Origin of the sequence: Pararhizobium antarcticum (assembly GCF_001885585.1) — a bacterium.
In the GTDB taxonomy this organism is placed as follows: Bacteria; Pseudomonadota; Alphaproteobacteria; order Rhizobiales; family Rhizobiaceae; genus Pararhizobium; species Pararhizobium antarcticum.
On sequence record NZ_LSRP01000002.1, the window covers coordinates 1 to 57671 of the forward strand.

50 protein-coding genes, 1 tRNA gene and 1 riboswitch (1 of these 52 running past the window's edge) are annotated in these 57671 nt (G+C 62.2%); of the genes, 27 read left to right on the plus strand and 24 right to left on the minus strand.

Annotation, left to right across the window (positions count from 1 at the left end):
- Positions 1 to 179, minus strand: a 179-nt coding sequence (locus AX760_RS01310; RefSeq protein WP_280950746.1) for a GcrA family cell cycle regulator, incomplete at its 3' end; no start/stop codon positions are given.
- A gap of 432 nt (positions 180 to 611) precedes the next feature.
- Between AX760_RS01310 and AX760_RS01315 the strand changes: the two genes are divergently transcribed.
- Together AX760_RS01315 and argF are read left to right on the plus strand one after the other, a co-directional pair.
- Entirely contained in the window at positions 612 to 1811 is a 1200-nt protein-coding gene (locus AX760_RS01315; protein ID WP_071831044.1) for an aspartate aminotransferase family protein, read from the plus strand.
- 36 nt (positions 1812 to 1847) lie between these two features.
- The gene (argF, locus tag AX760_RS01320; protein ID WP_071831045.1) at positions 1848 to 2765 is read left to right on the plus strand and encodes an ornithine carbamoyltransferase; all 918 of its coding nucleotides are present in this window, start codon (positions 1848 to 1850) and stop codon (positions 2763 to 2765) included.
- Between the two features lie 45 nt (positions 2766 to 2810).
- Here the strand turns inward: argF and AX760_RS26975 are convergent, their stop codons facing one another.
- On the minus strand, positions 2811 to 2969 hold the full coding sequence (locus tag AX760_RS26975) for a hypothetical protein (protein WP_175551989.1): 159 nt from the start codon (positions 2967 to 2969) through the stop codon (positions 2811 to 2813).
- Positions 2970 to 3039: 70 nt separating this feature from the next.
- Here AX760_RS26975 and AX760_RS01325 point away from each other — a divergent pair, with 70 nt between their 5' ends.
- Positions 3040 to 4026 (plus strand): Hsp33 family molecular chaperone, encoded by a 987-nt coding sequence (locus tag AX760_RS01325; RefSeq protein ID WP_071831046.1) that lies wholly within the window; start codon positions 3040 to 3042, stop codon positions 4024 to 4026.
- 16 nt (positions 4027 to 4042) lie between these two features.
- Here AX760_RS01325 and apaG read toward each other — a convergent pair whose 3' ends face one another.
- Together apaG and AX760_RS01335 are read right to left on the minus strand one after the other, a co-directional pair.
- The gene (gene apaG, locus AX760_RS01330) at positions 4043 to 4435 is read right to left on the minus strand and encodes a Co2+/Mg2+ efflux protein ApaG (RefSeq protein ID WP_083531025.1); all 393 of its coding nucleotides are present in this window, start codon (positions 4433 to 4435) and stop codon (positions 4043 to 4045) included.
- 200 nt (positions 4436 to 4635) lie between these two features.
- The gene (locus tag AX760_RS01335) at positions 4636 to 5820 is read right to left on the minus strand and encodes an O-succinylhomoserine sulfhydrylase (RefSeq protein ID WP_071831137.1); all 1185 of its coding nucleotides are present in this window, start codon (positions 5818 to 5820) and stop codon (positions 4636 to 4638) included.
- A gap of 43 nt (positions 5821 to 5863) precedes the next feature.
- Positions 5864 to 5942, minus strand: a riboswitch (SAM riboswitch).
- A 108-nt stretch (positions 5943 to 6050) separates the two neighbouring features.
- Here AX760_RS01335 and AX760_RS01340 point away from each other — a divergent pair.
- Both AX760_RS01340 and AX760_RS01345 read left to right on the plus strand, forming a co-directional pair.
- Positions 6051 to 7148: a 2'-deoxycytidine 5'-triphosphate deaminase gene (locus AX760_RS01340; RefSeq protein ID WP_071831048.1), complete on the plus strand. Its 1098-nt coding sequence runs from the start codon at positions 6051 to 6053 to the stop codon at positions 7146 to 7148.
- An 85-nt stretch (positions 7149 to 7233) separates the two neighbouring features.
- Positions 7234 to 7307, plus strand: a tRNA-Gly gene (locus AX760_RS01345).
- Between the two features lie 10 nt (positions 7308 to 7317).
- Here AX760_RS01345 and AX760_RS01350 read toward each other — a convergent pair.
- Positions 7318 to 9231, minus strand: a complete 1914-nt coding sequence (locus tag AX760_RS01350; protein WP_245294906.1) for a glycosyltransferase family 2 protein — start codon at positions 9229 to 9231, stop codon at positions 7318 to 7320.
- Positions 9232 to 9320: 89 nt separating this feature from the next.
- Here AX760_RS01350 and AX760_RS01355 point away from each other — a divergent pair, with 89 nt between their 5' ends.
- Positions 9321 to 10196, plus strand: a complete 876-nt coding sequence (locus AX760_RS01355; protein ID WP_071831138.1) for a transporter substrate-binding domain-containing protein — start codon at positions 9321 to 9323, stop codon at positions 10194 to 10196.
- A 38-nt stretch (positions 10197 to 10234) separates the two neighbouring features.
- On the opposite strand, the gene AX760_RS01360 is transcribed toward AX760_RS01355, so the two are convergent.
- The 5 genes from AX760_RS01360 to AX760_RS01380 form a co-directional block, all read right to left on the minus strand.
- Positions 10235 to 10645 (minus strand): tellurite resistance TerB family protein, encoded by a 411-nt coding sequence (locus tag AX760_RS01360; RefSeq protein ID WP_071831050.1) that lies wholly within the window; start codon positions 10643 to 10645, stop codon positions 10235 to 10237.
- Positions 10646 to 10825: 180 nt separating this feature from the next.
- Positions 10826 to 11872, minus strand: a complete 1047-nt coding sequence (locus tag AX760_RS01365) for a Tim44 domain-containing protein (RefSeq protein WP_071831051.1) — start codon at positions 11870 to 11872, stop codon at positions 10826 to 10828.
- A 158-nt stretch (positions 11873 to 12030) separates the two neighbouring features.
- On the minus strand, positions 12031 to 13053 hold the full coding sequence (locus AX760_RS01370) for a glycerophosphodiester phosphodiesterase family protein (protein ID WP_071831052.1): 1023 nt from the start codon (positions 13051 to 13053) through the stop codon (positions 12031 to 12033).
- Between the two features lie 132 nt (positions 13054 to 13185).
- On the minus strand, positions 13186 to 14064 hold the full coding sequence (locus AX760_RS01375; protein ID WP_087149134.1) for a DMT family transporter: 879 nt from the start codon (positions 14062 to 14064) through the stop codon (positions 13186 to 13188).
- Between the two features lie 148 nt (positions 14065 to 14212).
- A complete protein-coding gene (locus tag AX760_RS01380; protein ID WP_071831054.1) occupies positions 14213 to 15322 on the minus strand; it encodes a calcium:cation antiporter in 1110 nt (369 codons plus the stop codon).
- 202 nt (positions 15323 to 15524) lie between these two features.
- Between AX760_RS01380 and AX760_RS01385 the strand changes: the two genes are divergently transcribed.
- The 3 genes from AX760_RS01385 (at position 15525) to AX760_RS01395 (ending at position 18108) form a co-directional block, all read left to right on the plus strand.
- Entirely contained in the window at positions 15525 to 16190 is a 666-nt protein-coding gene (locus AX760_RS01385; protein WP_071831139.1) for a S24 family peptidase, read from the plus strand.
- A 69-nt stretch (positions 16191 to 16259) separates the two neighbouring features.
- Positions 16260 to 17045, plus strand: a complete 786-nt coding sequence (locus AX760_RS01390; RefSeq protein ID WP_071831055.1) for a hypothetical protein — start codon at positions 16260 to 16262, stop codon at positions 17043 to 17045.
- Between the two features lie 124 nt (positions 17046 to 17169).
- Positions 17170 to 18108, plus strand: a complete 939-nt coding sequence (locus AX760_RS01395; RefSeq protein ID WP_071831056.1) for a DMT family transporter — start codon at positions 17170 to 17172, stop codon at positions 18106 to 18108.
- Positions 18109 to 18435: 327 nt separating this feature from the next.
- Here AX760_RS01395 and AX760_RS01400 read toward each other — a convergent pair whose 3' ends face one another.
- From AX760_RS01400 to AX760_RS01415, 4 genes are all read right to left on the minus strand, one after another.
- Positions 18436 to 18726 carry a GIY-YIG nuclease family protein gene (locus AX760_RS01400; protein ID WP_071831057.1) on the minus strand — a complete coding sequence of 97 codons (291 nt, stop codon included), beginning with the start codon at positions 18724 to 18726 and terminating at the stop codon, positions 18436 to 18438.
- A 361-nt stretch (positions 18727 to 19087) separates the two neighbouring features.
- Positions 19088 to 21298, minus strand: a complete 2211-nt coding sequence (locus tag AX760_RS01405) for an FAD-dependent oxidoreductase (RefSeq protein ID WP_071831058.1) — start codon at positions 21296 to 21298, stop codon at positions 19088 to 19090.
- 137 nt (positions 21299 to 21435) lie between these two features.
- Positions 21436 to 22644, minus strand: coding sequence for an acetyl-CoA C-acetyltransferase (locus AX760_RS01410; RefSeq protein ID WP_071831140.1), 1209 nt, complete (start codon positions 22642 to 22644; stop codon positions 21436 to 21438).
- A 203-nt stretch (positions 22645 to 22847) separates the two neighbouring features.
- A complete protein-coding gene (locus AX760_RS01415) occupies positions 22848 to 24644 on the minus strand; it encodes an acyl-CoA dehydrogenase C-terminal domain-containing protein (RefSeq protein ID WP_071831059.1) in 1797 nt (598 codons plus the stop codon).
- Between the two features lie 389 nt (positions 24645 to 25033).
- On the opposite strand from AX760_RS01415, the gene AX760_RS01420 reads away from it, so the two are divergent.
- From AX760_RS01420 to AX760_RS01435, 4 genes are all read left to right on the plus strand, one after another.
- Entirely contained in the window at positions 25034 to 28987 is a 3954-nt protein-coding gene (locus AX760_RS01420) for a peptidoglycan-binding protein (RefSeq protein WP_071831060.1), read from the plus strand.
- Positions 28988 to 29225: 238 nt separating this feature from the next.
- On the plus strand, positions 29226 to 30152 hold the full coding sequence (locus AX760_RS01425; protein WP_071831061.1) for a sulfite exporter TauE/SafE family protein: 927 nt from the start codon (positions 29226 to 29228) through the stop codon (positions 30150 to 30152).
- Positions 30152 to 30946: a TIGR02186 family protein gene (locus AX760_RS01430; protein WP_071831062.1), complete on the plus strand. Its 795-nt coding sequence runs from the start codon at positions 30152 to 30154 to the stop codon at positions 30944 to 30946. Before AX760_RS01425 ends, AX760_RS01430 begins: the two co-directional genes overlap by 1 nt.
- 61 nt (positions 30947 to 31007) lie before the next feature.
- A complete protein-coding gene (locus tag AX760_RS01435; protein WP_071831063.1) occupies positions 31008 to 31244 on the plus strand; it encodes an Lrp/AsnC ligand binding domain-containing protein in 237 nt (78 codons plus the stop codon).
- Between the two features lie 110 nt (positions 31245 to 31354).
- Here AX760_RS01435 and pdeM read toward each other — a convergent pair whose 3' ends face one another.
- The 4 genes from pdeM to AX760_RS01455 form a co-directional block, all read right to left on the minus strand.
- The gene (gene pdeM / locus AX760_RS01440; RefSeq protein WP_425348803.1) at positions 31355 to 32059 is read right to left on the minus strand and encodes a ligase-associated DNA damage response endonuclease PdeM; all 705 of its coding nucleotides are present in this window, start codon (positions 32057 to 32059) and stop codon (positions 31355 to 31357) included.
- An 86-nt stretch (positions 32060 to 32145) separates the two neighbouring features.
- Positions 32146 to 34698: a ligase-associated DNA damage response DEXH box helicase gene (locus tag AX760_RS01445; protein WP_071831141.1), complete on the minus strand. Its 2553-nt coding sequence runs from the start codon at positions 34696 to 34698 to the stop codon at positions 32146 to 32148.
- A gap of 185 nt (positions 34699 to 34883) precedes the next feature.
- Positions 34884 to 35519, minus strand: a complete 636-nt coding sequence (locus AX760_RS01450; protein ID WP_071831065.1) for a YitT family protein — start codon at positions 35517 to 35519, stop codon at positions 34884 to 34886.
- A 212-nt stretch (positions 35520 to 35731) separates the two neighbouring features.
- Entirely contained in the window at positions 35732 to 36676 is a 945-nt protein-coding gene (locus tag AX760_RS01455; RefSeq protein WP_071831066.1) for a class I SAM-dependent DNA methyltransferase, read from the minus strand.
- Between the two features lie 153 nt (positions 36677 to 36829).
- Between AX760_RS01455 and AX760_RS01460 the strand changes: the two genes are divergently transcribed.
- The 3 genes from AX760_RS01460 to AX760_RS01470 are packed head-to-tail and all read left to right on the plus strand — an operon-like array spanning position 36830 to position 39008.
- A complete protein-coding gene (locus AX760_RS01460; RefSeq protein WP_071831142.1) occupies positions 36830 to 37096 on the plus strand; it encodes a DUF6460 domain-containing protein in 267 nt (88 codons plus the stop codon).
- A gap of 1 nt (position 37097) precedes the next feature.
- On the plus strand, positions 37098 to 37607 hold the full coding sequence (locus AX760_RS01465) for a CAP domain-containing protein (protein ID WP_071831067.1): 510 nt from the start codon (positions 37098 to 37100) through the stop codon (positions 37605 to 37607).
- A 33-nt stretch (positions 37608 to 37640) separates the two neighbouring features.
- On the plus strand, positions 37641 to 39008 hold the full coding sequence (locus tag AX760_RS01470) for an MATE family efflux transporter (RefSeq protein WP_071831068.1): 1368 nt from the start codon (positions 37641 to 37643) through the stop codon (positions 39006 to 39008).
- Here AX760_RS01470 and AX760_RS01475 read toward each other — a convergent pair.
- Entirely contained in the window at positions 38984 to 40072 is a 1089-nt protein-coding gene (locus AX760_RS01475; protein WP_071831069.1) for a quinone-dependent dihydroorotate dehydrogenase, read from the minus strand. The two genes, AX760_RS01470 and AX760_RS01475, sit on opposite strands and share 25 nt — an antisense overlap.
- Positions 40069 to 40416 (minus strand): DUF952 domain-containing protein, encoded by a 348-nt coding sequence (locus AX760_RS01480; RefSeq protein WP_071831070.1) that lies wholly within the window; start codon positions 40414 to 40416, stop codon positions 40069 to 40071. Before AX760_RS01480 ends, AX760_RS01475 begins: the two co-directional genes overlap by 4 nt.
- A gap of 112 nt (positions 40417 to 40528) precedes the next feature.
- Between AX760_RS01480 and AX760_RS01485 the strand changes: the two genes are divergently transcribed.
- Positions 40529 to 40963 (plus strand): hypothetical protein, encoded by a 435-nt coding sequence (locus tag AX760_RS01485; protein ID WP_071831071.1) that lies wholly within the window; start codon positions 40529 to 40531, stop codon positions 40961 to 40963.
- 82 nt (positions 40964 to 41045) lie between these two features.
- On the plus strand, positions 41046 to 41693 hold the full coding sequence (locus tag AX760_RS01490) for a response regulator transcription factor (protein ID WP_071831072.1): 648 nt from the start codon (positions 41046 to 41048) through the stop codon (positions 41691 to 41693).
- Between the two features lie 158 nt (positions 41694 to 41851).
- Here AX760_RS01490 and AX760_RS01495 read toward each other — a convergent pair whose 3' ends face one another.
- Positions 41852 to 45355, minus strand: a complete 3504-nt coding sequence (locus AX760_RS01495) for a PAS domain-containing hybrid sensor histidine kinase/response regulator (RefSeq protein WP_071831073.1) — start codon at positions 45353 to 45355, stop codon at positions 41852 to 41854.
- Positions 45356 to 45602: 247 nt separating this feature from the next.
- On the opposite strand from AX760_RS01495, the gene mscL reads away from it, so the two are divergent.
- The 7 genes from mscL (at position 45603) to AX760_RS01530 (ending at position 52504) form a co-directional block, all read left to right on the plus strand.
- Positions 45603 to 46025, plus strand: coding sequence for a large conductance mechanosensitive channel protein MscL (mscL, locus tag AX760_RS01500; RefSeq protein WP_071831074.1), 423 nt, complete (start codon positions 45603 to 45605; stop codon positions 46023 to 46025).
- 122 nt (positions 46026 to 46147) lie between these two features.
- The gene (locus tag AX760_RS01505; protein ID WP_071831075.1) at positions 46148 to 47314 is read left to right on the plus strand and encodes a pyridoxal phosphate-dependent aminotransferase; all 1167 of its coding nucleotides are present in this window, start codon (positions 46148 to 46150) and stop codon (positions 47312 to 47314) included.
- Positions 47315 to 47536: 222 nt separating this feature from the next.
- The gene (gene galE, locus AX760_RS01510; RefSeq protein WP_071831143.1) at positions 47537 to 48571 is read left to right on the plus strand and encodes a UDP-glucose 4-epimerase GalE; all 1035 of its coding nucleotides are present in this window, start codon (positions 47537 to 47539) and stop codon (positions 48569 to 48571) included.
- Between the two features lie 291 nt (positions 48572 to 48862).
- Positions 48863 to 49633 (plus strand): glucose-1-phosphate cytidylyltransferase, encoded by a 771-nt coding sequence (rfbF, locus tag AX760_RS01515; protein WP_071831076.1) that lies wholly within the window; start codon positions 48863 to 48865, stop codon positions 49631 to 49633.
- On the plus strand, positions 49633 to 50715 hold the full coding sequence (gene rfbG, locus AX760_RS01520; protein WP_071831077.1) for a CDP-glucose 4,6-dehydratase: 1083 nt from the start codon (positions 49633 to 49635) through the stop codon (positions 50713 to 50715). Before rfbF ends, rfbG begins: the two co-directional genes overlap by 1 nt.
- Positions 50715 to 51278 carry a dTDP-4-dehydrorhamnose 3,5-epimerase family protein gene (locus AX760_RS01525; protein ID WP_071831078.1) on the plus strand — a complete coding sequence of 188 codons (564 nt, stop codon included), beginning with the start codon at positions 50715 to 50717 and terminating at the stop codon, positions 51276 to 51278. The genes rfbG and AX760_RS01525 overlap by 1 nt, the downstream gene beginning before the upstream one ends.
- Positions 51275 to 52504, plus strand: a complete 1230-nt coding sequence (locus tag AX760_RS01530) for a class I SAM-dependent methyltransferase (protein WP_071831079.1) — start codon at positions 51275 to 51277, stop codon at positions 52502 to 52504. Before AX760_RS01525 ends, AX760_RS01530 begins: the two co-directional genes overlap by 4 nt.
- 145 nt (positions 52505 to 52649) lie before the next feature.
- Here the strand turns inward: AX760_RS01530 and AX760_RS01535 are convergent, their stop codons facing one another.
- On the minus strand, positions 52650 to 52955 hold the full coding sequence (locus AX760_RS01535) for a chorismate mutase family protein (protein WP_071831080.1): 306 nt from the start codon (positions 52953 to 52955) through the stop codon (positions 52650 to 52652).
- 164 nt (positions 52956 to 53119) lie between these two features.
- Here AX760_RS01535 and AX760_RS01540 point away from each other — a divergent pair, with 164 nt between their 5' ends.
- Both AX760_RS01540 and AX760_RS01545 read left to right on the plus strand, forming a co-directional pair.
- Positions 53120 to 54334 (plus strand): glycosyltransferase family 2 protein, encoded by a 1215-nt coding sequence (locus AX760_RS01540; RefSeq protein WP_071831081.1) that lies wholly within the window; start codon positions 53120 to 53122, stop codon positions 54332 to 54334.
- A gap of 42 nt (positions 54335 to 54376) precedes the next feature.
- Entirely contained in the window at positions 54377 to 56053 is a 1677-nt protein-coding gene (locus tag AX760_RS01545) for a B12-binding domain-containing radical SAM protein (RefSeq protein WP_071831082.1), read from the plus strand.
- Positions 56054 to 56187: 134 nt separating this feature from the next.
- Here the strand turns inward: AX760_RS01545 and AX760_RS01550 are convergent, their stop codons facing one another.
- Positions 56188 to 57000 carry a cephalosporin hydroxylase family protein gene (locus AX760_RS01550; RefSeq protein WP_071831083.1) on the minus strand — a complete coding sequence of 271 codons (813 nt, stop codon included), beginning with the start codon at positions 56998 to 57000 and terminating at the stop codon, positions 56188 to 56190.
- Positions 56993 to 57671, minus strand: the 3' portion of a protein-coding gene (locus tag AX760_RS01555; RefSeq protein WP_071831084.1) for an FkbM family methyltransferase. 92 nt of this gene lie beyond the right edge of the window; only the last 679 of its 771 coding nucleotides appear in the window; its start codon lies off the right edge, out of view — the gene reads right to left on this strand; its stop codon occupies positions 56993 to 56995. The genes AX760_RS01550 and AX760_RS01555 overlap by 8 nt, the downstream gene beginning before the upstream one ends.

The following is a 57671-nucleotide window of genomic DNA, read 5'->3' on the forward strand; positions in this document are numbered from 1 at the left end:
GGGCGCGACGCCGCTGCCGTGCCGCCGGCCTTGGCGCGACCGGGCAGGCTCAGCCTGTGAACCTTGCCGATGACGGCGTTGCGGCTGACGCCGCCGAGCTGTGCGGCGATCTGGCTCGCGCTCAACCCCTCGGACCACAGCTTCTTGAGTTTTTCGACCCGCTCGTCAGTCCAGTTCATGATTTTGTCTCCGTTCCCGGCGTTGATGATGAACGAATCCTCCACCGTGCTCCGGAGCAATCCGGAACTGCAACGCGATAACACTTTTGGTGACTAGGTCCGCCGCATGCGTCTAGTAATTGAATATTAACCTAGTGAACGGGTGACTCCGTGACAAGAGTCCGGCGAATCACGCCGAATCGATTTATGGGTTTTCCCCAACTTGCTGCCGTGGCGTTGTATTTTTGCAAGCCCGATCGGGAAAAAAATCATCAGGGCCGTGTATGTCGAGAATTGCCCGAAACTCCGGGCTTTTGTTGACATTGCGGTGCGGAATGAAGATAGTGCGCAGGCCGCCGCAAGGCGGCATTTTTGATTGTCAGAGCCGGATGCCGGCACCAGGAAGAGTGTCGTCGAGGTTGGATTTCTCGATGATTGCAAGGAGATGTCGCCATGGCCGAAGTCACGCCGCTGTTTGAGACCTATGCGCGTGCACCGCTTCGCTTCGAGCGCGGCGAAGGCGTCTGGCTGATCGCGGAGGATGGCACCCGCTATCTGGATTTCGCAGCCGGCGTTGCCGTCAACTCGCTCGGCCATGCCCATCCGCATCTGGTCTCCGCCTTGAAGGAACAGGCCGAAAAAGTCTGGCACCTGTCCAATCTCTACGAGGTTCCCGGGCAGGAAAAGCTTGCGGCCCGCATGACGGCAGCGACCTTTGCCGACAAGGTGTTCTTCACCAACTCCGGTGCCGAGGCTCTGGAATGCGCGATCAAGACCGCGCGTCGCTATCATTTCGCCAAGGGCCAGCCGGAAAAATTCCACATCATCACCTTCGAAGGCGCCTTCCATGGCCGCACGCTGGCCACCATCGCCGCCGGCGGCCAGGCAAAGTATCTCGAGGGCTTCGGCCCCAAGGCGCCGGGCTTTGACCAGGTGCCGTTCGAGGATCTCGCGGCCCTGAAGGCGGCAATCAACGAGGACACCGCAGCCATCCTGATCGAGCCGATCCAGGGTGAAGGCGGCATTCGGGTGGCATCGAAGGAATTCCTGCAGGCGCTGCGCGCGCTTTGCGACGAGCACGGCCTGATGTTGATCTTCGACGAAGTCCAGACCGGCATCGGTCGGACGGGCAAGCTCTTTGCCTATGAGGCAACGGGCATCGCGCCGGATATCATGGCGGTCGCAAAGGGCATAGGCGGCGGCTTTCCGCTCGGCGCTTGCCTCGCGACGCAGGAGGCTGCCGTCGGCATGGTCGCCGGCACACATGGTTCGACCTATGGCGGCAATCCGCTGGCCATGGCGGTCGGCAATGCGGTGCTCGACGTGGTGCTCGAGGATGGTTTCCTGGAGCATGTGCGCGATGTCGCGCTTGTCTTCCGCCAAGGGATAGCATCCTTGCAGGATCGCTTCCCTGATGTGATCGAGGAGGTGCGCGGCGAGGGCCTGATGCTCGGCATCAAGGCGAAGGTACCGTCGGCGGATCTCCTGAAGGCCATTCGTGCGCAAAAGCTTCTGGCGGTTCCCGCCGGAGAAAACGTCATCCGCCTGCTGCCGCCGCTGACCACCACGGCTGCGGAAGCGCGCGAGGGGCTTGCCCGCATCGAGCGCGCGGCCGAACAGTTGACGAGCGTGAAACACAAGGCGTCGGCCTGAGCGTTTCGCGTCAAGCAGGCATAACAGGATTTGGACATGGCTGGTACAAGACACTTTCTCGATCTCTCCGCGATGACGTCGGGGGACCTGCGCGTCATCATGGACGACGCCAAGTCGCGCAAGACGGCGACCAAGGCGGGCACGGCGGAAAAGCCACTGGCGGGCAAGATGCTGGCCATGATCTTCGAGAAGCCCTCGACCCGCACCCGGGTCTCCTTTGACGTCGGCATGCGCCAGCTCGGCGGCGAGACGCTCTTCCTGTCGGGTACCGAGATGCAGCTCGGCCGCGCCGAGACCATCGGCGATACCGCCAAGGTGCTGTCGCGTTATGTCGATGCCATCATGATCCGCACCACAGACCATACGCGCCTGCTCGAGCTTGCCGAACATGCGACGGTTCCCGTCATCAACGGCCTGACCGATACCACGCATCCCTGCCAGATCATGGCCGATATCATGACCTTCGAGGAACACAGCGGCCCGGTGAAGGACAAGACTATCGCCTGGACCGGCGACGGCAACAATGTGCTGCATTCCTTCATCGAAGGCTCGGCCCGCTTCGGCTACCGGATGAACATGGCCGTTCCGCTCGGCTCCGAGCCGGATGACAAGATCCTCAACTGGGCCCGCAACAATGGCGGCGAGATCAAGCTCTATCATGATGCCGAACAGGCGGTCGCCGGCGCGCATTGTGTCGTGACCGACACCTGGATCTCCATGAACCAGGAGCATCGCGCCCGCGGTCACAATGTCTTCCAGCCCTATCAGGTCAATGCGGCGCTGATGCAGAAGGCAGCAAAAGACGCGCTGTTCATGCACTGCCTGCCGGCGCATCGCGGCGAGGAGGTCACCGACGAGGTGATCGACGGCCCGCAGTCCGTCGTGTTCGACGAGGCCGAAAACCGTCTTCATGCCCAGAAATCGGTTCTCGCCTGGTGTCTCGGGGCGCTTTGAGCGCATCGAGCATGTGCCATTGAAATCACCGGTCTGACGCACGATCTAAGCGATTGCGGCGATCGGCGCCGGAGCAAAGGCCTTGGTGCCGGCGACCGGCGATTTCAATCCTGCCCCCGACGCCGTGCCGCAACCGTCGGCGATCGGGCCGTTTTTCAGTCTGGTCTGGACAAAACGGGCAGACGCAGGGATCAATATGGACATCGGGGTTCGCCCGTCGGGCGCCTTTGAGGCGCTCGCCGCACCGGGCGTGCCGATGTTAAGGAGCAGAGTGATGGTGGAAGCAGTACAGGGCCTTGGCCAGTTCGATTATGCCGGCGATGATCATGTCGTGCCTTTCCAGGTGGAAGGCCTCGACGTGCGCGGTCGTGCCGTGCAACTCGGTCCGATGCTGGACGCCATTCTCGAGCGCCACAACTATCCGCTACCCGTTGCAAGGCTCGTTGCCGAAACCGTCGTTTTGACGGTGCTTCTCGGCACCTCGCTGAAATTCGAAGGCAAGCTCATCGTTCAGACGCAGAGCAATGGCCCGGTCGATCTCGTCGTTGCCGATTTTTCGACGCCCGACAGGGTGCGCGCCTATGCCCGCTTCAATGAGGAAGCGCTGGCGATCGCCGAAGAGCAGGGCCTAACCGAGCCGCAGCAGCTGCTCGGCGAGGGCATCCTTGCCTTTACCATCGACCAGGGTGCCGACATGCAGCGCTACCAGGGGATCGTGCCGCTCGACGGCGCGACGCTGGAAGAGATCGCCGGTGTCTATTTCCGCCAGTCGGAACAGATCCCGACCAAGGTGCGCCTGAGCGTCGCCGAGCTTCTCGACCGCGACGCGGACGGCAAGCCGCGCCATCGCTGGCGGGCTGGCGGCGTCGTTGCCCAGTTTCTGCCGGAAACGCTGGAGCGCATGCGCCAGCCGGACCTGCATGGGGGCGACGGCGACGACCGGGATCTCGTCGAGGTCGACGACCTCTGGGGCGAAGCAAAGGTGATGGTCGAGACGATTGCAGCCGATGAGCTGACCGACCCGATGGTCGGGCCGGAACGGTTGCTCTACAGGCTGTTTCATGAGCGGGGCGTTCGGGTCTATCCGCCGCAGGCCGTCTATGACCGCTGCACCTGCTCGCGCGACAAGATCCGCGACGTTCTTGCCAGCCTGAGCCAGGACGATATCGACCACACGGTTGTCGATGGCGTGGTGACGGTGAATTGCGAGTTCTGTTCGACGAGCTACGCGTTTGAAGCGACGGAAGTGCGCCCGCAGTAACAGGCGGGCCTGGGCATCAGTTGAGCACGCGGCTTAATCCGGGTGCATCGAGCGAGAAGGCGGGGATGTTGACATCGAACCTCTCCCCGCTTTCCGCTTCCATGCCGTAATGGCCGAACATCACCCCGGACGGCGTGTCGAGCGGGCAGCCTGAAGAATATTCGTAAGTGTCGCCGGGATTGAGCACCGGCTGTTCGCCGATCACGCCGGGACCATTGACCTCGTCGACCTGGCCCGTCTCGTCGGTGATGTTCCAGTAGCGTGTCACCAGCCGCACCGAGATATCGGAATGGTTGGAAATGACGATCCTGTAGCCCCAGACATAGCGGCTGTCATCCGGGTCGGATTGCTCCTCCAGATAATACGGCTCGACAGTCACTTCGATGTCGCGGGTCAGCGCGCGATACATATGCAATACCTTGTTCACGTTGGAAAACGTATTCTACAGCAATATGGTTTCGTCAAGAATAACGGCAGTGCCTGCAGACCTGATTGCGCGCCAATTTGCAACAGGTGACGCGCTCTGCGAGGCATGGCACCGGTCCGGGCAAAGAAAAGCCGCCTGACCATGCGGTTCAGGCGGCTCTGTGGATGTCGCTGCTGGAAGGTTCAGGCCTGGACGGACTTCAGGGCGCGGGCGAAGTCGTCGACCAGATCCTGGCTGTCCTCGATCCCGGCCGACAGGCGCACCGTTCCGGGGGATATGCCGAGTTCGGCGCGGGCCTCGTCCGATAGGTTCTTGTGGGTCGTCGTCGCCGGATGGGTGATCAGGCTCTTGCTATCGCCGAGATTGTTGGAAATCTTGATGATTTCAAGCGCATTCTGCAATGCGAACGCAGCCTCCTTGCCACCCTTCATTTCGAAGCAGACGAGTGTCGAGCCGCCTGTCATCTGGCGGGCGATGATGTCGGCCTGCGGATGATCCTTGCGGCCGGGATAGATGACCTTGGCGACCGTGTTCTGCTCGGCCAGGAAATCGGCGATCGTTGCGGCGTTCTCGCTCTGCTGGCGCACGCGCAGCGGCAGGGTTTCGATGCCCTTGAGAAGCGTCCAGGCATTGAACGGCGACAGTGCCGGGCCGGTGTGGCGGAAATAGTCGTGCAGATGTTCGGCAATCCAGTCCTTGTCGGAGAGGATCACGCCTCCGAGGCAGCGCCCCTGTCCGTCGATATGCTTGGTCGCGGAATAGACGACGATATGCGCGCCCAGTTCCAGCGGCTTCTGTAAAAGCGGCGTCGCAAAGACATTGTCGACGATCAGCTTGGCACCGACCGCATTGGCGATTTTGGCGACGCCTTCGATGTCGACGACTTCCAGGGTCGGATTGGTCGGGCTTTCGAGGAAGAACACCTTGGTGTTCGGCTTCACCGCCTTTTCCCAGTTTTCGAGAAAACGCCCGTCGATCAGCGTGAATTCGATGCCGTATTTCGGCGCCAGCGTCTCGACCACCCAGCGGCACGAACCGAACAGCGCGCGGGCGGCGACGATGTGGTCTCCGGCCCTGAGCTGGCAGAGGATCGCGGCTGCAACCGCCGCCATGCCGGATGCCGTGGCGCGCGCATCCTCGGCGCCTTCCAGCATGCACATGCGCTTTTCGAACATGTCGTTGGTCGGGCTGCCGTAGCGGGCATAGATGAAGCCCTCGGTCTCGCCCTTAAAACGGGCTTCCGCCGCTTCCGAGCTGTCATAAACGAAACCCTGGGTCAGAAAGATTGCTTCGGAGGTCTCGCCATGGGCAGAGCGGGTCGTGCCACCATGAACGAGCTGCGTTGCCGGGCGCCAATTCTTGCTCATCATCGTCACTTTCAAAACAAAAAACCGGCCGCGAAAAGCAAGCCGGTTCAAAGACCCGGCCTTTTTAGCTATTTGTTTAACGTGGCTGCAAGCCGACCGGCCAAATCACCACGGGATAATCTTCCAAATACTGCGCAAGCGCGCTTGCGTCAATTCCCCCGGAAGAGAAGATATGTCATGGGGACAAGCAGGGCTATGACGTGTCGCCTGCGGCAAAGAGGAAGACGGACATGACGAGGGCAACGGGCATTCTGGCCGATCGCGCCATTTCAGCACTTTTCGATGCCGGCCGGCTGATCAGCGAAGCGCCGCTGGATATCGATCAGATCCAGCCGGCAAGCCTTGATCTTCGGCTCGGGTCGCGCGCCTTTCGGGTCCGCGCCAGCTTCATGCCCGGCCCCAACCACCGCGTTGCCGACAAGCTCGACCGGTGGAAGCTGCATGTCATCGACCTCAGCGACGGGGCGGTGCTGGAAACCGGCTGCGTTTACATCGTGCCTTTGATGGAAAGCCTCGATCTCCTGCAGGACATGTCGGCGTCCGCCAATCCGAAAAGCTCGACCGGCCGTCTCGACATCTTCACCCGCGTCATCACCGATTATGCCCAGGAGTTCGACAAGATACCAGCAGGCTATAGTGGCCCGCTCTATCTGGAGATCAGCCCGCGCACCTTCCCGATCATCGTGCGGCGCGGTTCGCGCCTGTCGCAGGTGCGCTTTCGCATCGGCCAGGCGCTCCTGACCGAGACCGAGGTGCTGGCGCTGCATGAAAGCGACGTGCTGGTCGCCAGCGAGCGGCCAAACGTCTCCGGAGCCGGCATCGCCCTGTCGATCGACCTCAAGGGCACCGGCGCCGATGGCCTGATCGGCTATCGTGGCAAGCACCATACCGCGGTCGTCGATGTCGACAAGAAGGCCGAACACGGCATTTTCGATTTCTGGGAGCCGCTCTACAGCCGCGGCCATGATGACCTGATCCTCGATCCGGACGAATTCTACATCCTCGTATCGCGTGAGGCCGTGCATGTGCCACCGCTCTACGCGGCCGAGATGACGCCGTTTGATCCGCTGGTCGGGGAGTTCCGGGTGCATTATGCCGGCTTCTTCGACCCGGGCTTCGGCCATGCCTCCTCGGGCGGCACCGGCAGCCGCGCCGTGCTCGAAGTCCGTAGCCACGAGGTGCCGTTCATCCTCGAACACGGCCAGATCGTCGGCCGCCTGGTCTACGAGCACATGATGGAGCATCCGCAGGGGCTTTACGGCTCCGGCCTTGGATCGAATTACCAGGCGCAGGGCCTGAAGCTGTCGAAGCATTTTCGCGCGGAGTGATGCGGTCCAACGTGCGCCTGTCGATGTTTGATCGGCGCGCGAGCCTTGACAGCGGCGATCGCTTGGTGGAAATGTCCGCGCAGACGCGGGTGTAGCTCAATGGTAGAGCAGCAGCTTCCCAAGCTGAATACGAGGGTTCGATTCCCTTCACCCGCTCCAATCCTTCCGTTCAGCTTTCCCCCTCGACGACAGGGACATGCGGCGTCTTGTTCCAGACGAAGGGCTTGCTGCGCAGTTCGAAGACGGCTTTCCAGGCGGCGGCCGACATGATCAGCCAGTAGAGCGGCACGAAAACCCATCGCCAGCCCACGGCCTTGCGCTCCTCCTTGTTCATGCGGTTGCGGCCGAGCGCGATGAAGACGGCATAGCTTCCGAAGATATTGACGATGTCGGTGACGAACAGCCAGAAGGCCAGCGCGCCTTCGCCATGGGCATTGTCCTGCAGCATCGTCCAGGTCAGGTAGCCGAGGAAGGCGACGATGACGGGATGGCCGAGCGACGATAAAAGCAGGCCGGCGATCAGGATCTGGAACACCGTAAAACCGGCCCATCCCATCTCGCGCGCGAGCTTTGCGGGGTCGCGCATCATGACCAGCCAGGTCTGAAGCCACCCCTTGAACCAGCGGGTACGCTGGCCAAGCCAGACGCCGATCGTCACCGGCGCATCCTCGAAGGTCGGCCTCGTGATGACGCGGGAGCGATAGCCCAGACGATGCAGGCGCATGCCAAGGTCCGCATCCTCGGTCATGTTGTAGGGATCCCAGCCCCCGATGGTTCTGAGCGGCGCGGTCCTGAAATGATTGGATGTCCCGCCCAGCGGCAAAGGCAGGTCCGAGAGGGCGAGCATCGGCAGCAGGCCACGAAACAGGCCGGCATATTCGAGCGCAAACAGCGCGCTCAGCCAGGACTGCCTGGCATTGGTGATCATTAGCGGTGCCTGCAGGCAGATGACATGGTCCGGTGCCGTCAGGAAGGCGGCATGCGCCTCGCGCAACTGGCCGGGATCGGGGCGATCCTCCGCATCATAGACAGCAAGGAGCGCGCCGCGGCAACCGGGCAGCGCATAGGATAGCGCTTTCGGCTTGGTCCGCGGCAGACGCAGGGGCACACGGACGATTTCATATTCCGGGGCAAGCCGCATCGTCTCCAGCACAGCGATCGTTTCGGTATCATCCTCCTCGCAGACGAGCTTGATATCGAGGCGCGATCGCGGCCAGTCGAGACTGTCGAGTGCCCGGACAAGCTGCTCTGCGACGCCTCTTTCCCTATAGAGCGCGACCAGCACCGAATAGACGGGCAGGCTGGCTGTGACGTCAACGGGCGGGGCTGCGGGCCGGATCGCGTGTTTTTCCTGGCGGAAAGCGACGAACAATGCCCACAACCGCACCAGAAAATTGGCCAGATAAAACAATGTCAGGACAATGTGCACCAGAAGCATGGTGACCAGCGGCAGCGTCACGGCCGATACGAGCAGCCCGCAAAAGAGAACGCCGGTGTAAAAACCCTGCCGTCCCCAGAATGTTATGCGGGCGCTGTGCAGCGGGCTCGTCTCGAACAGCGCGCCGCAGGTCTCGGAGACGCGACGCAAGCGCCCTGCCTGCCACGCAGCACGCCGCACCTCGGATGCCGGGGAAACGACGATGCTGGTTTTCAGGGCCGGCACGCGCTCGAGCGTTGCAAGGGTTTGCGCCAATCGATCGAGACGCGGCACGATCACGGTGATCGGGGGGCGGGAAGGATGGTGCAGGCGCAAGGTTTCCGGGCGGATGATCTGGCTGTCCAGCCCGGCAATGTCGAGAATGCGCGCCGCATCGAGATCCCGCAGGAAGGTGACGCCGAGCATCTCCGCCAGGGCCTCGAAATACAGGCACTCGTCAATATCGCCGGAGGCAAGCAATTCGGCCTCGACAGAGGTACCATGGGCCTGCGCCGCTAGCATCATCCGGGCGATCAGCGGCTTGCCGATGCCCATGCGCAAAAGATCGCGGCCCTGGCGTAGCAATTCCGGGCTCAAAGCCAGCGAAAGAGGCTCAGGCGGTGGCGTGGCGATCACGGCCTCCGGTTGGGCATTTCCAGTAGCCATCCCGGAAATGTCCGGATAGTCTCCGAAGCGCATCCATGAACCCATTGCCTCGCAGCAATGCCCCGCACCTGTCCCCGCGATCGATCATAATGAGACGTGCAGTGTATTCATCCCTAAAATTTTACGGGTTATTCGCGTTAAACGTGTTTTTGGTTGTGGTTTCCGGTGGTTTTGTCCATGCGGCAGACGGTGTTTTGCGTGAGATGCCCACCCTGTTCGATAGTCGCGAACGCATTGCAAAGCCCGATCTTACCGGGCTTGCAAGGTTGCGGTTCCTGACCACGGTCGATTTTCCACCGTTCAACTTTATCGATCAATCCGGTAAACTGGCCGGCTATCATGTCGATCTTGTCAGGGAAATCTGTCGTCTTCTCGCTATCGAGAAGACATGCGAAATCCAGGCTGTCACGTTCAGCGAATTGCAGTCGGCGCTCGCAGAGGGGCAGGGCGAGGCCGTGGTGGCCGGCATTGCGATCACTCCGGAAATGCGGCAGCGTTTTGCTTTCTCCCGCGTCTTCATGACACTGCCGGCCCGGTTCGTCGCCAATGTTCGCGTGCCGGGGCGCGCCGCGGCGGTGGAGGCGCTTTCGGGGAAGCCCGTGGGGGTGGTTGCGGGCACGACGCATGAGGCGATGCTGAAAGCATTTTTCCCGGACATTCAGGCGAGGGCCTTCCCAACACGCGCCGATATGCTGGCGCAACTGCAGACAGGGGCCATCCCTGCGGTGTTTTCCGACGGAATGCAGCTGTCGTTCTGGGTCTCGGGAGGGGACGCGGCCGGTTGCTGTGCGCTTCTCGACGGTGCCTATTTCTCGCAACGGTTTCTCGGCGAGGGCCTGTCGATCATGAACCGCAAGGAGGATCCGGTTCTGACGCAGGCGATCGACCATGCGCTTCTTGCACTGTCGCGCAACGGCAGGCTCAATGAAATCTATCTGCGGTATTTTCCCAACGGGATCTTCTGAGCTTATCCGCTGGCGGCTGTCTTTGGTCTGTTGGCGGCCTATCGGCGGAAGCGCGCAATGGCCCCGCGCTCGATTGCCGCGCAGGTCAGCTTGTCGAGGCCGAGGCGGTCGCGCAACATCTGCAGCAGGCGGATTTCCTCGCTGCGAATGGCAAGATCGGCCGCGGCCAGTTCCACCGCCAGCGCATAGGCGGTGTCGTAGAGCCGTTCCGGAAGCGCCTCGCGGATGACCTCCAGCACGATGTCGAGACCCTCCGGGCCGGAAAGCTGTGCTGCACAATCGCTGGCGATGTCCATCAACCGTTCGTCGTCGAAATCCTCGAAGACGGGAAGGACCCGGCTAAGCGCGCCGATCCGCTCGAGTTCCTCTTCGCTCATGGCCGTGTCGACGGCCGACATCATGACCATGACATAGACGAGGGCTTCATGATGGCTGAGTGTGTCGAGCATGGGTGTTCCGGGCCTGTTTGCTTCTGCGATGATGCAGGTACGGTCTCGGTGGCTTGCTTGCAAGGGCTGCGGCTCACTTTTCAGTCCGGCCCGTCAGACCGTCAATTCGGCAACAAAAAGCCCGATGCAGCGGCTGCACCGGGCTCCTGTGAATGATGATTGCAACAGAGGTCGAACCGTTCAGGCTGCGGCGCCCTGGATAGCGGAGACCTGCCATTCGGCGCCGTTCTTGCGCAGGAATGTCCAGAGCTCGACCGTTTCCGACGGTTGATCCGGATCGCCTTCGACGACACGGCCGGTGGCACGCTCGCGCACCACGTCGATGCTCTCATAGCGCATCGCAACGGTTGCGTATTCGGCATCGGCTTCGCGCCAGGCTTCCGAGACATCGCCCTGCACGAGATGGACGTCGCGGACCTCGTTTTTGAGGCCACGCGTGGCGTTGTCGCTCAGTTCCTCGGCCAGATAGGACATGGCTTCCGGCGTCGTCAGTGCGCGCAGCGTCGCATAGTCCTCGGCGGCATAGGCAGCTTGGACCTTTTTCAGGAGGGTTTCGAACGTATCGAGATCATCAGCGCCGACACCGATTTCATCGGTCGCGTCGCTCGCTTGGCGAACCGGCTCCGGGCGGCTGCCGCCGCCAATGCGCGGAATGCTGAAGCCGGGGCCACTGGCCTCGCGGTTGGCCTGTGCGCCGAAACCCTGGCCGAAGCCGGCCAGCGGTGAGGCTGCTCCGCCGGCAGGACCGGACGCGTTGCGCGGCGCATAACCGGCGGCTGCCGTCTGCCGGCCGCGACCGAAGAAGCGCATGGCGAGCATCACCGCGCCGCCGATCAGCGCAATCTGCAACAACAGGCCAAGGAAACCCAGGCCGCCACCCATGCCGGTGCCCATCATCATGCCGATCAGTCCGCCGAGCGCGAGGCCACCCAGCATCGAGCCGGCGAAGCCGCCGAACATGCCGCGGCTCTGCGCGCCGGGACGCGCGGCCTGGCCAAGACCCTGCTGGCCCGTTGCTTGCGTGCCCTGCGGCTGCTGTGTCATCGTCCGGTCAATCGGGGTCGCCGTGTTCGGCGCCGTGCGGGTGACAGCCGGTGCCTGGAAGGTGCGCGTGCCGCGACTGCCGAAGCCGCTGCCTGAGCGGCGTGCCTCCGCCACATCGACAACGGTGAGCATCACCGTCAAACCCACCGCCGCAAGTGCAAGAAACCGTCCGAAACGCTGCATCAAAACCCGATCCTCTCAATCTTCTCCCAAGGGGCCCAACGGACCCGAAGCCCCCATATAGAGATCCGATCCGGACAATTGAAGGGCAGGGAGGCGATTTGCCGGGCTCAACCGTGAACAGTGCCTTCAATGGAACGGCAGATCGCAGTCAATAAGCCTCAGTTCGTCAGGTCGTAGGGGACCCGGTAGCCGTTGGCCTCCAGCCATTCGATCACGAGCTTCGGCTCGTCGGTCTGGATGATGGTCGCGCCGCGATCGGCCCAGAACCCATAGACCTCCTCGGGCTGTCCCCCGAAGACCGCCAGTTCATCGCCGCGTCCGCCGGCGAGCATGGCGCCGGGCCGGTTGACGATCGGATAGGTGTTGACCCAAAGATGCCAGTTGCCGGCAATCGCTGCGGCCCTTGCCTTGGCACTGAACAGCGGGCCGCCGCGGTCCGTCAGCGGCGCACCGGTCTGGTGCCAGGTGACGAGTTCGGCGGCAAAGGCCGAAAACGCCCGCGTCGCCTGCGCCATGAAGCGGGCATCGTGCACGGCGTCGTCGGCCAGGATCGGCATGAAGGGCACATCCGCACCGACGCTGGCAAGCATTGCCCTCGTGTCGTCGATCCGTTTTGTGTTCCAGACGTTTTCCTTGATCAGGATACCATCGGTCATGCCGAGCGCCCGCGCTTCCGCTGCAATCTGCGCAAGCGCGTCCGGCCCCAGCTTGTTGTCGATATTGACGAGGATGCGGCCGCGTGCCGTGGCCAGCGCCTGTTTCAGCGTCGGGATCGGCTCTTCGGTGATCTCGCCCGTGCCCTCGACGACGAGACGGCAGTCCTGCAACGCGTCGAAGCGGCGCCTGTCGACTTCACCCTTGCAGGTCGTGGTCCGGTCGAGCCAGCTGTCATGCAAAACGATCAACTGCCCGTCGGCCGTCTTGCGGATATCCATCTCGACGATTTCGGCGCCAAGCCCGATGGCATAGCGGATCGAGGCCAGCGAATTCTCCGCCATGCGGATGTGGCCGTTTTCCTTCCAGCCGGCCCGGTGCGCCACCACCATGATATGATTGCGCCATTGGTTGGCATCCTGGAGCCGGCCGAGAATCTGGCTGCTGCGGGTGGTCTCGGCGGCGATGCCGTTGACGGCAACGGCGGCAAGAACAAGTGCCGCAAAGATCGGGGCTGCAAAGCGCATGACCGTGCTCCATGGTCTCGATCACGGTGCGTGACCGGTCCGATGGCGATAGACCGCAGGAGTGACAGGGCCATGAAGGGAGGATGACAGGACGATGAATCCTGTCGGTAGACGGCCGGCAGCGCAATTGCGTCAGCGCGGCCGCAATCTGTGGGAGAAACGCTCGCCGGCGATGATGATGATGCCGGCGGAAATGATCAGCGCCGCGCCGGCAAACACCTGCACGCCGGGAATATCGCCCCAGATTGCGAACCCCAGCAGGAATGCCCAGACCAGCGAGGAATATTCGAACGGCGCCAGAACCGATACCGGTGCGCGGCGCATGCCCTCGAACAGCGCATATTGGGCAATGCCGGCGACAATCCCGGTCGCGGCCATCAGTTCCAGATCGGCAAGGCCAGGCCGCACCCAGTAGATCGCCATCGGCACGCAGGTGAACAGGATGAAGAAGCCGCTCGACAGCGTCATCTGCACCAGTGTCGTTTCCTGCAGGGCCGTCTTGCGCAGGAGTACGGTGCCGATCGCCCAGAACACGGCGGCCTGCAGGGCCAGAAGCACGGGAGTGTTGAGCGTCATGCCGGCCCCGAGCGGATCACAGGCCACCAGCACGCCGATGAAGCCGACGAGAACGGCGACCCAGCGCAGCGGCGGCACCTGCTCCTTGAGGATCGGCACGGCGAGCAGGGTGATCAGGATCGGCGAGGCGTAATAGAGCGTCGTCAGTTCCGCGAGCCCCAGGTCACGTGCCGCCGTATAATAGGAAAGCCAGGCCGCGAGCAGCAGCAGGTTGCGGACGAACATGGCCTTCAGCACCGGCGAGACGATGGCCTTGCGCAGCACCGCGCCGCGGCCGACGGCAAGACACACGGCAAAGATCGTGACGCTGCGGACAAACAGGATCTGGAAGACCGGCAGGCCGACCACCAGCCATTTGACCGAGGCATCCTGAAGCGTGAACAGGAAATAGGCAAAGATCGTCAGCAGGATGCCGGACAGGACGGAGGGGTTCAACGGAGATGCTCCAGGAGGTGCTGTCCGATGATGCGGACAGGCCATCCTGATAGCCCGGCGCGACGCGGCGCGAAAGGGGGCAGGCGACGGGCGGCTGTCGCGAAAAATGGGCGTGCTCACGCCCTGCAGGCGCGTCTCCGGTCCCTGGTCAGAGGCCGAGCATGGACAGCATGATGAAGGTGGCGAACAGGACGAAATGCGTCATGCCCTCGATCGCATTGGTCTCGCCGTCATTGAGGTTGATCGCAGCCACGATCAGCGTGATCGCCACCATGACCGTCTGCACCGGCGTCATCGCCATGACGAAGGGCTGGCCGGTGTAAAGCGCGATCGCTTCCATGACGGGAACGGTGAGGATCACCGTCGACAGCGAGGCCCCGAGCGCGATGTTGACGACCGCCTGCATGCGATTGGCAAGGGCGGCCCGGAGCGCCGTCATAATTTCCGGCGAGGCCGAAATCGCCGCAACCACGATGGCCGCAAGGACCGGCGGCGCGCCGGTGCCCTTCAGCCCGGCCGTCAGAAGCACGGACATGACCTCCGCCAGCACGCCGATGATGATGACGCCGATGATGAGGATGATGATCGAGCCGAGGACAGGCTCTGCGATCGAGCCGGGGGCAGGCTTGCTGGACGCGGGCGGCGCATCGGTTTTCGGCACGGCCCTCGGATAGGTATAGCTGAAGAAATAGCTGTGGGCACCGACCTGCATGCGCAGGAAGACTGCATAGAGCGTGACCATGGCGATGATGGTGAAAGCGGAATAGAAATGCCATTTCGCGGCCGGAATGAACTCCGGAACGACCATGGAAATGCCCATCGCGGTCAGGATCATCACGCTGTAGCTGCGGCTGGAATCGTCATTGTAGGACTGCTCGCCATGCTTGAGGCCGCCCAGTAGGGCGGCGAGGCCGAGAATGCCGTTGATATCGATCATCACGGCCGAATAGATCGTGTCGCGCACCAGTGTCGGCGACACGTCCTTGCTCATCAGGATGGCCAGGATGATGACCTCGACCAGCACTGCCGACGAGGTCAGGATCATCGTGCCATAGGGATCGCCGACCCTGGCCGCCAGCAGTTCGGCGTGATGGGCAACCCGCATCGAGGCGAGCACGATCGCGCCGACCAGGAGGACGGCGCCGCCAAGCGCCATCACCTGCCCGCCCTCGAGCAGGCTGTGCTCGGCGAGATAGCCGAGAATACCGGCGAAAAGTGCCACCAGCAGCAGGGCTTCGGATCTGAGGATGGAAGACAAGACTGCGCTCCGCTGCCGGCCTGTTCCGGTCTGCACAAGTATAGATCGCGGTCTCGGCATTTCAATCTTGCGCGCGCAGAAACCCGCACCGGCATCAGGATTATTTTCCTCTCCGGCTTTACTCGCGCCCGGCATGGCTGTAATCTCCCGCGCATTGAAAGGGGCGCCGCCTTGCGCCTGCTCTGCCCTCAGGATGGCAACGATGTTTTCACATGACAGCATTTGGGGAGCCATCGATGCGCTCGCCGAGCGTCATCAACTGTCTCCGTCCGGCCTTGCCCGAAGGGCAGGCCTCGACCCGACCTCGTTCAACAAGTCCAAGCGGCAGTCCGTGGACGGGCGCGAGCGCTGGCCATCGACCGAATCCATCGCCAAGGTGCTGGATGCGACAGGCTCGACGATCACCCAGTTCATGGATTTCCTGCGCCCCGACGGTCGCGACGGGCATTTTCCGGAGGGGGCCTTTCCGCCGCAGGCCGGCTCGATACCATTGCTCGGCTTTGCCCAGGCGGGGGCCGGGGGCTTTTTCGACGATGGTGGCTTTCCGGCCGGCCAGGGCTGGGATGTGGTCGATTTTCCGGCGGCTCCTGGCACCAAGGCCGGCGTCTATGCGCTGGAGATCCAGGGCGACAGCATGCTGCCGCTCTATCGAGACGGCGACGTGCTGATCGTCGAACCGGGCGCGCAGATCCGCCGCGGCGACCGCGTGGTCGTCAAGACCAAGGAGGGCGAGGTCATGGCCAAGATACTGGTGCGCCAGACGGTGCGCAGCATCGAGCTGCTGTCGCTCAATCCCGAGCATGCAAACCGAGCCTTCGATGTCAGCGATGTCGAATGGATCGCCCGGATTATCTGGGCCAGCCAGTAACGAGACGCGCATGGGCACCCCCGCAGCCATAAAGCCAGTCATAGGATCGGCCATAGGATATGTTTCCTGATGAAGCGCGCTTTCCTGACGCTCGCTGGCGGCTGCGCCGGTATTGCGCTGACGATTGCGCTGTTGTCGGCCGGTTCGGCGGTGATCAAGGGGCGGGACAGCGCCGACAGCGCCGATTTCGTTCTGGAAACGCCTGAGATCACGGATCTCGATGGCGCGTCGGAGATCGACGCCAACGAGGATGCCGGCATTGCACCCTTTGACGAGGCGGCGCCTGCGGTGCGCAGCATCGCGCCGCTGGAATTCGGCTTGCCGGAGGCGGTGACATCTGCGCCGCTGGAGCGGATCGAGCCGCGCACGCCGCTGTCCGCGCCTGAAGTGAAGGTTGTGAAGCCCGTAACGACGGTCCTGCGCCAGCCGGTTGCCGTCGCCGCCGGGCTGATCCGTTTTGGCGACCGCCTGCTGCAGCTTCAGGGGCTTCTCCCGCAGGATGCCGCACGGATCTGCGACCACGGCGGCACGTCGTGGCCCTGCGGCATGGTTGCGCGCACGGCGTTTCGCAATTTTCTGCGGGCTCGCGCCCTCGTCTGCACCATGCCGGAGGGCGGCTGGACGGGCACCGCGACGGCCACCTGCACCGTCGCCGGCCTCGACCCGGCACTCTGGCTTGTCGACAATGGCTGGGCGAGCCTGCCGGACGGATCGCCGCTGGCGGAAAAAGCCCTTGCCGCGGCCAGAGCCGGTCGCGGATTTTCCGGCCCCGATCCGCGCGACACACGCCCCGTCATCCCGGAAGAGGACGGTGTCGATCCGATATTCGGTGAAAACGCCCTGCCCGTGGAGTGAGCGGCACAGCAATCCGGCTGAAGCAGGACCGGTTCCCGCAAGCCTGCACCAGCCATGTCGCGAAACGACGCGCATCCCCACTGCGATTCAGGGCAGGATCGCCTTTGGAGTATGGGAGGCTGTCTTGCAGAATCGCACCGCACTGGGGATTGCCTATCTCTGCCTCGGCATCCTGATCTTTTCCGTGCAGGACGCCATCATCAAGGCGGTTTCGGGCAGCTATCCGCTGACCCAGGTCGTCGCCACCCGCGGTGTCGTCGCCATCCCTCTTCTGCTGGCGCTGGTCCATGTCGACACCGGCCTGGGCTCGATCTTCGCCCGCAATGTCTGGCCGCTGGCCGGGCGGGCGCTTCTACTTCTGGTCGCCTATACCAGCTATTACATGGCTTTTCCGGCGCTGCCTCTGGCCGACGCCGTGGCGCTTTATTTCACCGTGCCGCTGTTCATGCTGGTGCTGGCCGCTCCTTTTCTCGGGGAGACGATCGGCTGGCGGCGGATCACCGCCGTCGGCATCGGCTTCGTCGGCGTCATGGTCATGCTGCGGCCGGGCGCCGGGCTGTTCGAGCCGGCGGCTCTGCTCTCGCTGTTTTCGGCGGCGACCTATGCGCTCGCCATGCTGATGGCCCGCAGGATGGGCAACGACGTCTCGGCCTCGGTCATGTCCTTCTACCAGAACGGCGTCTATCTCATCGGCGCGCTGGTCATGGCCGGCTTCTTCCACGCCACCGGCATCCATGAGGCCAGCCACAAGTCGATCGAATTCCTGGTCCGCCCTTGGGTCTGGCCCAACACGCACGATTTCCTGCTGATCGCCGCCTGCGGCGTCATAGCGGCTGTCGCCATGACGCTGCTCACCAATGCCTACCGCATCGCCAAAGCCAGCGTCGTCGCCTCCTTCGAATACACAGGCATGCTCTGGGCGCCGCTCTGGGGTTTTTTGTTTTTTGGCGAGATCCCGCATCTGACAACGATTGCCGGGGCCGGGCTGATCATTGCGTCGGGGTTGTTTGCGCTGTCATCGCCGGCTGCAAGGGAGGACAAAGGGGCGGATGGGGAGAGTTAGGGTCGCGGCCGTGCTCATTTCTTGCAGCGATGGGCATGTGGGCGCTTTGTCCGGTACTCAGAACCGATTGCTTGGCCTCAATCGTCCCATAGCCTCCGTCATTCCTGTGCTTGTCACAGGAATCCAGCCACCGCGTGTCCACGCGGTGAGGGGCTTTTATGTTCGCGGAGAGGAAGACGTCTTTCGCGCCGCAGACGCGGCGCACTGGATTCCTGTGACAAGCACAGGAATGACGGAGGAGAGGGTGTGCCCCGACCGATAGATTCGAGTGTGAGGCACCTGCGAGAAGCGTGCGCAGTGTGTGCCGCGCCGTACGCCCGCGCGCCGTCATAACCCATGCAGATAATGCGCGATATCGTCCCAGTCCGGGTTCATCGCCTCGATCAGATTGAGCTTCCACTGGCGCGGCCATTTCTTGATGGTCTTCTCGCGCGTGATCGCCGTCGTCACCAGATCATATTCCTCGAACCACACCAGCGTCTTGACGCCATAACGGCTGGTAAAGCCCGGCGTCAATTCGTTCTGATGTTCGAACAGTCGGCCCGGCAGATCGCTGGTCACGCCCGTATAAAGCGTGCCGTTGCGCTTCGAGGCGAGAATGTAGACATAGCCTTTCATGGTGGAAAGGTGCGGGATAGCAGGGCGGCTGGCAAGAGGGGGCTGGCTTGGGTGGAGGCTTGCGACGGGGCTGGTTGACAAATCGCCTGCGCCTCTCTCACCAGAGTTTGTTTTTAGCCTTCGCTGTCACATCCACCCGTCATGCCTGCGCCTGTCACGGGCATCCAGCCACCGCGCGTCTGCGCGGTGAGGGGGCTTTTTTGTTCGTGGAGAGGACGACGTCTTTCGCGCCGTAGACGCGGCGCTCTGGATTCCTGTGACGAGCACCGGAATGACGGCGGATGGCGCGCAACCCGTCGATCCGGACCAACGGAACAGGCCCCGAAGGGCCTGTTTTGTCGTCATACGATATCGAAAATCCTCAAGCCGCCTCCCTTGCCGCATACGGATCAAACCGCCCGTAAAACGTCTCGCCCTTCGCTGCCATATCCTGCAGCAGCGCCGTCGGCTGGAAGTGGTCGCCGTAGCTGGCCGCCAGCTTTTCGCACAGCGCCACGAACGCCTTGACGCCCATGCCGTCGATATAGCTCAGCGTGCCGCCGGTATAGGGGGCGAAGCCGAAGCCGAGGATGGAGCCGACGTCGGCTTCGCGCGGGTCGGTGACGATGCCCTCTTCCATGGTGCGGGCGGCTTCGAGCGCAATCGTCGCGAGGAAGCGCTGTTTCAGCACGGTGACGTCGAACGCGTCGGCCGGCTTCTGCGGGAAGAGGTCCTTGAGGCCCGGCCAGAGTGACTTCTTGGCGGGCTTGGCCGGATAGTCGTAAAAGCCCTTGCCGTTCTTGCGGCCGCGGCGGTCGAGATCATCGACCAGCTTGTTGATCAGCGTCATGTGCTGCGGATCGACGGAAGCTTCGCCCAGATCGGCAATCGAGGCCTTCAGGATCTTCTGGGACAGATCGATCGCCACCTCATCGTTGAGCGACAGCGGTCCGACCGGCATGCCGGCCATCTTGGCGGCATTCTCGATCATCGCCGCCGGCACGCCTTCGATCAGCATGTCATAGGCTTCGTGGATATAGCGGAAGACGCAGCGGTTGACATAGAAGCCGCGCGTGTCGTTGACGACGATCGGCGTCTTCTTGATGGCCGCGACGAAATCGAGCGCTGTGGCCAGTGCCGCATCGCCGGTTTCCTTGCCCATGATGACTTCGGTCAGCATCATCTTCTCGACCGGCGAGAAGAAGTGAATGCCGATGAACTGCGCCGGGCGCTTGGAGTTTTTCGCAAGACCGGTGATCGGCAGGGTTGAGGTGTTGGAGGCAAAGATTGCGTCGTCGGCCAGGACGGCCTCGACCTTTTCGATGACGTCCTTCTTGACCTGGCGATCCTCGAACACGGCCTCGACGACCAGCTTGACGTCCGAGAGGTCATTGTAGTCGGCAGACGGGGTGATCAGCGCGAGCAGGGCCTCGCCCTGTTCCGGCGTCATGCGTCCCTTGCCGACACTGTCCTTTACCAGACCCTCGGAATGCGCCTTGCCCTTGGTGGCGGCGTCCATGTCGCGATCAACAAGAGTGACGGGAATGCCGGCGGCGGCCGTCACATAGGCGATCGAGGCACCCATGAAGCCAGCGCCGACGACGCCGATCTTTGCGAATTTCGACTTCGCAATGCCGGCCGGGCGGCGGGCGCCCTTGCCGAGCTCCTGCATCGAGACGAACAGCGAGCGGATCATCGAGAAGGCCTCGGTGGTCTGCAGGATCTGCGTGAAGTACCGTTGCTCGATCTTCAGGCCGGTGTCGAACGGCACCTGCAGGCCTTCATAGACGCATTTGACGATGGCAAGCGCGCCCGGATAATTGCCGAAGGTCTCGCGGCGCAGGATGCCGGAAGCGGCTGGCCAGAGCTGGGCTGCTGCCGGTGTCCAGATGCCGCCGCCGGGCACCTTGAAGCCTTTTTCATCCCAGGGCTGGACGGGTTTAAGGCCGTTTTTCAACATGGTCTTGGCAGCGTCGATCAGCTTGTCCGGGTCTGCCAGTTCGTGCACGAGGCCCATGGCCTTGGCGCGCTGCGGGGTGAGCGAGGAGCCGGTGGTCATCATCTGCAGGGCGTCCTGCGCGTTCGTCAGGCGCGGCACGCGCTGCGTGCCGCCGGCGCCCGGGAAGATCCCGACCTTGACTTCCGGCAGCGCGATCTTGACCGACTTGACGTTGGAGGCAACACGGCCGTGGCAGGCCAGCGACAACTCAAACGCGCCGCCCATGCAGGTGCCGTTGATCGCCGAGACCCACGGCTTGCCGCAGGTTTCGAGCTTGCGGAAGATGCCGTTCATCTGGCCGCACAGCGCAAACAGCTTTTCGGTGGCCGTATCGGGGTTCTTCTTTTTCTCTTCCGCCTGGAAGGTGAACATGCCCTTGATCATCGACAGGTCTGCGCCGCCGGAAAAGGTCGATTTGCCGGAGGTGAAGACGACGCCCTTGATCGCGGCATCGGCAACGACGGCGTCGATGATCGCGTTCAGTTCTTCAAGCACATGCGCCGTGAACACGTTCATCGACTTGTCGGGCATGTCCCAGGTGACAAGCGCCAGGCCGTCGGTGTCGGTGTCGATGGTGAAATTGGTGTAGGTCATGATGGGGTCTCTCCCTGAAATTCGTTCCGACTATTCGCGTGTCCCGCTCTCCGTCCTCCTCTGGCCTGATCCGAGGATCCATGCCGCGGTGCCTTGGATGGTCGGGTCAAGCCCGACCATGACGGAGGATCAAAGGACTACACGCGCTCGATGATCGTGGCCGTACCCATGCCGGCGCCGATGCAGAGCGTCACCAGTGCGGTATTGAGATCGCGGCGTTCCAGTTCGTCGAGCACGGTGCCGAGGATCATCGCGCCGGTGGCACCGAGCGGATGGCCCATGGCAATCGCGCCGCCCGCGACATTCATGGTGTCGTGGGAGATATCAAAGGCCTGCATGTAGCGCAGCACGACGGCCGCGAAGGCCTCGTTGAGTTCGAACAGGTCGATATCGGCAATCGTCATGCCGGAACGCTTCAGGAGTTTTTCGGTGACGTCGACCGGGCCTGTCAGCATCAGCGCCGGGTCCGAGCCGATATTGGCAAAATGCCGGATGCGGGCGCGCGGTTTCAGGCCCATTGTCTCGCCGCCGGCCTTCGAGCCGACCAGCACGGCCGCCGAACCATCGACGATGCCGGACGAGTTGCCGGCATGGTGGACATAGGTGATCTTCTCGATTTCCGGATGCGCCTGGATGCCGACGGCCTCGAAGCCGCCCATCTCGCCGGGCATCTGGAAGGATGGGTTGAGCGCGGCGAGCGACTGCATCGTCGTCGTCGGGCGCATGTGTTCGTCTTTGGCGAGAATGACGATGCCGTTCTGGTCCTTGACCGGAATGACCGACCTGTCGAACCAGCCATTGTCCCAGGAATGGCCGGCACGCTTCTGGCTCTCGACGGCATAGGCATCGACGTCATCGCGGGAGAAGCCGTATTTCGTGGCGATCAGGTCGGCCGAAACGCCCTGCGGCATGAAATAGCCGGGGAAGTTGACCGACGGATCCATGTACCAGGCGCCACCGGACATGCCCATGCCGACGCGCGACATGGATTCGACGCCGCCGGCGATGACGATGTCGTCGGCACCCTGCGCGATCTTGCCGGCCGCAAAATTGACGGCATCGAGACCGGAGGCGCAGAAGCGCGAGATCTGCATGCCGGGTGCACGATTGGAATAGCCGGCCTCGAAGGCGGCGGCCTTGGGGATGACGGCGCCGGCTTCCATGACCGGATCGACGCAGCCCATGATGATGTCGTCGACCAGAGATGTGTCGAGCCCGTTGCGGTCGCGGAGCGCTTCGAGCACCTTGGCGGCCAGCCGCGGTGTCGGCACTTCATGCAGCGCGCCATCCTTCTTGCCGCGGCCGCGCGGTGTGCGCACATGGTCGTAAATGAAAACGTCGGTCATTGTGATTTCTCCCTGTGCAGCGATCATCAGACCGCGCGTCGTCTGTGTCAAATCCGGCGGGCTTCTTCTCCTCCCCAGCGGGGAGAAGGTGGCCCGTAGGGCCGGATGAGGGGGAGCCGCGAACGCAGCATGCGCTGAAAGACCCCCTCATCGCCTCGCGATGCTCGGCATTTCTCCCCGCTGGGGAGAAGCGGCAAGCTCAATCAGAACGCCGCAGCGTCCAGCGCCATTGTCGTGTCGGCGCCGGCCTCGATGCGGGTGCGGCGCAGAACCGTTTCCGGCATGATGCGCTCCATGAAGAATTGTGCCGTGATCAGCTTGTTCTTCAGGTAGTCGGCGCGGGCCGTGTCACCTTCCGCCAGCTTTTCCTCTGCCGTCTTGGCGATCTTGGCCCACATGTAGCCGAGAACGACGAGGCCGAAGAGATGCATGTAGTCGGTCGAGCCGGCACCGGCATTGTCGGGCTTGGCCATGGCATTGCCCATGAACCACATGGTGGACGCCTGCAGGTCGTTCAAGCCCTTCTTGAGGCCCTTGGTGTAGACGACCAGCTTCTCGTTGGAGCGGTTCTCCTCACAGAAATCGCCGATTTCCTTGAACAGCGCGGTGATCGCCCGGCCGCCGTTCTGGGCCAGCTTGCGGCCGACCAGATCGAGCGCCTGCACGCCGTTGGCACCTTCGTAGATCATCGCGATGCGGGCATCGCGGACATACTGGCTCATGCCCCATTCTTCGATATAGCCATGCCCGCCATACATCTGCTGGGCCATGACGGCGTGGTCGAAACCCTTGTCGGTGAGCACGCCCTTGAGGATCGGCGTCATCAGGCCGAGAATATCGTCGGCGGTCTGGCGATCAGCCTCGTTGTCGCTGCGGTGCGCAATGTCGGACTTCAGCGCGGTCCACAGGGTGAACGCCCGGCCGGCCTCGTTGAAGGCCCGGATGGTCATCAGCGTGCGGCGCACGTCCGGGTGCACGATGATCGGGTCGGCCTTCTTGTCGGGTGCCTTGGCACCGGACAGCGAACGGCCCTGGATGCGGTCGCGGGCATAGTTGGCAGCGTTCTGATAGGCCACTTCCGAAATCGACAGGCCCTGCAGGCCGACGCCGAGGCGGGCCTCGTTCATCATCACGAACATGGCGTTGAGGCCCTTGTTCTCTGTGCCGATGAGATAGCCGGTTGCCTCGTCATAATTCATGACGCAGGTCGAATTGCCGTGAATGCCCATCTTGTGTTCGATCGCACCACAGGACACCGGGTTGCGCGCGCCGACCGAGCCATCGGCTTCGACATGGAACTTCGGCACGATGAACAGCGAGATGCCCTTGGTGCCATCAGGCGCGCCCTCGATGCGAGCGATGACAAGATGGATGATGTTGTCCGCCATGTCGTGTTCGCCGGCGGAGATGAAGATCTTCTGGCCCGACAGCTTGTAGGAACCATCGCCCTGCGGCACGGCCTTTGTGCGCAGGAGACCGAGGTCGGTGCCGCAATGCGGTTCCGTCAGGTTCATCGTGCCGGTCCATTCGCCGGACACCATCTTCGGAAGGTAGGTTGCCTTCTGCGCGTCCGTGGCATGCACGAGGATCGCGGCAATCGCGCCCTGGGTGAGGCCCGGATACATGGTCAGGGCCATGTTGGCGGACGACATATATTCGCCGATGGCGGTGTGCAGCGTGTAGGGCAGGCCCTGGCCGCCGAATTCTTCCGGAACCGACAGGCCGAGCCAGCCGCCTTCGCGATACTGGTCGAAAGCCTGTTTGTAGCCTTTCGGTGTCGTGACGGTCGCGTCGTCGTTGCGCTTGCAGCCTTCCTGATCGCCGGACAGGTTGACCGGGAACAGAACTTCTTCCGCAAGTTTTGCAGCTTCGCCAACGATCGCCTCGATCATGTCGGGCGTCGCATCGACAAAGCCGGGCAGGTTGTTGTAGCGCTCGATGCCGAGCACGTCGTTCAGGATGAAAAGCGTATCGTCTACTGGAGCCTTGTAGATTGGCATGTCTCGTGTCCTCGCCTGCAAATCGTATCTGGATTCACCACGTCATTCCCGCCATCCTACAAAACTTTGACGTTTGCGTAAACGTCAAAGTTTGCATACGGACAAACTTTGCTGCCTGACAGTCCGTTTGCCCAAAAAGAACGCATGAAATCCTCCCGGACTACAGCATGCGCGCAAATCGTTAAAAAATTTTCAGTCAGGTTAACGGCTTGTTTACCACGTTTCGTGAAAGGTGGGCGTCGAGATGGTCAAAGCAGCAACCCGTCCTGTCTTCGCGTTTTTTGCAGCTTTGTCCCAGTCGGTAGCGGAAGCGACGTATAGGGGCCCGGATTTCCCGTCCTATATGCCTTTGCCACCGATCCAGGCCGTTAAACGAGGCGAAGAATACAATGACCGGATCGCGATCAAATCCTCCACGCCTTGGCGCCCAGTCCTATGGGGACAGGTCGTCGCTCGATGCGCTGAACCGCACGATCGAGGGGCTTGAGGCGCGCATCGAGGGCCTGATGGGCGGCACTGTGACGCGGGATCCGCGGCAGCGTCCTGCCGAGCACGAGATAAGCCAGCGCCCGGACCCGATTTCCGAAATTCTGCAGCGCCAGCGTTCGCTGAGCGCCGGTCGCGACCGGATCGCCATTCGCGAACGTGTGTCGTCACGCCAGGAGACCGCACCGCGCCAGGAGCCGATCTATCGCCCGGAGGCTTCCCCTCGCCAGGAGCCGCGGCGGGATGCGCGCACCTATCCGGAGCCGACCACCTATGAGGACAAGCGCTACGCGCATGAGCCGATGCGGGCACAGAAGCAGCCGGCCGCAACCCGCCCGGAGACCCTGCACCCGGAAGCCCTGCGTCCTGATCCTGCCATGGCCGACATTGCCAATGCGCTGGTCGGTCTGCGCCAGGAACTGAAGAAGGACATCGCCGACGGCCTGTCGCGCGAAATGAACACATTGCGGGCCGAGATCCGCGGTATCACCGTGGACGCGGCGCAGGACCAGACGCTGGCCGAAGACATGCGCGGCGACCTGCAGAAGCTCGCCGACAGCATCGGCCAGCTCGGCCGTCAGGCGTCGCCTGCACAGGCAGACGCCCTGCGCGTCGAATTCGATGAATTGCGCACCATGATCGACGGGCTTGCCCGCGAGGACAGCGTGCGGCGCATGGAAGAGCGCTGGACCGGCGTTGAAGACCGGCTGAACATTTTCGATTCGAGCCGCGACGACGAGCTCGTGGCGCTCGCCTATCGGCTCGACGAGCTGAAATCGCAGATCGGCGGCATCGACAGCGCGCCGGCGATCCATGCCCTGGAAGACAAGCTGATCTCGGTTGCGCAGGCGATCGAACTGTTGGGCCGCCACATGCAGCCGGACGACCGGCGCCTTGCGTCGCAATTCTCCGATATCGATGCCCGTCTCGACGAGATCAGCCGCGCCATCGTCGCCAGCGGCCGCACCGCAACGCCGGCCGATACCGCCGGCAATGCCCGCGTCGAAGGTCGGCTGGCGGATCTGTCGCGCCAGATTGACACCCTCGCACATCCGCTCGATAGCGGCCTTTCAGCCCGCATCGAGGCGCTGACGGCCCGTGTCGAGGACCTGGCCAATGAAGAGGCGGCCGTCCGGCTCGAAGAACGGCTCGACCAGCTTTCGGCAATGATGGAGCGCTCGCAGAAGACCGCACCGCAACCGGACCTGACCGATTATCTCGCAGACATTTCCGCCAAGATCGATGCGCTCGACCAGGGCAGCGTCAACGAGGCGCTGGCCGAACGTCTCGACGATCTGGCGCGGCGGATCGACCAGCTCGACATGCTGCCGGCCGGACCGCAGATCGGCAATGAGCAGTTTGCCCGGCTGGAAGACCGTCTGACCGACATCGCGCATCGTCTCGAGGAAACCCAGGCAGCCCCTTATGATGACGGCGAGGTGCTGCGCAGCCTGGAAGCGCAGATTGCCAATCTCTCGAGCCTCGTCAGCCAGCCGCGCGAACATGGCCCTGCCACAGCGCTGCCGGTCGAATTCGAAGGCCGGATGAGCGCGCTGGAAGACTATCTGGCGACCAGCGACGAGTATATTATCGAGGCCGCCCGCCAGGCGGCCGAAGCCGTGATGGATGCCTATTCCAAGACGGGCATGGGGCAGACCGCATCCGGCGGCGCAGACGTGGCCGCAATTTCCGCCTTGTCTGATGACCTCAAGGTTCTCGAAAATCTCAGCCGTTCCAGCGAGGAACGCACGGCGCGCACCTTCGAGGCGCTGCACGAAACGCTGGTGCATATTGCCGAAAAGCTGGAACGTCTCGAAGACCGCGAATTCGAGCCTGCCGGACAACGGGCCGAGGCGGAGCCGGCGCCGGCTTTCGGCACGCGCGAATTTCGCGACAACCGCCCGGCGATGCCGAAGGCGGCACAGCCGGTGTTCGAAGTCGATGACGATCCTTTCGCGGGTGCCGATTTCGACAGTCACTACGAGGACCTGAAGCGCGACATGCAGTCGGCGCCTGACGATGCGGACCGGCATACACCCTCGCGCGCCGAGGTTGCCGAGGCGGTTGCGACGACATCCGACAGGATCGAGCCATCTGCGCCGGAGCGCCGGCCGACGACGCCGGCCGCAAGGACCAGCCTGATTGCCGGTCTTGCCAAGCGTTTTTCGGGCAAGAAGGGCAAGGCCGTTGCCACAGCGCAGCGTCAGACGATCGAGCCGACGCCATCCATCGATCCTGTCGAGGCGATGGCGCCGGACATGGCAAACCAGCTGCTCGAGCCGGGTTCCGGCGTACCGGATGTCAAGAAGATCCTCGAGCGCGTGCGTGCCGGCCAGACTGGCCGCATACAGGCCTCCAGCGACGCCGAAAAGGCCGACTTCATCACCGCCGCGCGCCGCGCCGCGCAACTGGCGGCCGAGGAAGTCGACACGATCAATCGTGGTTCGAACCGCGCCACCGCCGGCAGCATCGGCGGTGCTTTCGCGCGCCATCGCCGGCCGATCCTGATGGCCGTCGGTGCCGTCCTGCTGGCGATCATGTCCTATCCGCTGGTCAGCACGCTGATCGGCGACGACAATGGCGTCAAGGTTGCGCCGGTCGCCGTCATCGAGCAGCCAGAGGCCAGCGAAGAGACGTCGAGCAAGGACGTCGAGATTGCAACGCCTGCGGTGGATGGCGACGTCGAGCCGCTGAGCAGCCTGCAGCCGCAAGCCGGCGATGCCGTTCCGGCCAACACTGCGACAGAACTGCCCGTCACGGGCCAAGCGGATGGCATTCCGTCCGAGGCGCTGCCCGCGGGCACGGAACTGAGCGCGCCAGAGACAGCACAGACCGATGCGGAAGCAACGACCACCGGCCCGATGGCCGCGGCTGGCAATACGACGCTGCTCGATCCCGCAGCCACGCCCGGCGAATTGACGTCCGGTTTCGAAGAGCCGAGTGACGCCGCCGCCGCAACGGCGGAAGCATTTGTGCCGGCCGCACAGCCGCAGGCCGACATCGTCGTTCCGGCGGACGTGACGCCGCCGGCCCTGGCAGATGCCGCCAGGAAGGGCGACCCGCTCGCCTTTTTCGAAGTCGGCGCGGTCTATACCGAAGGACGCGGTCTCAAGGCGGATCTTGCCGAAGCTGCAAAATGGTACCAGAAGGCAGCGGATGCCGGCATAGCACCAGCCCAATACCGGTTGGCGAGCCTGTACGAGAAGGGCACCGGCGTTGCCCGCGACCTGTCGAAAGCCAAGATCCTCTATGCGCAGGCGGCCGAACAGGGCAATGCCAGCGCCATGCACAATCTGGCCGTGCTGATGGCCAGCGGTGGCGAAGGGTCTCCGGATTTTGCCGCTGCCGGACAATGGTTTGCCAAGGCCGCCGATCTCGGCGTGCGCGACAGCCAGTTCAATCTCGCCATTCTCTATGCGCGTGGCAACGGCGTGAAGCAGGATCTGGAAGAATCCTACAAGTGGTTCGCGATTGCGGCCCGTGACGGCGACAGCGATGCCGGCCAGAAGCGCGACGAAGTTGCAGCGGCCATGCGCCCTGAACAACTGACGAGCGCCAAGGCAAAGTTCGAAGCCTGGAAAGTCCAGCCGCTGGATGGAAAGGCCAATGCCGCTGAAGTCCCCGATAGCTGGGTCGGCAAGGGCGTCAAGACATCTTCCGTTGACATGAAGAAGGCCGTCCGCAACATCCAGGCGATTCTCAACAACAACGGTTTCGATGCCGGCAAGCCGGATGGCGCGATCGGCAAGAAGACCGTCACGGCGATCAAGGCCTTCCAGAAATCGATCGGCGAAGAACCCACCGGCGAGATCACCGACGCGCTCGTCAAGGAATTGCTGAAGCGAAACGCGCAATAACGGCATCCGCGGCCATAAATATGCCGCGGAGCAGCCGGAAGGAAAGGGCCGAAGACGCTATGGTCAAGGCTCGAAAGGTTGACAGGCCTGGCCTGCGGGCGCATGACAAAACGGCTTTGAAACCGCAATTTTGAGTGGTTTTCAGGACCGCTTCATTCCATTTTCCCCGTGGTGAATCACTTGCCACTTTGAACGTTACCGCCCGCTCTGCGGGCTATTGGCATATCGAGGACTGGCCGTGACGGTGTACCTGCCCATAGCAGAGTTGTCGGTGAACATTTTCATCATCCTCGGCATGGGCGCGGCTGTCGGCTTTTTGTCCGGCATGTTCGGGGTCGGCGGCGGTTTCCTGATCACGCCGCTTCTGATCTTCTACAACATCCCTCCCGTGGTTGCGGTCGCCACCGGCGCCAACCAGGTCGTCGCCTCGTCGATCTCGGGCGCGATCACCCATTTCCGGCGCGGCACGATCGACATCAAGCTCGGCACCGTGCTGCTCTGCGGCGGTCTGGCGGGTGCCACCGTCGGCGTCTGGATCTTCTCCTTCCTGCGGCGGGTAGGCCAGCTCGATCTGGTGATCTCGCTGATGTATGTGCTGCTGCTCGGCACGGTCGGAACCCTGATGCTCGTCGAAAGCATTTCGGCCCTGCGCAAGGCATCCAAAAACCAGGTGGGTACCCTGCGCCGGCCCGGACAGCACAACTGGGTGCACCGTCTGCCCTTGAAGATGCGGTTCAAGAAGTCGAAAATCTACCTGAGCGTGATCCCGGTTGTCGCGCTTGGTTTCGGCATCGGCATCCTGACATCGGTCATGGGCGTCGGCGGCGGCTTCATCATGGTTCCCGCGATGATCTATCTGTTGCGCATCCCGACCAATGTCGTCATCGGCACCTCGCTGTTCCAGATCATCTTTGTCTCCGCCTATACCGTCATCGTCCAGGCGAGTACCAATTATTCCGTCGATATCGTTCTGGCCTTCGTGCTGATGATCGCCGGCGTCATTGGCGCGCAATACGGGGTGCGTGTCGGACAAAGGTTGCGCGGCGAGCAGCTGCGGGCGCTCTTGGCGCTTCTCGTGCTTGCCGTCGGCCTGCGTCTGGCCGTGGAACTCGTCATTCCGCCGAAGGAAATCTATACGGTCGTTTCCGCGGGGCTCGGATTCTGATGCGCGCCCGGGTCTTCATCGCAGCCCTCTTGTTTTCCCTGGCCAGCCTGGTTGCGGCCCCGGTTCTGGCCGAGCCCGGCGATTTCACAGAGAAGCTCGACATCGGCATCTCGACCGACGAGATCGCCATCACCTCGGATTTCCGTGGCGCGGACCTGACGATCTTCGGGGCGATCGATGGCTTTGACGGGAACATCCTGGCACAGGGCAAATACAACATCGTCGTGGCGCTCGAAGGTCCCAAGGACAATGCGACGGTACGCAGGAAGGAGCGTGTCTTCGGCATCTGGATCAACACGAAGTCGATGACTTTCGAGCTGGTGCCGGAATCCTATTCCCTGTCGAGCACCCGCGACATCGAGACAATCGCGCCGACCGGCGACATGAACAGTATGGGCATCGGCGTCGACCACATGCGCCTGACACCAACAGGCTATATTGGCGATGGCAGCAATCTGTCCGAATTCCGCGATGCCTTCCGCCGCGCACGCGAAAATTCCGGCGTCTACCAGCGCGATCCGGGTGGCGTGCAGTTCATCAGCTCCAGCCTGTTCAAGGCCTCTGTCCGGCTGCCGGCCGACGTGCCGAACGGCGTCCATGTGGTGCGCGCCTATCTGTTTCGCGATGGCATGTTCGTGGCGGCCAAGGCGTTGCCGCTCAGGGTCGTCAAGACCGGCATCGAACAGGCGATCACCCGGGCTGCGCATGAATCACCGTTTCTCTACGGCATTCTCGCCGTGCTGCTTGCCGTCATCACCGGCTGGCTCGCCAGCGTCGTGTTCCGCAGGGATTGAGGTCGGGCGCGCGCGCCTTTAAAAGGGGTCGGAAGAGTTCGACCTGTCGAGAGGATTTGCCATGAAGCCGATTTTCGTCCAGCTGCAATGCGCGCCGGGCAAGACCTATGCGGTTGCCGACGAAATCTACCGCAAGGAAATCGTCTCAGAGATGTATTCGACCAGCGGCGACTATGACCTGATGCTGAAGATCTACCTGAGCGAAGACCAGGACATCGGCAAGTTCATCAACGACAACATCGCCACCGTGCCCGGCATCAACCGCTCGCTGACGACGCTGACATTCAACGCGTTTTGATGGGGGCGTCGTGCAGCGCCCTCACTCCAATTGTGTCCGGGTGAAATCTTCGTAGTCCTCTCAGACCGCGAAGCTTTTTTATGTCGCAACCGCGAAAGCGAACTCCTCGCTCACCCCAGCAAATTCGCAAACCGGACGGAATAGACCCTGTCCTGTCCCAGCATATGGGCGACGAGGGTCTGGCGGTCGAAAAGGCCGGTCATCGCCTTGTGGCGCAGGTCGAGGCCGCCGGTGGTAACGCCGAAGGCCGGCATGACGAGGCGGTGGCCATCGCTGGCGAAGCAGGCGCGCCGAATCTTTTTCTCACGGCGGACAACGGTGGCGGAGGGATGCAAATGGCCGGCGATTTCGCCCTTGGCGCTGCCCGCAGACGGCTCATGACGGAAGGTCAGCCCGGCATGGTGCAACTCGTCCATCGCGCTGCCGGGCAGGCGGGTTGTGCCATCCGGATCGTGATTGCCGTTGATCCAGATCCATTCGCGGCCGCGCGCCATGGCCTCGATCATCAGCCGGAAGGGTTCGGGCATGAAAGTCGAGCCGATGCGGTCATGGAAATTGTCACCGAGGCTGATCACGGTTTTCGGGTCGTGGCGGGCAATGACGGCCTCGAGGATTTTCAGGGTTGCCAGCGTGTCATAGGGCGGCAGCATCATGCCGCGCCGGGCAAAGGCCGAGCCCTTTTCCAGATGCAGGTCGGAGACGACAAGCACGTCGTGATCCGGCAGATAGAGCGCGCCCAGCGGATCGCAGATCGCGGCGACGTCGTGGATCGCGATGCGGGCCGAAAGTGCCGGATTGTCCGGAAGGACGGTCATGGAAAGGGCTGCGCGGTTCATCTCGTCTCTTGTGTCGGTTTTCGTCACGGCTCTCAAGCGCCGAATGGTCGAAAGGCCAGATCGTCTCAAGGATTTGCCATGGCTTCGGAAAGCAGGTCGTCGGCAGCCTCGGCCAGCAGGAAATCCTGCGCCTGCCCGCCGACCGGTTCCTTGCCGATTTCCAGCATGACCGGGACCGCCAGCGGCGAAATCCGCTCCAGCGGCCGATGGACGATGTGCCCCTTGATTCGTGCCAGCATATCGCCAAGCCGCTGAATATCCAAAAGCCCGGTTGCCGCATCGTTGCGCGTCGCCTCCATCAGGATGTGGTCGGGCTCATGGCTGCGCAGCACGTCGTAGATCAGGTCGGCGGACACTGTCACCTGGCGGCCGTTCTTTTCCTTGCCCGGATGGCGCAGGTCGATCAGCCCGGCGATCACGGCGCAGTTGCGAAAGGTGCGCTTCAAAAGGAAACTCTCGTTCAGCCAGGCTTCGAGATCGTCGCCGAGCATATCCTCGTCGAACAGGTCCCCGAGCGAAGGTTTTCCGCGCGAAAAAGCCTCGCCCATGTCGTCCAGCGCCCAGATGGCCAGCGCATAATCGGTGGCCACGAAACCGAGCGGTTTCAGGCCCATGCGGTCGAGCCGGCGGGTGAGCAGCATGCCGAGCGTCTGGTGCGCCAGCCGGCCTTCGAAGGCATAGGCGACCATGAAGTGCCGGCTGCCGCGTGGAAAGGTTTCGATCAGCAGTTCGTCTTCCTTCGGCAGCATCGACAGGTCCCGCTGCAGCGCGAGCCAGTCGCGCACCTGATCGGGAAGGGCCGCATGCTGCGCCGGGTCGGCCAGCATCCGGCGCACCTGTTCGGCCAGATAGGTCGACAGGGGAAACTTGCCGCCATTGTAGGAGGGAACCTTGGGGTCGAGCTTGTAGCCCTGGCTGACAAGGCATTCATTCTCGCGGATGCCCTCGAAGCGCAGCACCTTGCCGGAAAACAGGAAAGTATCGCCGGGCGTCAGCATCTCGAGAAAATACTCCTCGACCTTTCCCAGCGCCATACCTCCTCGAGCAGGGCCACCGCGGCCGATGCTGCCCTTGGCGTTGGCTTTGACGAAGCGGACGTTGAGCATGGGCGATTCGATGATCGTGCCGACATTCAGGCGATATTGCTGCGCCACCTGTGGATTGGAGACGCGCCAGGTGCCGTCCGCCGTCTTGCGGATCTTGGCGTAGCGCTCGTAGGAGCGCAGCGCATAGCCGCCGGTCGCGACGAAATCGACGATCCGCTCGAAGGTCTCCCATGTCAGATGCGCATAGGGGCTCGCGCTGCTGATCTCGTCGTAAAGCAGGAGCGGATCGAAAGGGGCTGCGCAGGCCATGCCGAGCACGTGCTGGGCCAGCACGTCGAGCGACCCCTTGCCGACCGGCGGGGTGTCCTGGGCGCCGATATAATTGGCATCCAGCGCCGCCTGGCACTCCATCACCTCGAAGCGGTTGGCCGGAACCAGAATGGCCCGGCTCGGTTCGTCCATGCGGTGATTGGCGCGGCCGATGCGCTGGGCGAGCCGCGATGCCCCCTTCGGCGCGCCGACATGGATGACCATGTCGACATCGCCCCAGTCGATGCCGAGATCGAGCGTCGAGGTGGCAACGACGGCCCGCAGCCTGTTCTCGGCCATGGCCGCCTCGACGCGCCGGCGCTGGCCGACATCGAGCGATCCGTGATGCAGCGCGATCGGCAGGTTGTCGTCATTGATCGTCCAGAGATCCTGAAACAGCCGTTCCGCCTGGCTGCGGGTGTTGACGAACAGCAGCGTCGTCTGCTTTTCCTTGAGCGCTGCGTAGATATCGGGGATGGCGTAGCGCGCCGAATGGCCGGACCATGGCACGCGCTCCTCCGTGCGCAGGATCGAAATGTCCGGCTTGGCGCCGCCGCTGACCGTGATCAGCCCGGCATGATGGTCTTCGTCCGGCGTCTGTGGGGCCAGCCAGCGCTGCAGGTCCATCGGATCGGCGACAGTCGCCGAAAGGCCGATCATCTGCAGTCCGGGCGCCAGCCTGCGCAGCCGCGAAAGACCGAGCGAAAGCAGGTGCCCGCGCTTGGATGTGACCAGAGAGTGCAACTCGTCCAGAACCACATATTTCAGGTCCTTGAAGAAGCGTTCGGCCTCGCCATTGGCGATCAGCAGTGCCACCTGTTCCGGCGTCGTCAGCAGAATATCCGGCGGATTGAGCTTCTGGCGCTGGCGCTTGGAGGCGGGCGTATCGCCGGTGCGATTTTCGACACGGATCGGCAGGCCCATGTCGCCGACCGGCTTCATCAGATTGCGCTCGATATCGACGGCGAGCGCCTTCAGCGGCGAAATATAGAGCGTGTGGATGCCGGTGAAAGCGGACCCCGGCGGCGGCTTGCCGCGCTCGGTGAGCGAGACCAGCGAGGGGAGAAACCCGGCCAGCGTCTTGCCGGCCCCCGTTGGCGCGATCAAAAGCATGCTCTCGCCGCCCTGCACCCGCGACAGGAGTTCCAGCTGATGCGCGCGCGGATGCCAGCCCTTTTCTGCGAACCAGCGCAGGAAAGGTTTTGGCAACAATACGGCGTCCCTTGCCGCTGGAGGGGAATCGATGCGGTTCACGGACGGAATGTAGTGCAAATTCGGGGGATGAGAAGCGGTGTCGAAGCCAATGTCCCTGCCGTTCGTACGACAGGGACGGCTGAAGCGCCGCCCGTTCCTTCTCCGCTTGGAAAAGGGGTCCGCCAGGCGGACGGCGCAAATCCGGGTTCCGTCATCGCGGGAGCAGATGACGGTCGTGACCGGAAACGGAAAAATCAGAGGGCGATGTAGCGATCGGCGCGGTGGTTGATGGCGACGAACAGGTTGAGCACGACGGCGCCAAGCACCGAATAGAAAACGACCGGCGGCGTGGTGACGAAGAAGGCGACAGCCAGCACGCACATGTCGATGGCCAATTGCACGAGGCCGGCACGGATGCCGAACCGCTCCTGAAGGTAAATGCCGAGAATGCCGACGCCGCCAAGGCTGGCGCGGTGACGATAGAGCGCCAGCAGGCCGAAACCGAGCAGGAGGCCGCCGAGAAGGGCGGCCCAGGCGGGGTGGATGCTGGAAATCTCGAAGAAGCGCGACTGGACGTCGGCGAGCAGCGAGGTCAGGCCGATGGCGATGAAGGTCTTGACGGTGAAGGCCATGCCCAGGCGCTTCCACGAGAGGTAGAAGAACGGCACGTTGAGCAGGAAGAAGGCGAGACCGAAATTCACGCCGAAGGCATAATGCAGAAGAAAGGCGACGCCCGCCGTGCTGCCGGTGAGCAGTCCGGCGCTGGCCAGCACATAGAGGCCGAGCGCGGCCACGAGGCTTCCCGAAAAGATCCCCTGAAGATCCTCGACCGGCGTATGGCGTGTGGCGCTGGTGCTCCAGAAACCAAGGGCGTTGATAAGCTGGGCCATGGCACACTCTCCGTGGACAATGAAAGGGATGGCGACGCGCGAAATAGGGCGCGACCAACGGGTCTGGCAATGCTGGATTGTCAGTCGGCGCCCATGGCCGTCCGACCGCGCTTTCCTTCTGAACTGCCTGGATTATCAGGCTTTTCACGCCCGTTTTCAATCATAATATGTAAGGAATGCTGACCTATTTGAACTTCGCAACAATAGTGCGTTCATCCCGTATTCCGCGTAACAAACAGAATGCCAGACACCGGTTTCCCGCCATCTTTGCGAATGACCGTCCTGCTGACGGCGTGGATGTCGAAGCCATGGCTGCCGCACAGTCTTGATATGTAGCCTTCGGAATGGGCGTAGCGCAGCGAGGGCCGCAGCACGACATCGCCATCTTCGCCCGCATCCTCGACTGAAAAGGCAAAGAGGCCGGAGGTGATCAAAAGCCGGCTGGCGATAACGAAGACGCCGTCGAGCGCGCCCAGATACATCAGCACATCAGCCGCGCTGACGAGATCGGCACGGTGGTCGGCATCGGCATCTGCGCTGAACACACCGCAAGCCTCCGGCGCAAGCGACAGGTCGGCCTGGGCGAGACGGCTGTAGATCACCTTGTCCGCAGCCTTGGCCAGCATGTTGGTCGAGAGATCGAAGCCTTCGATACTCGCCGCCCGGTCACGGATCTCTGCCCCGAACAGGCCGGTGCCGCAACCGAGATCGACGACGTGGCGGAACCGATCCGCGCCGCCATGCACATGGATGAGCGCGGCCAGTTTCTGCGGCACGGAATAATCGAGCCGCTCGACCAGCGCCTTGTCGAACCGATCGGCATAATCGTCGAACAGCCGTTCGACATAGAGGCTTGGTGGTTGCGCCGGCTGCTCTGCGTCTCCGAGGAGCGACAGCTTCAGGCCGGCGCCGAACATGTCATCAGGCTGAAGTGCCACGACCTTGCGCAGGGCCTCGATCGCCGCGGCCTTTTCGCCCGACGTCTCCTGATAGTCGGCGAGGCGAAACCAGCCGGCCGCCCAGTCGGGAACCAGCTCGAGCGCCTGCAGCATCAGGTCGGCCGCTGCCGCATGTTCGCCGGTTTCCGCCAGCATAAGTGCATATTCGGCACGGCGGTCGGCAATCAGGTCGCCGGAAGAAAGCTGGTGCGGGTTCATCGGGTCCTTGCCCTTGGCGTTTGGGCGCTTCTGGGACGCGCAGTCTCGAAAGACAAGCGGTATTTTCCGCCAGACGCCGGCGCGCCCGCATTCCGGCGGGTTGCGGGAAGGCCTGCGGCAGCTTATGTCAGGCGAAACAGGAGAACTATGGCCATGGCCGACGGAGTGAACAGATTTCTGGGGGATACGCCCGGCCGCTTGATCGTCAAGCTTCTGGTTGTGTCGATCATCGTCGGCTTCGTCATGTCGGCCTTCGGCTGGTCACCCTATGACATCATCTACACGATCCGAAATTTTGTGCTCGACCTCTGGCATTCCGGCTTCGCAGCCCTTGGCCGCGTTGGCGATTACCTTCTGATCGGCGCCGCCGTCGTCATCCCCGCCTTCATCATCCTGCGCATCATCAGCTATCGGCGGTAATATGGACGATCGGGAATTTGCCGGGCAGCGGCGGCGTTTTCTGAAGGCGGGCGCAGTCCTGTCGCTCGCGACTTTGGCCGGGTGCAGCACCAGCAAGGTACTGACGCCGGAGCCTGGGCAGGGCAGCGATCAGACGGACGCCACGCTTGGCCTGATCAACGCGTTGCGCGCGCAAAAGGGTTTGGAGCCACTGGTTGGCGATGCGGCGGCGCGCGGTGCCGCCCTCGATCAGGCGACCCGCATGGCCCGCGCCGGCAAGATGCAGCACAATATCGGGCTCGGCGCGACTTTCTACGATCGCATGAAAGGGCAGGATGTCTCCCTGCCAGCTGCCGAGAATATCGCGGTCGGGCAGGATGATGCGGCCCGCGCCTTCGATGCCTGGGTGCGCTCGCCCAAACATCTGGTCAACATGCTCGCACCGAACTATCGCGGCCTCGGGGTCGCCGTCGTCACGAATCCGGCTTCCGGAAACCGGCCCTATTGGGCCATGGTATTGTCTGCCGGCTGAACTGATTCCCGGTCCGATCCCGGAAGAGAGAGCATGACGACGCAGGACACGGTGGACAGCGCAGACAATCCGCACGGTGCCGGACCTTTTATCGTCACCAACCGGCTGATCCTGTCGATCGCGCTGCCGATGACGCTGGGCTTTCTGACGACGCCGCTGCTGGGTCTGGTCGATACCGCAGTCATCGGCCAGATGGGCAAGGCAGAGCTTCTCGCCGGTCTCGCGGTTGGCGCCATCCTCTTCGATCTGATCTTCACCACCTTCAATTTCCTGCGCGCGGCAACCACCGGCCTCGTCGCCCAGGCCTATGGGCGCGGCGACCGGCGGGAAGAACAGGCCGTGTTCTGGCGCTCGCTGATCATCGCCGTGTTTGCGGGTGTGGTCCTTGTGGCCCTGTCGCCGTTGCTTCTGTCCGCCGGCCTCTGGCTGATGGCACCGGGACCGGAGGTGGTGGCAGTCACCAGCACCTATTTCCAGTACCGGATACTGGCGGGACCGGCGGCGCTTGCCAGCTATGCGATCCTTGGTTTTGTGCTCGGGCGCGGGCAGGGCACGACCGGGCTCCTGTTGCAGACCCTGATCAATGGCATCAACATTGTGCTGTCGATCTATCTCGGCCTGCATCTGGGCTGGGGCGTGATGGGCGTCGCGCTGGCGACTGTCACCGGTGAAGTGGTCGGCGCCATTGTCGGCGTTTTCATCGTCCTGCGCCGCTTTGATCCTGCAGCAGCGCCGGGCTGGGCCATGGTGTTCGAGCGGGCCCGGCTGAAGCTGCTCTTCGGGCTCAACCGCGACATCATGATCCGCTCCTTCGTGCTTCTGGCTGCCTTCACGCTGATGACGCGCATCGGCACGTCGCTCGGTCCGGTGACGCTGGCCACCAACGCGGTGCTGATGACGATCTTCCTGGTGGCCGGCTATTATCTCGACGGTCTGGCCAACGCCGCCGAGCAACTGACGGGGCGGGCGATCGGCGCCGGTTTCCGTCCGGCTTTCGACACCGCCTTGAAGATGACGGCAATCTGGGCGCTTGCGCTAGCCGGGGCAACGACGTTGCTGTTCTTTGTCTTCGGCGATGCTCTGATCGATCTTCTGACGACGGCGCAGGATGTGCGGTCGCAGGCCTATGTCTATCTGCCCTGGGCGGCGCTGACGGCCCTGACCGGAGCGCTCGCCTTCCTGATGGACGGCGTCTTCATCGGTGCCACATGGTCACGCGACATGCGCAACATGATGCTGCTTGCCTTTGCCGGCTATGGTGCGGCCGTCGCGATGCTCGTGCCCGCTTTCGGCAATCACGGCCTCTGGGCAGCGCTTAACCTGTTCCTGCTGATGCGTGGCCTTTTTCTTCTGGTCCCGGTGCCGAAACGGGCGGCTCAGACGTTCCGGTCGGCCCAGTAGTCTGTGCGTGTGTCGCGGATATCGCGGATCGAGGACAGCTTCTCGCGGTTGCAGAGCGATGACAGACCGCGCACGATCCGGCCCGGCAGCGATGGTCCCTCATAGACCATGCAGGAGTAAAGCTGCACCAGATCGGCGCCCGCCCGGATCTTCTCCGCCGCAGTCTCCGCCGAATCCACGCCGCCAACGCCGATGATCGGCATGCCGGGGCCGACGCGCCGGCGCATCCGGGCCAGCACGATGGTTGATCGTTCAAACAGCGGCTTGCCCGAAAGGCCACCGGATTCCTGCGCCTGGCGCTGGTCGCGCAGGCCTTCGCGGCTGAGCGTGGTGTTCGAGACGATCAAGCCGTCCAGCCCATGCGACACGGCTTCGGCGGCGATGTCGTCCATGCCTTCCTCTGTGAGGTCAGGGGCGATCTTCAGGAACACCGGCACGCGCTTTCCGGTCCTGGCAGCCTCCGCATCGCGGGCGGAAAGGACAGCAGACAAAAGCGCCGATAGGCTCTCGCGGCCCTGCAGGTCGCGAAGGCCTGGCGTGTTCGGCGAGGATATGTTTGCGGTAAAATAACGCGCCACCGCAGAGAAGGTCCGGATGCCCGCGACATAGTCGGCGATGCGGTCCGCACTGTCCTTGTTGGCGCCGATGTTGACGCCGATCATCGCGCTGCGCGATACCGATTGCAGGCGTGCAAGCGCTGCGGCATGGCCGGCATTGTTGAAGCCGAGCCGGTTGATGACGGCATTGTCCTCGACCAGCCGGAAGATTCGCGGCCTGTCGTTTCCGGCCTGTGGCCTGGGGGTCACGGTGCCGATCTCGGTAAAGCCGAAGCCGATCCTGAGAAGTGCTTCCGGCACCTCCGCATTCTTGTCATAACCGGCGGCCATGCCGAGCGGATTGGCAAATTCGAGACCTGCGACGGTCTGCGCCAGTCGGAGATCGGCGGGCGCGGCACAGGCCGGCATCAACCCGCTCTGCAATGCCTTGATCGACAGGCCGTGGGCGGTTTCCGGATCGAGCAGGAAGAGGCTGCGACGGGCAAGGGACTGGAGGGGATTGATCATGCGGCAAGCTCCGGAAAGTCATGGGTGCCGTCAGGCCTGACGGAGAGCGGCTTTTCCCAAAGGACGGCCTCAAAATCGAGGCTCCCATAAAGATGCGGAAACAGCGCGCCATCGCGGGATGCTTCGAAAACCAGCCGATCGCCGAGTTTCCCGGCATCGATGGCGACCAGCAAAAGCCCCTGCTGTCCCCTGAAGTAAAGGGCGGCGGTTGCCTTCGCCTGCTGCGCCGTGGAAAGATGAATGAAGCCGTCCGTCAGATCGATCGAAGCGCCCTTGAATTCGCCGCTTTCGCGCGCATCCTGCCATAGAGTTGTCGGAACGATCTTGTAGACGATGGTGGTCATGGCTTCGGGGTCCTGCGCGCGATCGCGATCATACCGTGGCCTTGCCGGAAAGTCTGGCGATTGTCTACCGGGCAGGCGCCACGAGGGACGAATTTTCAACGGAGGACGGACAATGAAGACGGTTCTGATGACGGCGGCATTCCTGTGCGCGACGCTCTGGTCGCAGACGGGAAGCGCTGAAACGACGGCTGGCCGCTACAGCATGCAGAAGACCGATAGCGGCATTGCAAGGCTTGATACAGAGACCGGCGAGGTCTCGCTCTGCCAGGAAAAAGACGGCCAGATGGTCTGCCGGATGGCGGCAGACGAGCGCACCGCCTTCGAGCTGGAACTCGATCTCCTGACGAAGCGCGTGGAAACCCTTGAAAAAGCGGTGCAGGACGGCCCGTTGACGGTCAAACCCCGCCTCCCGACGAAGGAAGAGATTGACCAGACCATGAGCGTCATGGAAAGAATGATGCGCAACTTCATGGGAATAGTGAAGGACCTCGAAGGTGAGGGCAATCCGCCGGCGGACAAGCCTGGCGTGGAGCCGCAAAAAACCTGAGAGTATCCGCTTCATGCCCACGCTGCTGCTCTCGCGGGTTGGAGGATCCGCGAGGTTGAAAAAGCTCTTGGGAGGGAGCGACATGGCGTCAGGCCTGACCATCATCATTGCAGACGACCACCCGCTGTTTCGCGGTGCCATGCGCCAGGCCCTGTCCGGAATGGAAGGCAATCCGGCGATCGTCGAGGCTGGCGATTTCAGCGCCGCGCGCAAGGCGGCCGCCGACCATCCGGCGGCGGATCTGATGCTGCTCGATCTCACCATGCCGGGCGTCAGCGGACTGTCCGGCCTGATTGCGTTGCGTGCCGAATTCCATAGCCTGCCGGTGATGATCGTCTCGGCCCATGACGACCCGGCAACGGTGCATCGTGCGCTCGAACTGGGCGCGTCCGGCTTCCTGTCGAAATCCGCCGGTATCGATGAAATCCGCGAAGGCATCGCGACCGTCATGGCCGGCAACATCTTCACCCCGCGCGGTTTCGTGCACGGCATGGAGCATGAGCCGGAAGTGGCAGCATTGCTGCACCGGCTCCAGACGCTGACGCCGCAGCAGTCGCGCGTGCTCGGCATGCTCGCCGAGGGCCTGCTCAACAAGCAGATTGCCTATGAGCTTGGCGTTTCCGAAGCCACGATCAAGGCCCATGTCTCGGCGATATTGCTCAAGCTCGACGTCGACAGCCGCACGCAGGCGGTCATCCAGCTCGGCAAGATCGGCGCCGTTGCGGCCTGACGCAACTGTAGAGCATCACGCTTGTCGTCAGAAAACCCGGACGCTGTGGTCGTGCATCGCCCGATTTCGTTCACATCGTCATTCACAGGCGGCGGGAGCTGACGCTTCAGCCACTGCTCCAACCCTTTGGCGCGAATGCAGTCCCTTGAGAGCAAGACCTATTCCGCAGCGGCTTTCATCGCGACGGAAAGCTGGGTCAGCCAGGCTCGCATCGAGGCGGGGCGGACTGGCTTGTTCTGAAGCGTGATGCCGTCGCGTTCGGCGGCTGCGCGGACTTCCGGCGAGCGGTCGGCGGTGACCAGCAGGGCCGGAATATTGTCGTCGAACTGCTTGCGGATTTCGGAGATGGCCTCGATGCCGGTGCCGTCATCGAGGTGGTAATCGGCGATGATCGCATCCGGGCGAATGTCGCCACGGTCTTTCAGGCTGCGCGAGGTTGCCAGCGAATCGGCTGTCGTCACCGTGCAGCCCCATCCGTCGAGCAGCAGTTTCATGCCTTCCAGAATCAGCGGCTCGTTGTCGATGCACAGCACCCGCAGGCCGTTGAGCGGTTCGGCGGTGCTGATCGCGGGTGTCTCGCGGGTGGCCGTGCCAAGGCGTTGCTTGGTGCGGTCGATCGGCAATGTGACGCGAAACCGCGTGCCTTTGCCGGATTTTGACTGCAGATCGACGGGATGGCTGAGCACACGGGAAATGCGATCGACGATCGACAGGCCCAGCCCGAGGCCGGCGGCCGTCCGGACACCTTCGTCAAGGCGGGCGAATTCCTTGAAGACGGTGCGGAACTTTGAGGCCGGTATGCCGATGCCCGAATCCAGGACCTCGATGACGGCTTGCTCGCCCCGGCGGCGAACACCGACAAGCACCTTGCCCGCCGGCGTATACTTGATGGCATTGGAGACCAGGTTCTGGATGAGACGGCGCAGCAGATTGGGATCGGTGCGTACGATGAGCGTGGTGGGCATGACGGCCAGTCTCAGCCCTTGCGCCCGCGCGACGGGCGCAAAATCCGTCTCGATGCGGCGCAGGAGATCGTTGAGCGGAACCGACTGCAGGCGCGGCTTCATGGCGCCGGTGTCCAGGCGGGAAATGTCGAGCACGGCGCCAAGAATGGTCTCGACCGATTCCAGCGAGGAATCGATATTCTGCACCAGCACCCGGTTGTCGCTATCGCCGAGACGTTCGACAAGCGACGAGGAATACAGCCGCGCCGCATTCAGCGGCTGGAGAATGTCGTGGCCGGCGGCGGCAAAGAAGCGGGTCTTGCCGATATTGGCCTCCTCGGCTGCCGCGCGGGCTTCGGCCACCTCGCGGTTGACGCGGGTGAGTTCGCCGGTGCGTTCGGCGACGCGCAGTTCCAGCGTCTCGTTTGCCTGCTTCAGCGCCATGTCGGCGGCGACGCGCTGGGTGATGTCGGTATAGGTGGTGACGATCCCCTTGTCGGGCATGGCGTTGGTGCGCACTTCGATGATCCGCGCACCGCCGGAAAGCTCCAGCAGGAAAGGCTTGTCGAGCGTCAGGAAATTGCGAACCAGCGCCTTTTCCTGCTCCTTGCTGATGTCGCCGCGCTTCGTCAGGATCGCAATGATATCGGCCAGCGGGAAGCCGACCTGTCCGGCGCTTTCGGGCAGGTCAAGCAATTGCCGGAAGCGGCGGTTCCAGATGATCAGGTTGTTGGAACTGTCGAAGACGGCGATGCCCTGATCCATCTGCGACAGTGCCGTCTGGAGCATGTCCTGATTGTATTGCAGGGCCTCGCTGGCCTGATCGAGCAGCCACGCGGTGTCCGATGACGTGTCGTCCATGCGTTGCAGCACCAGCGAAAGCACCAGCCGGGCAGAGGAGGAACCGATGGCGCTGCCGAGCAATTGTTCGGAAAAGTGGATGAGTGCCATGTCGGCCGCGCTATTGTCGTCCAGCCAGCGCCCGGATTGCCGCTCATAGGTGCTGAAGGAGCGCTGCATGCGCTCTTCGCCAAGGTAGCGCGCGATCGTGGTTTTCAGATCAAGCACCGTGATCTTCGTCTTGCGGCCCCGAAAGGCGCGTTCGCTGCGCGACTTGCGGGCAATGAAGACACCGGCCTGCAGCCGCTCCAGCGGCTTTGGCGCACGGGTGAGCGAGCCGATCACATAGGCGATGATATTGACCAGCAGGCTGAGCGCCGAGGCGTTGACCAGCGGATCCGCCTGCGCGCCGGAAAAGATGCCGGCAAAGGGAAACAGGAAACCCAGCACCGTCGTTGCGACATGCGAATTGTCGGGGCCGCCAAGGCTTGGCAGGAACAGCAGATAGGCCCAGACGAGGAAACCCAGCGTCATGCCGGCAATCGCGCCGCGGGCATTGGCCTGGCGCCACAGGAGGCCGCCAAACAGAGCCGGCGCCATCTGCGAAATTGCCGCGAACGCCAGAAGCCCGAGCGACGCCAGACCGGCGCTCATGTCGGCGGCGCGGTAGTAGCCGTAACCGAGCAGGAGCACGCCGAGGATCGCGGTGCGGCGAATGTTCAACAGCGTGCCCGCGATGTTTTCCTGGCCGCTGGTGCGGCTCATCAGCTTGCGGCGCAGGAAAACCGGCATGACGATATCGTTGGAAATCATGATCGAGAGGGCGACCGATGCGACGATCACCATGGCGGTCGCAGCCGAAAAGCCGCCGATGAAGGTGATCAGGGTTAGCACCGAAAGGTCGGCAGAAAGCGGCAGGCGCAGCATGTAGAGATCGGCATCGCCACTGCCGGAAAAGGTCAGGATGCCGGCCAGCGCCACCGGCAAAACGAAGATGTTGATCGCCACCAGATAGAGCGGAAACAGAATGCCGGCCGTGCGCAGTTCGTTGGCGGTGCGGTTTTCGACGACGGTCACATGGAACTGACGGGGCAGCATGATGATGGCAAAGGCCGAGAGCGCAATCAACATGATCCAGCGATGAACCGGCGTTTCGTAGGTCAGCGCCGAAACCACATCCTGGTTGGCAAGGGCTTTTGTCCAGAGATCCTGCGGTCCATCGAACAGGAAGAAGACGACGTAGACGCCGATGGTGACGAACGCCAGGAGCTTGACCACCGATTCCATGGCGATCGCCAGGATCAGTCCGTCCTGATGCTCGGTCGCATCGGTGTGCCGCGTGCCGAAGACAATGGCAAAGCACGCGAGGAACAGGGTGACGAGCAGGGGCAGGTCGACAAAATTCTCACCCGAGCCGATCCCGTAGCCGCTGGTATCGACCATGACTGCGACAGAGCTGGAAACGGCCTTCAATTGCAGGGCGATGTAGGGAATGGCGCCGATCAGCGAAATCAGCGCGACGATCGCGGCCACGCCCGGGTTCTTGCCATAGCGGGCTGCAATGAAATCGGCGACGGAGGTCAGCTTCTCTGCCTTGGCGAGCGTGATGATCCGGCGGATGACGGGCAGGCCAAGCGTGAACATCAGGATCGGGCCGATGTAGATGCCGGTGAATTCCAGCCCGCGCTCGGCGGCAAGGCCCACCCCGCCGAAATAGGTCCAGGAGGTGCAGTAGATCGCCAGGCTGAGCGCATAGACAACCGGCCGGCCGCGGGCGACCGGTATCTTGCGTCCCTTGCGATCGCCAAAACTTGCCACTGCAAACAGCAACAGCAGATAGGCAAACGCCGAGGCGAAAATGATCGAGCCCGAAAGCATACCCCCCTCCACGTCAGAAGATGAGCATAGGACAAGATGCGTGGGAAGAAAATTCCAAAGGCCTAAGTCTTAAGTCAGATTGACTTGTCGCCCGAAGTGCATGTGGCGCGGTGATGAAGCCGCAGATCTCGTGCCATCAAGCCTGCAGACGGCGCCCTATTTTTTGGCTGGATGATTTACTTGGAGGAAATTTCCGATAGCATCCGGGCGCGGCCATGGTGCATTCAAAGAAAATGGAGAGAGAGCAATGCTCAATGAATTCAAGGCGTTTATCGCGCGCGGCAACGTCATGGATCTGGCAGTCGGGATCATCATCGGTGGGGCCTTCACGCTGATCGTCAACTCGCTGGTCAACGACATCATCATGCCCGTGGTCGGCGCCGTCACCGGCGGGCTGGATTTCTCGAACTTCTTCTTTCCGCTCTCCGCCACGGTAACAGCCACGTCGCTCGCCGCAGCCCGCGAACAGGGTGCCGTCTTTGCCTATGGCAGCTTTCTCACCGTCGTCATCAACTTCATGATCCTTGCCTGGATCATCTTCCTCCTGGTCAAGGCAGTCAACAAGATGCGGGCCTCGATGGAGAAGCAGAAGAACGAGGAACCGTCAGCCCCGCCACCGGTCGACATCCAACTGCTCACCGAGATCCGCGACCTGCTGAAGCGTCCGTGAGCATCCTTCCATACATCACGAAAATCGATAAATCCGTCAGGGAATATCACGTGATCGTTTGACGAAAAGCAGCTAGAAGCGGCGGGCAATGAGGCGCATGACCCTGCGCGAGGAGCCCGCCGATGACACTTCTGAAGACCCTCAGCCCCCGTTCGCTGGCCGCGCCGGAAAGCGGCATCGTCGAGCTCGTGAACTATGCGCGCGGTCGCGAAGGTCTGATTCCGCTCTGGGTCGGTGAGGGCGACCTGCCGACCCCGGCATTCATTTCGCAGGCGGCCGAAACATCGCTGCGGGCTGGCGAAACCTTCTACACCTGGCAGCGCGGCATCCCGGCACTGCGCGAGGCGCTCGCGCGTTTCTATCAGCGGCGCTTTGCAAAAACGCTATCATCAGACAATTTCTATGTCACCGGCTCCGGCATGCAGGCCATCAAGCTGTCGATCGAGGCGATCACCGCGCCCGGCGACGCGATGATCTACCTCTCGCCTGCCTGGCCGAACTTTGCCGCATCGGCGGCGATTTCCGGTGTGCAGCCGGTGGCCGTTCCGCTGCAGTTCGAGGATGGCCGCTGGCAGCTCGATCTCGACCGGCTGGAAAGCGCGATCACCCCGAAGACGCGGGCACTGTTCATCAACACGCCATCGAACCCCACAGGCTGGACCGCAACCCGCGACGATCTGAAGGCCATTTTGCAGCTGGCGCGAAAACACGATCTCTGGATCATGGCAGACGAGATCTACGCCCTGTACCACTATAGCGGTGGCCGGGCGCCGTCGTTCCTCGACGTTATGCAGGACGATGATCGGATCCTGTTCGTCAATTCCTTCTCCAAGAACTGGTCGATGACCGGGTGGCGGGTGGGCTGGATCGTCGCTCCGCCGGAAGCGGGCCAGGTTCTCGAAAACCTGATCCAGTACTCGACCTCCGGCGTCGCGCAGTTCATGCAGGCCGGTGCCGTCTCAGCGCTCGACCAGGGCGATGATTTCGTCGATGCCAATATCGCCAAGGCGGCCCTCTCCCGCGATCTTCTCTGCGATGCGCTGATCGCCACGAACAGGGTCGAAACGCTGAAACCGGATGGCGCGATCTATGCCTTCCTGAAGATCGACGGTGTGACGGATTCAAGGGCTGCCGCGCTTGACATCGTCGACAGGACCGGTGTCGGCCTTGCGCCGGGCACGGCGTTCGGGGAGGGCGGATCGCTGTTCCTGCGGGCCTGCTTCCTGCGTGACCCCACGCAGATCAAGGTCGCCGCGGATCGGCTCGCCGGCTATATTGCCGGGCTCTGAGCCCGGTGCAGCGCCCGCAGCCGGGCGATGGCATCGCAGGCTGAAGCCCTGCCGGGAGACCGCACCGGCATTCACTAAAATTTTAGCAAACATCGAAATAGAGAGATAACCATTCACGGAACAATACTCCCGCGAAGCCTCCGCGCGGCGTGAAAAGTCAGCCTTCCGAAAGAAATTTCGCTTGTGATGCTTCCTGTCAAGATGGGCAGGAAAGTAAAGATCATGACGGTTCTCGTAACGGGCGGAGCAGGGTATATCGGCAGTCATATGGTGTGGGCCCTGGTCGATGCGGGACAGGATGTTGTCGTGCTCGACCGGCTGTCGACTGGGTTTCGCTGGGCCCTGGCCCCGGAAGCACGGTTCTACCTGGGTGATGTCGGAGACACGGACGTGCTGTCCCGCATCTTTCTCGAAAACCAGATCGACGCCATCATTCACTTCGCGGGCTCGATTGTCGTCCCGGAATCCGTTGTCGATCCGCTGTCCTATTATGAAAACAACACCGCCAAGACGCGCGTGCTGATCGCCGCAGCGGTCGCGGCCGGCATAAGCAATTTTGTTTTTTCGTCCACGGCAGCCGTTTATGGCACACCAGACAATCCCGTTCCGGTGCTGGAGACGGCGGCACTGCGTCCCGAGAGCCCCTATGGCATGTCGAAGCTGATGTCGGAAATCATGCTGCGCGATGCCGCGGCAGCCCATGACTTCCGCTATGTCGCCCTGCGTTATTTCAATGTTGCTGGTGCTGACCCGCGTGGCCGCACAGGACAATCGACGGTCGGTGCGACCCATCTCATCAAGGTTGCCTGCGAGGCCGCGCTGGGCAGGCGCATGAAAGTCGATGTCTTCGGCACCGATTACGCCACGCCTGATGGCACCGGCGTGCGCGACTACATTCATGTTTCCGATCTTGTCGCCGCGCATCTGAAGGCGCTCGACTATCTTTTGCAGGGCGGCGAACCGCTCATTGCCAATTGCGGCTACGGGCAAGGCTATTCGGTTCTGCAGGTCCTGCAGGCGGTCAAGCGTGTTCATGGTCGGGATTTCGAGGTCAATTATTCCGGCCGCCGCGCCGGCGACGCGGTCAGCATCGTTGCCGATGCAACGGTTGCGCGCCAGAAACTCGACTGGACGCCCTCCTTTGCCGATCTCGACCTGATCGTCGAGACGGCGCTGGACTGGGAGCGGCAACTCGCCCGCAAGAACAGCTACGACATCGACGAAATGCACCGTCGCCTGGTTTCGGCGCGTCTCTGATGCCGTGCATGACGCCGGTTGTTTGCGCACGGTGCCGGTTCAATCCAGTCTGACAACAGTTTCAGCCTTTAGGGTCATTGTCAGGATCGACTGACTGGACCTTGAGCATGATGGTATTTTCTCGCCCCGGAAACCGCGAAACGTTGAACGCGGTGGTTGCGTTGTCGAAGACAACGCGCCGGTCGGGTCCGCGAGCCTTGTTTGTGGATGTCTCCCTTCCTGCCCTCCCCGGACGATCGCGGATATTGTCCGCGACGTCACGCTGCGTTATCCAGTAGAGGGGAGAACATCATGAAAGCGGTGATTCTGGCAGGGGGGCTCGGTTCGCGCATAGCGGAGGAAACCCACCTGCGCCCGAAGCCGATGATCGAGATCGGCGGCCGGCCGATCCTCTGGCACATCATGAAGCTCTATTATGCCCACGGCATCCGGGACTTCGTCATTTGCTGCGGCTTCAAGGGCTATGTGATCAAGGAATATTTCGCCAATTACGGCCTGCACATGTCGGACATCACCTTCGACCTGTCGCAGAACAGGATAGAATTCCACCGCCAGAGCGCCGAAAACTGGCGCGTGACGCTGGTGGATACCGGTGAGAATTCGATGACCGGGGGGCGTCTGAAGCGGGTTGCGGCCTATCTGAAAGACGAAGATGCCTTCTGCTTCACCTATGGCGACGGCGTCAGCAGCGTTGATATCGCCAGCACCATTGCCTTCCACAAGAGCCACGGCAAGCTCGCGACGGTGACGGCCGTGCGTCCACCGGCGCGCTATGGCGCCTTGCAACTCGACGGCAATGAGGTGCAGGGCTTCATCGAGAAGCCGGAAGGCGAGGGCGGCTTTATCAATGGCGGCTTCTTCGTGCTCTCGCCGCGTGTCATCGACCGCATAGACAATGATTTTACAAGCTGGGAAGGAGAGCCGCTGATGGGGCTGGCCAGAGAGGGCGAGTTGCGGGCGTTTTTCCATGAAGGGTTCTGGCAACCGATGGATACGCTCAGGGACAAGGTTCAACTTGAAAGCATGTGGCAAAGCGGCAATCCGCCGTGGAAGAGCTGGTGATGGCGATGACACACGACTTCTGGCGGGGAAAACGCGTCCTGGTGACAGGGCATACCGGCTTCAAGGGGAGCTGGCTGTCGCTCTGGCTGCGGGAAATGGGTGCCGAGGTAAGCGGCCTGTCGCTGGCGCCCGAGAGTATGCCATCGCTGCATGTGTTGCTCGGCGGCAATATCGCTGGTGAGGACATCGTCGATGTCCGCGATCGTGATGCGGTGATGAACCGGGTCGTTAAGACCCGGCCCGAGATCGTCTTCCATCTGGCGGCACAGGCGCTGGTGCGGGCAGGCTATCGCAATCCGGTCGACACCTACGAAATCAACGTCGTCGGCACGGCAAACCTTCTGGATGCGCTGCGGGTTTCCCCGGACGTGCGCTCGATCGTGGTCGTGACGACGGACAAGGTCTATCACAATGCCGAAGCCGGGCTCGCCTTCATCGAGACCGATCCACTCGGCGGCCATGACCCCTACAGCGCCTCGAAGGCAGCGGCCGAGATCGTCGCGGCGAGCTATCGGTCCTCGTTCTTTGCGCCACGCAAGATCGGCATCGCCACGGCACGCGCCGGCAATGTCATCGGCGGCGGCGACTGGGCGGAAGACCGGCTGATCCCGGATGCCGTGCGGGCCTGGCAGAGAGGCGAGGTGCTGCAGGTGCGCCGGCCGCGGGCCGTCCGTCCGTGGCAGCACGTTCTTGAGCCGCTCGGCGGCTATATGGGACTGGCGCAACATCTGTGGCATGCACCCGACATTGCCGAAAGCTACAATTTCGGACCGGATCACGGTGAAGCCGCCTCCGTCGGCGCTGTGTTGAAGATGGCAGAGCGCCATTACGGTTCCGGCGAAGTGCTGCTCGGGGATGGCAGCGACGGACCGCACGAAGCAGGTTATCTCGTGCTTGACAGTGCCCGGGCGCGTCAGGATCTCGGTTACCAGCCGCGCTGGAAACTTACGGAAACGGTCAAGCGGACGATGGAATGGTATCGTGCCCAAAACGACGGACAGCCTGTCCTTGATCTCTGCCTCGGCGATATCAGGGATTTCGCAAACATCGTGGCTGAAACGAAGGCCTTGAGGGCCGGTTGATGGCAGACAGGTTCGTGGCCGAGGCGACGCCGTTCGACGGGCTTGTGGTGGTGAACCGCAGGATCCTGAAGGACGACCGTGGCTTCCTCACGCGCCTCTTCTGCCCGGATGATCTCAAGGCCTTCGGATGGAGCGGCCGGGTTGCTCAAGTCAACGAGACGGGGACGGTACAGCGCGGCACGGTGCGCGGCATGCACTTCCAGAACCCGCCCTTTGCAGAGATCAAGCTGATTGCCTGTACGCGGGGCCGGGTTCTCGATGTCGTCGTCGACATCCGCCACGGCTCGCCAACCTTCCTCAAACATTTCGCAGTCGAGCTTTCCGAAGACAACGGCCGCTCGCTTCTGGTGCCCCGGGGATTTGCCCACGGGTTCCAGACTCTGACGGATGATGCCCATATGCTTTACATGCACTCTGAATCCTACGTCGCTGCGTCCGAGGGCGGGCTGCACAGCCAGGATCCGCGTCTCGCCATCGGCTGGCCGCTGCCGGTGATCAACTTGTCGTCCCGCGATGCCGCCCATCCGCTTCTGCAGCCGGACTATGTAGGGGTTGTCCTATGAGATGCCGGCACTGCGGATCGCAGCACATGGTGCCCTTCCTCGATCTTGGCACGGCTCCCCCGTCCAATTCCTATGTGGCGCTGGCCGATCGGCACCGGCCCGAGCTCTGGTATCCGCTGGTCATCCGCACCTGCCGGGACTGCCGCCTGGTGCAGACCGAGGATTTCGCCGATCGGGAAACCTTCTTTTCGTCGAGCTATGCCTATTTCAGCTCGTTCTCGACCTCCTGGCTGAAGCATGCGGACCGCTACGTCGCCGATATGCAGGCGCGGTTCCAGCTCGACGGCGCATCGCACATCGTCGAGGTCGCTGCCAATGATGGCTACCTGCTGCAATATGCGAAGGCGCGCGGCATTCCCTGCCTCGGCGTCGAGCCAACGAGAAGCACGGCGGCGGCCGCCCGCGCCAAGGGCATCGAGATCGTCGAGGCCTTCTTCGGCGTCGATGTCGCCGAGCGGCTTGTGGCAGACGGTCGCGCCGCCGACCTGACAGCGGCCAACAATGTGCTCGCGCATGTGCCCGATATCAACGATTTCGTGGCGGGTTTCGCCGTGCTGCTGAAGCCGCAGGGCGTCGCGACCTTCGAGTTTCCGCACCTGCTCAACATGGTGCGGGAAAGCCAGTTCGATACCGCCTATCACGAACATTATTCCTATCCGTCGCTGACCGCGGTGAAGCGGGTCTTCGAGGCCAATGGCCTCAGCCTCTTCGACGTCTCGACGACGCCCTGGCATGGCGGCAGCCTGCGGGTGTTTGCGCAGCGCAGCGATACCGGCGCCAAAGCGCAGACACCGGCCGTTGATGCGACACTTCTGGCCGAGCAGGACGCTGGCATGCTCGACGACGCGTTCTACACGTCATTCCAGGCCGCAGCCGAAGATGTGCGCGACGGCTTTGTGGAATTTCTGATCGAAAGTCGGCGTGCCGGTCTGAAAGTGGCCGCCTACGGCGCTGCCGCCAAGGGCAACACGCTGATGAATTTCGCGGGTATCAAACCGGATCTCTTGTCCTTCGTGGTCGATAAGAACCCCGCAAAACAGGGCCTTCTTATGCCCGGCAGCCGGATTCCGGTTGTCGCGGAAGAAAGCCTGAAAACTGAAAAACCGGAAAGGGTGGTTATTCTGCCATGGAATCTTCAGGACGAAATCAAACAGCAGCTTTCCTATATCAGCGACTGGGGTGGGAAGTTCGTGACGGCAGTGCCGTCGCTGACGGTGCATCCCTGAAGCCGGGCATGCTGCCGACAACCGATCGTAGCGTTGTCGTCAGGGGTGAGGGCAAGGAAGGCGGCAAACCCGCCACGCTGAAAATCGGCGGCTCGGATCGCTGAGTGTCGGTGTCCAGTCGGAGACCGACATGGACTTGCTGTTTTCAATCCGCGGTCTCGCCGAGGATGTCCTTTTCGTGTTCGATCGCCTGGCGGATGAGCGCGGCCCACAGCGTGTCGTAGAAATCCGGCTGGAGCCCAAGCGTGGCGGCAAGCGCGCGCACATTGCTGCGCACTTCCTCGACGCGGGCAGGAATATCGGCTTTCAGGCCGGTGCCGCGTTTGATCTCGGCAGCGCGGCCGATATAGTCCCAGCGCTCCCCGAAGAGCGCCATCAGGGCCTGGTCGATCCGGTCAATTTCCTGACGGATATCCGTCATCGACGTACAGTCGGCCGGCGCTTTTGCCATTTCATGTCTCCGGATGGTCCTGCAAATACAAGCGTTGCTCTAGCAACCCCAAGACCGGTTGAAAAGCCGCAAAGCGCCGCAGCCCGCCTGCCGCTCCCATCCGGGTTCAGGCGTCAGCCTCGCGAAAGCCCTTGTCCGTATCATTTCCCAAACGGAGAATTTCGATGCTTGCCCAACCGAAACTGACGATCTGCGTTCCCTCCCGCAACCGCCAGCGCTATTTTCAGGAGACGATCAGGAGCCTGCTCGTCAATCTGAGGACGGATGTCGAATTCGTCTTTGCCGACAATTCCGATGATCCCGCGCCGATGCGTGATTTCATGGTGGATATCATCGGCGATCCGCGGGTGAAATTCATTGGGCCGGGCGAGCGCGTCTATTCGATGGTCGACAACTGGGAGCGTTGCCTGGAGGCAGCCACCGGAGAATTCGTCTGCGTCATCGGCGACGACGACTATGTCGATGCTGACGTCATCGACCTCATCAGCAGCACCAAGGCCGAGCGCGGTTTGGTCGACGTCTTCGTCTGGAGCCGCTTTACCTACAACTGGCCGGGCAACCGCCGCACCAAATGCAATGTCTGCATCACCTTGGGCACCGGTGTGCACGAGGTCAAACGCGAATGGCTCTACGAGGAATTCTTCACCTGGAAACAGCATAGTTCGACGCCGAACTGCCCGTTTGCGATCTATCACGGGGCAATTTCCAAGACGATCATGGACAAGATCAAGTCGAAATTCGGCGGCCGCTACTTCGAACATCCGACCGTCGACTTCGAAAACAGCTGCAAGCTCCTGGTGACAGCGGAGACCTTCTTCTACTCCGAACGCCCCTTCTCGATCCTCGGCTCATGCGCCGAAAGCAACTCGGCCAGCATCGGCGACGTCGAGGACATGAAGCGCAAGCATGCCATCTTCATGCAGGAACTCGGCCGCAACATGGACGAGGATCCGCACATGGCGGAGTTTCCGTTTCCGTCCAGACTGGGGGTTTCTGCATCTGTCGCGCTGGTCCAGAACTGGTTCAAGACAACCTATGGCTATCACGTCCCCGGCTGGGAGAAAAACTTTGCCGAAGCCTGCGGCTACAGCTGTGGTACGGCCCAGAGCCAAGCGCACTTCGACATGAGCGTCGCCGGTTACGAGGCCGCCTTCAGGAGCTGGAAGGGTGGCAAATACCTGCAATACTTCAAGCCGAAATATGTCAGCCCCGAGGGTGCGAAGTTCTTCTTCGGGGTCCAGAACAAGGCGCTGTACATCGACGAGGACATCGGCGGCGTCGAGACCCCGGCCGAACTCTACCATCTCGTCAACCAGATCGTTGCACCAATCGAGGAACTGGAATTCCAATTCCTTCCCGGAAACGAACGGGCCGCCTGATCAGGCCCTTTCTGTGCACCCGTCGACAAAGGACACCACGATATGCGCAAGCTGCTTTTTGTAATCCCGCCCTACTTCAATGCCGCGGACTATCTTGACAAAGCGCGCGCTGCTGTGTTGCCGGCCTTCACCATTCCCTATGGCATCCTGTCGATGGAAGCCTATCTCACGGCACATTGCAAAAACCTTGCCGAATTGCGGCTGGTTGATCTCAACGTTACCTTGAAACGACTGGTCGAAGAACGTTCGGTGGAGGACTACGAACAGATCTTCAGTGCCGAGTTGCATGCCATCCTGGAAGAGTTCCAGCCGGACATCGTCGGTGTATCGGCCCTGTTCAACTCCTCTTTCGGCTACATTCAGAGCTTGGTGAAGACGGCGAAGGATTTCGACCGTAAGATCATCACGATCGCCGGCGGCGGGCTGCCTTCCGCAGCCTTCAAGCTTATGCTCGAAAAATGTCCGGACCTCGATGCGATCTGCAAGGGGGAAGGCGAATTGCCGTTGCAGGAACTGATCGATTCCGAAGATCCGGCGACCGTTATTGCAAGCCACAAGTCGTGGATCAACCGTGCCGGGGCCGAAAAAGGCAAGATGCCAGCCCATACATTTATCGCCAATCTCGACGATATCCCGCAGATGAACTACGCGATGGTCAACCTCGATAACTACAACAACCGGGGTATCGACAAGCGCTACACCGACCAGCCCAAGCGCGAGATGGCAATCCACACGTCGCGCGGCTGTCCGTTCCTCTGCGTCTTCTGTTCGAACCCGTCGCTGCATGGCCGGGACGTCCGCTTCATGTCGATCGACCGGATCATCGAGGACGTGACGCGGATGCGCGACGAATTCGGCATGACCGTCCTGATGGTCGAGGATGATCACTTCTTCCATGACAAAGAGCGGGCAAAGAGGCTGCTGGCGGAACTCGCCGATCTTGGTATCCGCTGCGAATTTCCGAACGGGGTTGCTGTCTATGCGATTGACGAGGAGGTTGCCGAGCTGTTCTCGCGGGCCGGCGTTTCCGCTGTGGCTCTCGCCGTGGAATCCGGGTCTGACCATGTGCTGAACAACATCATCAAGAAGCCGCTGAAGAAGAAGCTGATCCGCCCCGCGGTCGAGGCGCTGCGCAAGTTCAACGTGCGTTCCCACGTCTTTATCGTGACCGGTCTTCCCGGAGAGCAGGACGAGCATCGTCAGGAAACGCTGGAAATGCTGATCGATCATGGTTTCGACTGGGTCCATGTCTATCTTGCGATACCGATTTTCGGCAGCCGTCTCTATGATATCTGCGTTGAGAACGGCTATATCGAAAATACCAGCAACGAAGATTTCGTCGCGACCAAATCGGTCATACGGGCACCCGGCGTCGATCCCGTCAAGCTGGAAGCCTATGCCTATGAGACACAGCTTCGAGTCAATTTCATCGAGAACTACAACATGAAGATCGGCCGCTACGACGTGGCGATCCACTACATGAAAAACGTCGTGGCGAAGTATCCCGATCACGCGTTCGGCCATCTCTACATGTCCAAATGTTATGAAGGGATGGGCGATCTTCAGCTGGCGATGAGCCACGCAGCCTCGGCGCTTGACGTTTTCGAGCGCGATGCGTTCTGGAAGAATCTTGCCGAGCGATACGACGTCGACTATCGCGCCATGCTGACGCTCGCGCCGCTTGTTACAAAGCCGGAGGGGCTGGCAATTTCAGCTTAATTACCGCAGTGTGAACTTGTGAATGCTGACCGCCGCGCAGGAGACTGCCGGCGGTTTTTGTTTGTCCAGAGAGCAGAAAAGCAAAAAAACCGCGCGGACACCCGTTCAGCGCGGTTTTCGTATGTATTCGGTGATCAGACGCGTTTGAGAAAGCCGTCGGCCGAGGCGGTGATCATGATCTTGTGTTCGATCGTCTTGTCATATTCGAAGTGCAAGGGCGCGCCGTCGGCGGCCGTGCGGCCTTCGCCGGCGAGGTGCTTCATGTAAGCCCAGACGGCGGTCTTCGGATTGTCGCCCTTGCCCCAGGGGCGGTCGGCGCACATGTCGGCTGGCAGGTCCTCGACGCCGCTGTCCCAGACGACACAATGCGAGCCCTTGCTGGTCAGCGGGGCGTAGAGTTCGAGCTCGGCCAAAACGTGTTCGTGGGTGTGGTTGGAATCCAGAAACACCATGATCCGGTCATAGCCATCGGCGATCGCCTTGATCTGCGCGAAAATCTCCGGCGCGACCGACGAGCCCTGGAGGGTGGTGATCTTGTGGGCCAGCGGATGGTTTTCGATGCCGGCGCGGTTGTGGGCGCGAATATCGATATCGACACCGACGACGCGGCGCCTGCTGGCTTTCGGGTCGAGAACGCTGCCGGATGTCACGGCGTCGCAATAGTCGAGCATCGCCAGCATCGAGGCGCTCATGATCAGCGAGCCGCCATGGGCGATGCCGGTCTCGATGACGAGGTCGGGCTTGTAGGACCAGATCAGCTCCTGGATCGCATAGGTATCCTGCGGCACCTGGATGATCGGGCGGCCGAGCCAGGTGAAGTTCTGTGCGTAGTTATGACGGATGCACTCACGTACCCAGACCTGCGACAGGCCGATGAAGCCGCTATCCTTGCCCGCGCCATCGATATTGCTGCGGACGTATTCGGCGAATTTCTGTTCCTCAGACATGATGCTTTTCTCTCTTCGAAGGTCCGCTGGCGGACGTCGGTAAGTGGGTGCAGTGGATATCCCACCATTGTGTTCTGGGCGCGAGGCGTTGGCCCGAAAGGTCCCGGACGGTATGCGAATAGACGTCCACGGCAGCATCGTAGGAAGCCCATGCACCCGGCACGTCGTTTCCGAAAGGCCCGGACGATCCGGGCTGGAAGCTGTGGTCGACCGAAGGATCGCGCATATCGCCAACGGTCGACTGGTCGAGCAGCTTGAAGCCGTCATAACCGCAGGCAGACAGGGTCTCCATGTACTGGAAACCGAAACGGCAATCCTCGACGCTGACGAATTGCGGAAGGCGTTCCAGACCGCGCAACTGGTCGAGGACGACATGGTCGACACCCTCGACATCGATCTTCAGGTAGAAGGGCACGCCATGTTCGGCAAAAAGCTCCGGCAAAGTGACGCAGCGAACGGTGATTGCCTCGCAATTGCTGTCATTGCGGCCCGCCCAGCCGATATCGATGCTGCTCCAGTGATCATTCTCGAGATTGACGTGGAACACGGTCTCGCCGGAGCTTTCCCAGATCGCAGCATGCACGATCGCCAATTGGCCCTGCGCAATGGCGTCGGAAAAGCGCAGAGCCGCCTTCTCGCAAAGCCCTGGATTGGCCTCCAGCCCGACCACG

Bases quoted from the DNA above. Each gene is read 5' to 3' on its own strand.
- AX760_RS01315 (WP_071831044.1), top strand. From the start codon at position 612: ATGGCCGAAGTCACGCCGCTGTTTGAGACCTATGCGCGTGCACCGCTT.
- argF (WP_071831045.1), top strand. From the start codon at position 1,848: ATGGCTGGTACAAGACACTTTCTCGATCTCTCCGCGATGACGTCGGGG.
- AX760_RS26975 (WP_175551989.1), bottom strand. From the start codon at position 2,969: ATGTCCATATTGATCCCTGCGTCTGCCCGTTTTGTCCAGACCAGACTG.
- AX760_RS01325 (WP_071831046.1), top strand. From the start codon at position 3,040: ATGGTGGAAGCAGTACAGGGCCTTGGCCAGTTCGATTATGCCGGCGAT.
- apaG (WP_083531025.1), bottom strand. From the start codon at position 4,435: ATGTATCGCGCGCTGACCCGCGACATCGAAGTGACTGTCGAGCCGTAT.
- AX760_RS01335 (WP_071831137.1), bottom strand. From the start codon at position 5,820: ATGAGCAAGAATTGGCGCCCGGCAACGCAGCTCGTTCATGGTGGCACG.
- AX760_RS01340 (WP_071831048.1), top strand. From the start codon at position 6,051: ATGACGAGGGCAACGGGCATTCTGGCCGATCGCGCCATTTCAGCACTT.
- AX760_RS01350 (WP_245294906.1), bottom strand. From the start codon at position 9,231: ATGGCTACTGGAAATGCCCAACCGGAGGCCGTGATCGCCACGCCACCG.
- AX760_RS01355 (WP_071831138.1), top strand. From the start codon at position 9,321: ATGAGACGTGCAGTGTATTCATCCCTAAAATTTTACGGGTTATTCGCG.
- AX760_RS01360 (WP_071831050.1), bottom strand. From the start codon at position 10,645: ATGCTCGACACACTCAGCCATCATGAAGCCCTCGTCTATGTCATGGTC.
- AX760_RS01365 (WP_071831051.1), bottom strand. From the start codon at position 11,872: ATGCAGCGTTTCGGACGGTTTCTTGCACTTGCGGCGGTGGGTTTGACG.
- AX760_RS01370 (WP_071831052.1), bottom strand. From the start codon at position 13,053: ATGCGCTTTGCAGCCCCGATCTTTGCGGCACTTGTTCTTGCCGCCGTT.
- AX760_RS01385 (WP_071831139.1), top strand. From the start codon at position 15,525: ATGTTTTCACATGACAGCATTTGGGGAGCCATCGATGCGCTCGCCGAG.
- AX760_RS01390 (WP_071831055.1), top strand. From the start codon at position 16,260: ATGAAGCGCGCTTTCCTGACGCTCGCTGGCGGCTGCGCCGGTATTGCG.
- AX760_RS01400 (WP_071831057.1), bottom strand. From the start codon at position 18,726: ATGAAAGGCTATGTCTACATTCTCGCCTCGAAGCGCAACGGCACGCTT.
- AX760_RS01405 (WP_071831058.1), bottom strand. From the start codon at position 21,298: ATGACCTACACCAATTTCACCATCGACACCGACACCGACGGCCTGGCG.
- AX760_RS01410 (WP_071831140.1), bottom strand. From the start codon at position 22,644: ATGACCGACGTTTTCATTTACGACCATGTGCGCACACCGCGCGGCCGC.
- AX760_RS01415 (WP_071831059.1), bottom strand. From the start codon at position 24,644: ATGCCAATCTACAAGGCTCCAGTAGACGATACGCTTTTCATCCTGAAC.
- AX760_RS01420 (WP_071831060.1), top strand. From the start codon at position 25,034: ATGACCGGATCGCGATCAAATCCTCCACGCCTTGGCGCCCAGTCCTAT.
- AX760_RS01430 (WP_071831062.1), top strand. From the start codon at position 30,152: ATGCGCGCCCGGGTCTTCATCGCAGCCCTCTTGTTTTCCCTGGCCAGC.
- AX760_RS01435 (WP_071831063.1), top strand. From the start codon at position 31,008: ATGAAGCCGATTTTCGTCCAGCTGCAATGCGCGCCGGGCAAGACCTAT.
- pdeM (WP_425348803.1), bottom strand. From the start codon at position 32,059: ATGACCGTCCTTCCGGACAATCCGGCACTTTCGGCCCGCATCGCGATC.
- AX760_RS01450 (WP_071831065.1), bottom strand. From the start codon at position 35,519: ATGGCCCAGCTTATCAACGCCCTTGGTTTCTGGAGCACCAGCGCCACA.
- AX760_RS01455 (WP_071831066.1), bottom strand. From the start codon at position 36,676: ATGAACCCGCACCAGCTTTCTTCCGGCGACCTGATTGCCGACCGCCGT.
- AX760_RS01460 (WP_071831142.1), top strand. From the start codon at position 36,830: ATGGCCGACGGAGTGAACAGATTTCTGGGGGATACGCCCGGCCGCTTG.
- AX760_RS01465 (WP_071831067.1), top strand. From the start codon at position 37,098: ATGGACGATCGGGAATTTGCCGGGCAGCGGCGGCGTTTTCTGAAGGCG.
- AX760_RS01470 (WP_071831068.1), top strand. From the start codon at position 37,641: ATGACGACGCAGGACACGGTGGACAGCGCAGACAATCCGCACGGTGCC.
- AX760_RS01475 (WP_071831069.1), bottom strand. From the start codon at position 40,072: ATGATCAATCCCCTCCAGTCCCTTGCCCGTCGCAGCCTCTTCCTGCTC.
- AX760_RS01480 (WP_071831070.1), bottom strand. From the start codon at position 40,416: ATGACCACCATCGTCTACAAGATCGTTCCGACAACTCTATGGCAGGAT.
- AX760_RS01485 (WP_071831071.1), top strand. From the start codon at position 40,529: ATGAAGACGGTTCTGATGACGGCGGCATTCCTGTGCGCGACGCTCTGG.
- AX760_RS01490 (WP_071831072.1), top strand. From the start codon at position 41,046: ATGGCGTCAGGCCTGACCATCATCATTGCAGACGACCACCCGCTGTTT.
- AX760_RS01495 (WP_071831073.1), bottom strand. From the start codon at position 45,355: ATGCTTTCGGGCTCGATCATTTTCGCCTCGGCGTTTGCCTATCTGCTG.
- mscL (WP_071831074.1), top strand. From the start codon at position 45,603: ATGCTCAATGAATTCAAGGCGTTTATCGCGCGCGGCAACGTCATGGAT.
- AX760_RS01505 (WP_071831075.1), top strand. From the start codon at position 46,148: ATGACACTTCTGAAGACCCTCAGCCCCCGTTCGCTGGCCGCGCCGGAA.
- galE (WP_071831143.1), top strand. From the start codon at position 47,537: ATGACGGTTCTCGTAACGGGCGGAGCAGGGTATATCGGCAGTCATATG.
- rfbF (WP_071831076.1), top strand. From the start codon at position 48,863: ATGAAAGCGGTGATTCTGGCAGGGGGGCTCGGTTCGCGCATAGCGGAG.
- rfbG (WP_071831077.1), top strand. From the start codon at position 49,633: ATGGCGATGACACACGACTTCTGGCGGGGAAAACGCGTCCTGGTGACA.
- AX760_RS01525 (WP_071831078.1), top strand. From the start codon at position 50,715: ATGGCAGACAGGTTCGTGGCCGAGGCGACGCCGTTCGACGGGCTTGTG.
- AX760_RS01530 (WP_071831079.1), top strand. From the start codon at position 51,275: ATGAGATGCCGGCACTGCGGATCGCAGCACATGGTGCCCTTCCTCGAT.
- AX760_RS01535 (WP_071831080.1), bottom strand. From the start codon at position 52,955: ATGGCAAAAGCGCCGGCCGACTGTACGTCGATGACGGATATCCGTCAG.
- AX760_RS01540 (WP_071831081.1), top strand. From the start codon at position 53,120: ATGCTTGCCCAACCGAAACTGACGATCTGCGTTCCCTCCCGCAACCGC.
- AX760_RS01545 (WP_071831082.1), top strand. From the start codon at position 54,377: ATGCGCAAGCTGCTTTTTGTAATCCCGCCCTACTTCAATGCCGCGGAC.
- AX760_RS01550 (WP_071831083.1), bottom strand. From the start codon at position 57,000: ATGTCTGAGGAACAGAAATTCGCCGAATACGTCCGCAGCAATATCGAT.